53 protein-coding genes and 1 pseudogene (1 of these 54 running past the window's edge) are annotated in these 57,671 nt (G+C 65.3%); 30 read left to right on the top strand and 24 right to left on the bottom strand.

What is annotated here, in order from left to right; all coding sequences use genetic code 11:
* The 3 genes from ACFU4Z_RS18915 to ACFU4Z_RS18905 all read left to right on the top strand — a co-directional run.
* Positions 1–72: the 3' portion of an APC family permease gene (locus tag ACFU4Z_RS18915; RefSeq protein ID WP_379064603.1), read on the top strand. Its footprint begins 1,359 nt before the window's first position; 72 of the gene's 1,431 nt are visible here — the last part of the coding sequence; its start codon lies beyond the left edge, outside the window; it ends in the stop codon at positions 70–72.
* Between the two features lie 147 nt (positions 73–219).
* Positions 220–636 carry a YybH family protein gene (locus ACFU4Z_RS18910; protein WP_379064601.1) on the top strand — a complete coding sequence of 139 codons (417 nt, stop codon included), beginning with the start codon at positions 220–222 and terminating at the stop codon, positions 634–636.
* 458 nt (positions 637–1,094) lie between these two features.
* Positions 1,095–2,714 carry an alpha/beta hydrolase gene (locus ACFU4Z_RS18905; RefSeq protein WP_379064599.1) on the top strand — a complete coding sequence of 540 codons (1,620 nt, stop codon included), beginning with the start codon at positions 1,095–1,097 and terminating at the stop codon, positions 2,712–2,714.
* Between the two features lie 9 nt (positions 2,715–2,723).
* Here the strand turns inward: ACFU4Z_RS18905 and ACFU4Z_RS18900 are convergent, their stop codons facing one another.
* Positions 2,724–3,374: a cation transporter gene (locus tag ACFU4Z_RS18900; RefSeq protein WP_379064840.1), complete on the bottom strand. Its 651-nt coding sequence runs from the start codon at positions 3,372–3,374 to the stop codon at positions 2,724–2,726.
* Between the two features lie 208 nt (positions 3,375–3,582).
* The gene (locus tag ACFU4Z_RS18895; protein WP_379064597.1) at positions 3,583–3,912 is read right to left on the bottom strand and encodes an ArsR/SmtB family transcription factor; all 330 of its coding nucleotides are present in this window, start codon (positions 3,910–3,912) and stop codon (positions 3,583–3,585) included.
* A 322-nt stretch (positions 3,913–4,234) separates the two neighbouring features.
* On the opposite strand from ACFU4Z_RS18895, the pseudogene ACFU4Z_RS18890 reads away from it, so the two are divergent.
* The 3 genes and pseudogenes from ACFU4Z_RS18890 to ACFU4Z_RS18880 form a co-directional block, all read left to right on the top strand.
* Positions 4,235–4,954: pseudogene (locus ACFU4Z_RS18890) on the top strand (TetR/AcrR family transcriptional regulator); the annotation flags it as partial.
* A 278-nt stretch (positions 4,955–5,232) separates the two neighbouring features.
* Positions 5,233–5,664, top strand: a complete 432-nt coding sequence (locus ACFU4Z_RS18885; RefSeq protein WP_379064595.1) for a DUF5994 family protein — start codon at positions 5,233–5,235, stop codon at positions 5,662–5,664.
* 14 nt (positions 5,665–5,678) lie between these two features.
* Entirely contained in the window at positions 5,679–6,182 is a 504-nt protein-coding gene (locus ACFU4Z_RS18880) for a DUF5994 family protein (protein ID WP_379064593.1), read from the top strand.
* A gap of 289 nt (positions 6,183–6,471) precedes the next feature.
* Here ACFU4Z_RS18880 and ACFU4Z_RS18875 read toward each other — a convergent pair whose 3' ends face one another.
* Positions 6,472–7,332 (bottom strand): 3-hydroxyacyl-CoA dehydrogenase, encoded by an 861-nt coding sequence (locus tag ACFU4Z_RS18875; RefSeq protein ID WP_379064591.1) that lies wholly within the window; start codon positions 7,330–7,332, stop codon positions 6,472–6,474.
* A gap of 43 nt (positions 7,333–7,375) precedes the next feature.
* On the bottom strand, positions 7,376–8,047 hold the full coding sequence (locus ACFU4Z_RS18870) for a helix-turn-helix domain-containing protein (protein ID WP_379064589.1): 672 nt from the start codon (positions 8,045–8,047) through the stop codon (positions 7,376–7,378).
* 316 nt (positions 8,048–8,363) lie between these two features.
* Here ACFU4Z_RS18870 and ACFU4Z_RS18865 point away from each other — a divergent pair, with 316 nt between their 5' ends.
* Positions 8,364–10,178, top strand: a complete 1,815-nt coding sequence (locus ACFU4Z_RS18865; RefSeq protein WP_379064587.1) for a hypothetical protein — start codon at positions 8,364–8,366, stop codon at positions 10,176–10,178.
* A gap of 50 nt (positions 10,179–10,228) precedes the next feature.
* Positions 10,229–10,846 (top strand): HAD family hydrolase, encoded by a 618-nt coding sequence (locus ACFU4Z_RS18860; RefSeq protein WP_379064585.1) that lies wholly within the window; start codon positions 10,229–10,231, stop codon positions 10,844–10,846.
* Positions 10,847–10,856: 10 nt separating this feature from the next.
* On the opposite strand, the gene ACFU4Z_RS18855 is transcribed toward ACFU4Z_RS18860, so the two are convergent.
* The gene (locus tag ACFU4Z_RS18855) at positions 10,857–11,504 is read right to left on the bottom strand and encodes a TetR/AcrR family transcriptional regulator (RefSeq protein ID WP_379064583.1); all 648 of its coding nucleotides are present in this window, start codon (positions 11,502–11,504) and stop codon (positions 10,857–10,859) included.
* A 117-nt stretch (positions 11,505–11,621) separates the two neighbouring features.
* On the opposite strand from ACFU4Z_RS18855, the gene ACFU4Z_RS18850 reads away from it, so the two are divergent.
* The gene (locus tag ACFU4Z_RS18850; protein ID WP_379064581.1) at positions 11,622–12,770 is read left to right on the top strand and encodes an acyl-CoA dehydrogenase family protein; all 1,149 of its coding nucleotides are present in this window, start codon (positions 11,622–11,624) and stop codon (positions 12,768–12,770) included.
* A 43-nt stretch (positions 12,771–12,813) separates the two neighbouring features.
* Positions 12,814–13,566 (top strand): SDR family NAD(P)-dependent oxidoreductase, encoded by a 753-nt coding sequence (locus ACFU4Z_RS18845; protein ID WP_379064579.1) that lies wholly within the window; start codon positions 12,814–12,816, stop codon positions 13,564–13,566.
* Between the two features lie 337 nt (positions 13,567–13,903).
* Here the strand turns inward: ACFU4Z_RS18845 and ACFU4Z_RS18840 are convergent, their stop codons facing one another.
* The gene (locus ACFU4Z_RS18840; protein WP_379064577.1) at positions 13,904–14,326 is read right to left on the bottom strand and encodes a winged helix-turn-helix transcriptional regulator; all 423 of its coding nucleotides are present in this window, start codon (positions 14,324–14,326) and stop codon (positions 13,904–13,906) included.
* A gap of 80 nt (positions 14,327–14,406) precedes the next feature.
* On the opposite strand from ACFU4Z_RS18840, the gene ACFU4Z_RS18835 reads away from it, so the two are divergent.
* Complete coding sequence (locus ACFU4Z_RS18835; protein WP_379064575.1) at positions 14,407–15,315, top strand: NAD(P)H-binding protein; 909 nt, start codon at positions 14,407–14,409, stop codon at positions 15,313–15,315.
* 80 nt (positions 15,316–15,395) lie between these two features.
* Here ACFU4Z_RS18835 and ACFU4Z_RS18830 read toward each other — a convergent pair whose 3' ends face one another.
* Complete coding sequence (locus tag ACFU4Z_RS18830; RefSeq protein WP_379064574.1) at positions 15,396–16,118, bottom strand: SDR family oxidoreductase; 723 nt, start codon at positions 16,116–16,118, stop codon at positions 15,396–15,398.
* 101 nt (positions 16,119–16,219) lie between these two features.
* Here ACFU4Z_RS18830 and ACFU4Z_RS18825 point away from each other — a divergent pair, with 101 nt between their 5' ends.
* On the top strand, positions 16,220–17,065 hold the full coding sequence (locus tag ACFU4Z_RS18825; RefSeq protein WP_379064573.1) for a helix-turn-helix transcriptional regulator: 846 nt from the start codon (positions 16,220–16,222) through the stop codon (positions 17,063–17,065).
* Positions 17,066–17,189: 124 nt separating this feature from the next.
* A complete protein-coding gene (locus ACFU4Z_RS18820) occupies positions 17,190–17,339 on the top strand; it encodes a hypothetical protein (protein WP_379064572.1) in 150 nt (49 codons plus the stop codon).
* Between the two features lie 100 nt (positions 17,340–17,439).
* Here the strand turns inward: ACFU4Z_RS18820 and ACFU4Z_RS18815 are convergent, their stop codons facing one another.
* The gene (locus ACFU4Z_RS18815; protein ID WP_379064570.1) at positions 17,440–19,722 is read right to left on the bottom strand and encodes an ATP-binding cassette domain-containing protein; all 2,283 of its coding nucleotides are present in this window, start codon (positions 19,720–19,722) and stop codon (positions 17,440–17,442) included.
* 523 nt (positions 19,723–20,245) lie between these two features.
* Between ACFU4Z_RS18815 and ACFU4Z_RS18810 the strand changes: the two genes are divergently transcribed.
* A complete protein-coding gene (locus ACFU4Z_RS18810) occupies positions 20,246–21,736 on the top strand; it encodes a wax ester/triacylglycerol synthase family O-acyltransferase (protein ID WP_379064568.1) in 1,491 nt (496 codons plus the stop codon).
* Positions 21,737–21,945: 209 nt separating this feature from the next.
* Here the strand turns inward: ACFU4Z_RS18810 and ACFU4Z_RS18805 are convergent, their stop codons facing one another.
* Entirely contained in the window at positions 21,946–22,281 is a 336-nt protein-coding gene (locus tag ACFU4Z_RS18805) for a hypothetical protein (RefSeq protein WP_379064566.1), read from the bottom strand.
* Positions 22,282–22,724: 443 nt separating this feature from the next.
* Positions 22,725–23,609, bottom strand: coding sequence for an LLM class F420-dependent oxidoreductase (locus tag ACFU4Z_RS18800; RefSeq protein ID WP_379064564.1), 885 nt, complete (start codon positions 23,607–23,609; stop codon positions 22,725–22,727).
* Between the two features lie 90 nt (positions 23,610–23,699).
* Between ACFU4Z_RS18800 and ACFU4Z_RS18795 the strand changes: the two genes are divergently transcribed.
* Positions 23,700–24,305: a hypothetical protein gene (locus tag ACFU4Z_RS18795; protein WP_379064562.1), complete on the top strand. Its 606-nt coding sequence runs from the start codon at positions 23,700–23,702 to the stop codon at positions 24,303–24,305.
* A gap of 279 nt (positions 24,306–24,584) precedes the next feature.
* On the opposite strand, the gene ACFU4Z_RS18790 is transcribed toward ACFU4Z_RS18795, so the two are convergent.
* Complete coding sequence (locus ACFU4Z_RS18790) at positions 24,585–25,670, bottom strand: SDR family oxidoreductase (protein ID WP_379064560.1); 1,086 nt, start codon at positions 25,668–25,670, stop codon at positions 24,585–24,587.
* A 111-nt stretch (positions 25,671–25,781) separates the two neighbouring features.
* Here ACFU4Z_RS18790 and ACFU4Z_RS18785 point away from each other — a divergent pair, with 111 nt between their 5' ends.
* The 5 genes from ACFU4Z_RS18785 to ACFU4Z_RS18765 all read left to right on the top strand — a co-directional run bounded on the left by ACFU4Z_RS18785 (position 25,782) and on the right by ACFU4Z_RS18765 (position 29,154).
* A complete protein-coding gene (locus tag ACFU4Z_RS18785; protein WP_379064558.1) occupies positions 25,782–26,396 on the top strand; it encodes a TetR/AcrR family transcriptional regulator in 615 nt (204 codons plus the stop codon).
* Between the two features lie 107 nt (positions 26,397–26,503).
* Positions 26,504–26,818, top strand: coding sequence for a nuclear transport factor 2 family protein (locus ACFU4Z_RS18780; RefSeq protein WP_379064556.1), 315 nt, complete (start codon positions 26,504–26,506; stop codon positions 26,816–26,818).
* Positions 26,819–26,860: 42 nt separating this feature from the next.
* Complete coding sequence (locus ACFU4Z_RS18775; RefSeq protein ID WP_379064554.1) at positions 26,861–28,003, top strand: alkaline phosphatase family protein; 1,143 nt, start codon at positions 26,861–26,863, stop codon at positions 28,001–28,003.
* Positions 28,004–28,116: 113 nt separating this feature from the next.
* Positions 28,117–28,440 carry a hypothetical protein gene (locus tag ACFU4Z_RS18770; protein ID WP_379064552.1) on the top strand — a complete coding sequence of 108 codons (324 nt, stop codon included), beginning with the start codon at positions 28,117–28,119 and terminating at the stop codon, positions 28,438–28,440.
* Between the two features lie 171 nt (positions 28,441–28,611).
* Complete coding sequence (locus tag ACFU4Z_RS18765) at positions 28,612–29,154, top strand: GNAT family N-acetyltransferase (protein WP_379064550.1); 543 nt, start codon at positions 28,612–28,614, stop codon at positions 29,152–29,154.
* A gap of 98 nt (positions 29,155–29,252) precedes the next feature.
* On the opposite strand, the gene ACFU4Z_RS18760 is transcribed toward ACFU4Z_RS18765, so the two are convergent.
* The gene (locus ACFU4Z_RS18760; protein ID WP_379064548.1) at positions 29,253–30,089 is read right to left on the bottom strand and encodes a peptidoglycan-binding protein; all 837 of its coding nucleotides are present in this window, start codon (positions 30,087–30,089) and stop codon (positions 29,253–29,255) included.
* Positions 30,090–30,418: 329 nt separating this feature from the next.
* A complete protein-coding gene (locus ACFU4Z_RS18755; protein ID WP_379064546.1) occupies positions 30,419–30,544 on the bottom strand; it encodes a hypothetical protein in 126 nt (41 codons plus the stop codon).
* A gap of 167 nt (positions 30,545–30,711) precedes the next feature.
* Here ACFU4Z_RS18755 and ACFU4Z_RS18750 point away from each other — a divergent pair, with 167 nt between their 5' ends.
* Complete coding sequence (locus tag ACFU4Z_RS18750; RefSeq protein ID WP_379064544.1) at positions 30,712–31,650, top strand: undecaprenyl-diphosphate phosphatase; 939 nt, start codon at positions 30,712–30,714, stop codon at positions 31,648–31,650.
* A 232-nt stretch (positions 31,651–31,882) separates the two neighbouring features.
* On the opposite strand, the gene ACFU4Z_RS18745 is transcribed toward ACFU4Z_RS18750, so the two are convergent.
* The 6 genes from ACFU4Z_RS18745 to ACFU4Z_RS18720 all read right to left on the bottom strand — a co-directional run bounded on the left by ACFU4Z_RS18745 (position 31,883) and on the right by ACFU4Z_RS18720 (position 39,416).
* A complete protein-coding gene (locus tag ACFU4Z_RS18745; RefSeq protein ID WP_379064542.1) occupies positions 31,883–32,731 on the bottom strand; it encodes a LuxR C-terminal-related transcriptional regulator in 849 nt (282 codons plus the stop codon).
* Positions 32,732–32,807: 76 nt separating this feature from the next.
* Entirely contained in the window at positions 32,808–34,118 is a 1,311-nt protein-coding gene (gene secY, locus ACFU4Z_RS18740; protein WP_379064540.1) for a preprotein translocase subunit SecY, read from the bottom strand.
* Between the two features lie 795 nt (positions 34,119–34,913).
* A complete protein-coding gene (locus tag ACFU4Z_RS18735) occupies positions 34,914–35,117 on the bottom strand; it encodes a hypothetical protein (RefSeq protein WP_379064538.1) in 204 nt (67 codons plus the stop codon).
* 392 nt (positions 35,118–35,509) lie between these two features.
* Positions 35,510–37,180, bottom strand: coding sequence for a bifunctional 3'-5' exonuclease/DNA polymerase (locus ACFU4Z_RS18730; protein WP_379064536.1), 1,671 nt, complete (start codon positions 37,178–37,180; stop codon positions 35,510–35,512).
* A 371-nt stretch (positions 37,181–37,551) separates the two neighbouring features.
* Positions 37,552–38,940, bottom strand: coding sequence for a cysteine hydrolase family protein (locus ACFU4Z_RS18725; protein WP_379064534.1), 1,389 nt, complete (start codon positions 38,938–38,940; stop codon positions 37,552–37,554).
* A 101-nt stretch (positions 38,941–39,041) separates the two neighbouring features.
* Positions 39,042–39,416 (bottom strand): hypothetical protein, encoded by a 375-nt coding sequence (locus ACFU4Z_RS18720; protein ID WP_379064532.1) that lies wholly within the window; start codon positions 39,414–39,416, stop codon positions 39,042–39,044.
* Positions 39,417–40,453: 1,037 nt separating this feature from the next.
* Between ACFU4Z_RS18720 and ACFU4Z_RS18715 the strand changes: the two genes are divergently transcribed.
* Together ACFU4Z_RS18715 and ACFU4Z_RS18710 are read left to right on the top strand one after the other, a co-directional pair.
* Entirely contained in the window at positions 40,454–40,975 is a 522-nt protein-coding gene (locus ACFU4Z_RS18715) for a hypothetical protein (RefSeq protein ID WP_379064530.1), read from the top strand.
* Positions 40,976–41,510: 535 nt separating this feature from the next.
* A complete protein-coding gene (locus tag ACFU4Z_RS18710; protein ID WP_379064528.1) occupies positions 41,511–42,023 on the top strand; it encodes a hypothetical protein in 513 nt (170 codons plus the stop codon).
* Positions 42,024–42,081: 58 nt separating this feature from the next.
* On the opposite strand, the gene ACFU4Z_RS18705 is transcribed toward ACFU4Z_RS18710, so the two are convergent.
* Positions 42,082–42,726 carry a TetR/AcrR family transcriptional regulator gene (locus ACFU4Z_RS18705; protein ID WP_379064526.1) on the bottom strand — a complete coding sequence of 215 codons (645 nt, stop codon included), beginning with the start codon at positions 42,724–42,726 and terminating at the stop codon, positions 42,082–42,084.
* A gap of 358 nt (positions 42,727–43,084) precedes the next feature.
* Between ACFU4Z_RS18705 and ACFU4Z_RS18700 the strand changes: the two genes are divergently transcribed.
* Positions 43,085–43,354 (top strand): hypothetical protein, encoded by a 270-nt coding sequence (locus ACFU4Z_RS18700; protein WP_379064524.1) that lies wholly within the window; start codon positions 43,085–43,087, stop codon positions 43,352–43,354.
* Positions 43,355–44,158: 804 nt separating this feature from the next.
* Positions 44,159–44,512, top strand: a complete 354-nt coding sequence (locus ACFU4Z_RS18695) for a hypothetical protein (RefSeq protein ID WP_379064522.1) — start codon at positions 44,159–44,161, stop codon at positions 44,510–44,512.
* 304 nt (positions 44,513–44,816) lie between these two features.
* Here ACFU4Z_RS18695 and ACFU4Z_RS18690 read toward each other — a convergent pair whose 3' ends face one another.
* Together ACFU4Z_RS18690 and ACFU4Z_RS18685 are read right to left on the bottom strand one after the other, a co-directional pair.
* On the bottom strand, positions 44,817–45,170 hold the full coding sequence (locus tag ACFU4Z_RS18690) for a VOC family protein (RefSeq protein WP_379064520.1): 354 nt from the start codon (positions 45,168–45,170) through the stop codon (positions 44,817–44,819).
* An 85-nt stretch (positions 45,171–45,255) separates the two neighbouring features.
* Positions 45,256–45,621 (bottom strand): hypothetical protein, encoded by a 366-nt coding sequence (locus tag ACFU4Z_RS18685; RefSeq protein ID WP_379064518.1) that lies wholly within the window; start codon positions 45,619–45,621, stop codon positions 45,256–45,258.
* A gap of 403 nt (positions 45,622–46,024) precedes the next feature.
* Here ACFU4Z_RS18685 and ACFU4Z_RS18680 point away from each other — a divergent pair, with 403 nt between their 5' ends.
* The 4 genes from ACFU4Z_RS18680 to ACFU4Z_RS18665 all read left to right on the top strand — a co-directional run bounded on the left by ACFU4Z_RS18680 (position 46,025) and on the right by ACFU4Z_RS18665 (position 50,911).
* Positions 46,025–46,660, top strand: a complete 636-nt coding sequence (locus tag ACFU4Z_RS18680; protein ID WP_379064516.1) for a winged helix-turn-helix transcriptional regulator — start codon at positions 46,025–46,027, stop codon at positions 46,658–46,660.
* A 1,053-nt stretch (positions 46,661–47,713) separates the two neighbouring features.
* Positions 47,714–47,974: a hypothetical protein gene (locus tag ACFU4Z_RS18675; RefSeq protein ID WP_379064514.1), complete on the top strand. Its 261-nt coding sequence runs from the start codon at positions 47,714–47,716 to the stop codon at positions 47,972–47,974.
* Between the two features lie 340 nt (positions 47,975–48,314).
* On the top strand, positions 48,315–49,967 hold the full coding sequence (locus tag ACFU4Z_RS18670; RefSeq protein WP_379064512.1) for an amidohydrolase: 1,653 nt from the start codon (positions 48,315–48,317) through the stop codon (positions 49,965–49,967).
* 560 nt (positions 49,968–50,527) lie between these two features.
* Positions 50,528–50,911, top strand: coding sequence for a hypothetical protein (locus ACFU4Z_RS18665; RefSeq protein ID WP_379064510.1), 384 nt, complete (start codon positions 50,528–50,530; stop codon positions 50,909–50,911).
* Positions 50,912–51,261: 350 nt separating this feature from the next.
* Here the strand turns inward: ACFU4Z_RS18665 and hrpB are convergent, their stop codons facing one another.
* Complete coding sequence (hrpB, locus tag ACFU4Z_RS18660; protein WP_379064508.1) at positions 51,262–53,703, bottom strand: ATP-dependent helicase HrpB; 2,442 nt, start codon at positions 53,701–53,703, stop codon at positions 51,262–51,264.
* A gap of 377 nt (positions 53,704–54,080) precedes the next feature.
* On the opposite strand from hrpB, the gene ACFU4Z_RS18655 reads away from it, so the two are divergent.
* On the top strand, positions 54,081–55,145 hold the full coding sequence (locus tag ACFU4Z_RS18655) for a PQQ-binding-like beta-propeller repeat protein (protein ID WP_379064506.1): 1,065 nt from the start codon (positions 54,081–54,083) through the stop codon (positions 55,143–55,145).
* A gap of 262 nt (positions 55,146–55,407) precedes the next feature.
* On the opposite strand, the gene ACFU4Z_RS18650 is transcribed toward ACFU4Z_RS18655, so the two are convergent.
* Positions 55,408–56,841, bottom strand: a complete 1,434-nt coding sequence (locus ACFU4Z_RS18650) for an aminobutyraldehyde dehydrogenase (RefSeq protein ID WP_379064504.1) — start codon at positions 56,839–56,841, stop codon at positions 55,408–55,410.
* Between the last annotated feature and the right edge of the window lie 830 nt (positions 56,842–57,671).

The raw sequence follows: 57,671 nt of genomic DNA, 5'->3' as shown, positions 1-57,671 counted from the left end.
GGCTATGGCCGCAAACGCTCGGTCATGGCCGCGCCGGAACCCGCCGTGGAAACGGTTCGGGCCGAGCGGTAGCGGGCGACTTTCCCGCAATTGGGATCTTGCACGAATTCGACCAAGACCATTCCGATTCATTGCGGATAACCAGGGATTTCGGCACGCTCTCTGGCAAGAGTCGCGGCACCCCACCCTCAACGGCCGTGCGGAAAGGACAACAACCCTATGTCCGATGACGAGAAGCAGATCCGGATCCTGATCGAACGGTGGGCGGCCGCGGTGCACGTCGGCGACCTCGCCGGTGTCCTCACCGACCACGCGCCCGACATCGTGATGTTCGATGTGCCGCCGCCGAACGAGGGTGTCCGCGGCATCGACGCCTATCGGGACGTCTGGCCCGGCTTCTTCGAATGGCAGGCCAAGGGCGCGACGTTCGACATCGTGTCACTCGAGGTCGCCGCTTCCGGTGACGTGGCCTTCGCCTACGCCCTACTGCTGTGCGGCACCGCGGAGGATTTCGCCACCGATCCGGCGAAACGGCTGCGCCTCACCTTCGGTCTACGCAAGCAGGAAGGGCGCTGGGTCGTCGTGCACGAGCATCATTCTTTCCCTGACACCAGTGTCGAATCGGACAACGGATAGCACGAGGCGGGCTCCGCGGCGGCACTCGATGCAATCATGCAGCAGACGTCACTGGCGGACATCGTGGCACAGAACGGAATCGCGCACGAGGCCACGATTGTCGATCGACCTCCGCGACAACGCTCTGAGCTTTCCTTTTTCTCCCTTTCAGAACCTCAGCGGCACATGAAATTACATCGAGTGCCATTGTGCACAGAACGCCGTATTGCCCGCCCCCGTCGGCAGCAGTGCCGTGCGCAATACCGCATCACCTGCACCGGGAGTTCCACGTGAATCAGCCTGGCCGCGAGAACCATTCGGGCACCCGGCCCTCCGCCCGGTAGGAGAACCGGACGGAGGTCCCGATCCGCCGGGCGGTGCCGGCCGAAGCTCGACAGTGAGCGCGAGTATCGCTGTGCGGAGTAGTCGAGACCGCATCGGTTTCAATCGGCGAAGAAGCCCGTGCCGAGCGTCGGACCGTGCTCTACTCGAAGGCATTCGTCGGTGATCGGGGGTCCGCCATGCGGCATCGCTCTGGGCTGCTCGGCATCGCGGCGGCCGCACTACTGGTCGCGGGGTCCGGCTGCTCCCCCATCGAACCCGTGCCAGGCAAGGCCGTCGCGTCGCCACAGCCATTTCCGACACTCGAGGCCTATATGGCGCAACGAGTCGAATGGCAGTGGTGTCGGGAGGAGCCCGGGCTGGACTGCGGATCGATTCGCGTGCCGGTCGATTACGAACGCCCGGGCGCCCTCGCCATCACTATGCCGCTGGTCCGGGTGCGCGCGACCGATCCGGCGCATCGACTCGGCGTACTCACCACCAATCCCGGCGGGCCCGGCGAATCCGGCTACGAGCAAGTGGTATCCGCGCGCGACACCAGCCTGCGCAAGTTCCTCAGCCGCTATGACCTCGTCGGCTTCGATCCGCGCGGTGTCGGCCGCACGGCGGGCGTTACGTGTCTCAGCGACCGCGAGATGGACGAGTACCTCGCCACCGACTTCACTCCGACCGACGCCGCGGGACTGCACGCGGTCGCCGCGGCGCACATGCGTTATGCCTCGGCGTGCTTGCGTCAGACCGGCACGTTGCTCGGCTTCGTCGGCACCGAATTCGTCGCTCGTGACATGGACATCATGCGATCGGCCCTCGGCGAGGACACACTCAACTTCATCGGCTTCTCCTACGGCACTCGAATCGGCCAGCAGTATGCCGAGCAGTTTCCGCATCGAGTCGGCCGAATGCTGCTGGATTCCGTCGACGATCCGAGCGTCCGGACCGAGCGCTGGGATTTCTCCGGCGCGGAACCCGAGTCGAGCGCAGCCCCCGTCGAACTCGCGCCGCGTGACCGTGTCGTGCGCGACATGCTCGCCTCGTGCGCGGCCCAGCCGGATTGCCCGGTGGGGACCGATGCCGAAGCGTCGATGCGCGCCCTGCGCGAACTGATCGACCGCATCGACGTGCACCCTATCCCCGCCGCCGACAGCAGGAAGGTGGGCTCGAACCTGGCGCTGATCGGCATCTTCCAGGCGACCTATGACGAAAGATATTGGCCCAGCTTCGAAAAGGCCTTCGCACAAGCGCTGGACGGCGACGGCACCGGATTCGCCAAGCTCGCCGACATCTACGTCGGTCGCGGCGATTCGGGCGCCTACTCGACCTCCGATCCGTCCTTCTGGGCAGTCCAGTGCGTCAACGACGATCCGGCGACCTACCGGTCGAAGTCCGAGAACGAGATACTGGCGGAGTTGGCGCGGATCGCGCGAAGTCGCGCCGCGCCCGCGCCGATTTTCGGCGCCAATCGAGTGTTCAGCACTCCGCTGTGCCTGTTCTGGCCGGTGCCGCCGACACAGCAGTCCAGCGCGGTCTATGCCGCGGGTGCGCCGACCATCGTGCTGCTGAACAACACCGAGGACCCGGCGACGAAACTGGAAGGCGCACAGAACGTCGCGCGCAACCTCGCCGACGCGGTCTTGGTGGTGAACGAACACGAAGGCCACATCGCCTTCGACAACGGCTCGGTATGCATCGACGCGATCGTCGTCGGCTTCTTCCTCGACGGCATCGTCCCCGAGAAGGGAACCCGCTGCCGCGGCTGACGTACCGCGTCAGCCCTGGCAGGCACCGGAGGCGCAGCACCCCTCACCGCGTCGCGCGGCCAGCCCTTCTTTGACGGCAATCGCGGCAATGCCCAGTCCCGCGAGGGGATCGGCCCACCACCATCCGAACAGACTGTTGAGCACCAACCCGACCAGCAGCACCGCCGACAAGTAGGTGCACAGCAGCGTCTGCTTGGAATCGGCCACTGCGGAACGCGATCCCAGCTCTCGCCCTGCACGTCGCTGCGCGGCCGACAGCACCGGCATGACCAACAGACTCAACCCCGCCAGCCCGATGCCCACCGTGGAATGCCGCGGTTCGCCTGCCCCGACCAGCGAGCGCCCCGCGAGCACCGCTACATAGGCGGCCAGCGCGAAGAACGACCACGAAATGACCTGCAGCGCACGCCGTTCCCTGGTCTCCGGGTCCCGGCCGAAGAACTGCCAGGCCACCGCCGCCGCGGAAGACACCTCGATCACCGAGTCCAACCCGAACCCGATGAGCGCCGTCGACGACACCCGTGCTCCCTCGCCGAGCGCGACAACCGCCTCGATCACGTTGTAGGAAATCGTCGCGGCGACCAGCCACCGAATCCGCCGCGCCAGCACCTGTCGTCGCTCGCCATCCGCCCGCCGAGTCGGAATACCCAGCTGCGCCATCACGACCGCCCCTCCCCGACGCCACACATCCGATCCCACTTCGATACGGCTAGGGGGATGCTCGCCGAAGTCGGCTCGAAGGGCCTCGACATCGACCTACTGTGCCACCGCCTCGGGATCACCGGGTGCTCCTTCCACCATGCCTCGGCACCCGCCTCGGCGGCGCCGGCACGAACAGCCGAATCGAATGACCCGAGCGGCAACACCATCAGCAGCACCCCTGCTCCGCCTCAGGGCAGCATGCCGGATCGACGGCGAGCACCAGCCCGAGCAGATCGTCCAGGGCCCGCGCGATCCGCGGATCGGCCAACTCATACCGGTTGCGCCGCCCCTCCGGCACCGCCACCACCAACCCGCAACCTCGTAGGCAGGCAAGGTGATTCGACAAGATCTGCCGCGAAACCCCGATCGTCTCCGCCAGGTCGGCGGGATATCCAGGCGCGTCCCGCAATTCCAGCAGGATCCGCGTCCGCGTGGCATCCGACAGCGCATGCCCGAACCGGGATAGGGCCTCGTCCTGCTTGGTGGTAGTCGGCATACTCATACAGTACATAAAATTATGTATTCAGAAAACTCTGTACCAAATGCGGGCTACGAGCGGGATCGCCGTGTCGCCCTGTGCCCGATCAGGTTGCCGCTCCAGCGAATCGCGACCAGTCCATGATGCGCCGGTCAGATCAGTGGCGGCGGCCGCCGACCGAATGGCCGCTGCAAACCCGTCTCGCTATCAGTGAGCCTTCAACAATGTAGACACATAACGTAGACCTACAACGTTGACACCGCGTAGATATGGGCGTGTACTGGAGGTCTAGACGCGGAGACGGCCTGCCACCGACTCCAGCCGAGAGGCGCTGAATTCGATGAACGCGACCAGAGATGGACCAACCGGACGCCCGAAAGGTCATGGCGGCAGGAGACGCTCCGGGCACAGTCCTTTGACCCGAGTCGCGATGCTCGCGGCCGCGCTCGAGATCATCGACCGTGACAGCATCGACCAACTGTCCATGCGACACCTCGGTGACGCGCTCGGCCGAGACCCGATGGCGCTCTACCGACACGCGGCCAACAAGGCGGCGGTCCTCGACGGAGTCGCCGAGATGGTGCTCGAACAACTGACCGTCGACATCGACGACCCCGACTGGCGCCACCAGCTGCGCATCGTGGCACGCGAGTTCCGCGCGCTGGCGGTGGCGCACCCGAACCTGGTTCCCTTGCTGGTCACCCACCCACTGGCCACGCCGCTCGGACTGCGGCCGCTGGGCACCCTGCGCCCGCTGGAACACACGCTGGATCTACTCACCCGAGCCGACTTCAGCGGCGCGGACGCCCTGCACATCTATCGCGCCCTGTTCGGTTTCCTCAACGGCCACATTCTCAACGAGCTCCAGGAAATCGTCGAACGCCCCGAAGAAACAACCGACCTACTGCGCCTCGGCCTCGATCGCCTGCCGATCGGTGAATTCCCTTTGCTACGCGGCCTCGCCTCAGACCTGGCCGCCTACGACGGTGTCACCGAGCTCGAGCGCGGCCTAGACATCCTGCTGTCCGGCCTCACGATGACGATGACCATGACCCCGGGCCGGTCCACAGTCGAGACAGGAGCCCGAATCATGACACCTTCACCGATCCGAACCGATCCGAACAACCACATTCCGTCCACCGATCGGCTCCGGCTGCGGTGCACACCGCGAGCGGCCGACGCCGGCGACGTCGAAGATCCCGAAACAATTGCCGCACAGCAGCGTTGGGATTCCGAAGGCGGAGCCGAAAGCCGCTGGGACGCGACAGTCACCACCCGGGCAAGGCAGCACCCCGCTGTCGGCAGGCCCGAATTCGCAGCCGAAACAGGAGCCGCACCATGACCTCAGTACAGATTCGACGGCATGCCGCGCGTCACCGTGTGCCACCTGACTACACGCCTCGGCTGAGATTGAAGCCGAAAGCCGAAAGCATCGGGTATCTCGACGGCGCGTGGTGGCCCCGATCCGGCGACCTCACCACCGAACTGCCAGATCTGCTGGCAGTCCTGGCGATTCGACTCGGCCCCGTCTGGCGCGTCGTCTACGACCCCGCGGGATGGTCGCCGCCACCCCCGCAGATGACCGCCAACGGTCGGGTAGTTCGACTCGACGCCTACCCGTTCGAGCTGTGGAACACGATGTATGTGTTCGGCAGCGACAGCACCTTCATCGTGCTGCAGGTAGTCCCGTCCGCAACGAATCAACTCACCGCGCATTCGGCCCTGATGGCCGCCGCCACCCCCGAACCGGCGGCCGCTATCTCCGGATGAAAGGAAACCAGACCATGATCCCCAGTCGAGCGCAACGCCCGATCACCAATCACCGCGACATGACGAGGAACACCGGTCCACCCCAACGCGACCGGCAACCCTTCCGAACACCCACCCGCACACCACGCCTGCTACTGCGCGAAGACGGCACGCGGTCCAGCAACGTCGACGGCGCATGGTGGCCGTGGACGGCCAATCTCACAGCCGAGCTGCACGACCTCATCAACGTGCTCACCCCACGCCTCGGGCCGACCGTGCGTATCGGTTTCGACTGGAACGCCCTCAGTCTCACCCAACGACGTATCGATCACGACGACGGCATACAGATACACGGCCCGGGCACAAACCAACCACCCGACGTCATGCACCTCATCGGAGCCCATGGCGCCCGCCTCACCTTGCTCGTCATCCCTGCCGAAACCCCGCCCCTCCAGGCCGACCGGCAGATGCGGCGAGCATCAGGAAAACCGCTCTCGCCGACCGCGTCAGCACCCGGCGCTGAGACCGAGTCCGGCTGAAGGACGATCGCGGTACCAGGGCCCGGTCCAGAAGAACCGGGCCCTCGCGGTGGTCGTGTCGGGGAGCTAGTACTTGTCGGTGACCAACCCGAATTCCCCGCGCAATTCACCGATTCGATCGAGTCCAATTTCTTGATCAACCTGCTGTGCAGGAAATCCGGCCCGGCAGGTGTACGGGGTCGCCGTCGAGTAGGCGAAATTCACCGCTCCTTCCGCCGGTGTGATGTCGAAAACCTCGGTGTCGGGCTCCTCGCCTCGAGCTTGTTAGACGTGTTCGTCACGCCAGCGGTCAGGCGGAATAGCGGTAGAACCCCTCTCCGCTAGCCAGGCCGAGCTTGCCCTTGTCGATGTAGTTCGTCTTCAACCACGCCGCGAGCTGCTGCGCGTCCTTATCGCCGTTGGCAAGGATGTTGTAGGGGGTGGTGAGGCCGATGACGTCGAGCATCTGGAACGGACCGAGCGGGGAGCCGGTCGCGATCCGCCAGGTCGCGTCGACCGCCTCCGGTTCGGCGTATCCACCCGCACCGAGCGCCATGGCGGCGTTGAGCAGCGGCACGAGCAACGAGTTGAGCACGTATCCCGCTTTTTCCTTGTGCAACTCGATCGGCACCATGCCGATCGCGGCCGCGAAATCGACGACCGCATGGAAGACCTCGGGGTCGGTCTCGGGGGTGCCCATGATTTCGGCGGTGTTGTACTTCCACACCAGGTTCGCGAAGTGCAGCGCGAGGAATTTGTCCGGTCGGCCGGTGAAGTCCTTGATGTCGCTGGGCAACAGGGTGGAGGAGTTCGTGGCGAAGATGGTGCGATCGGGCGCGAGCTCGCCCAATTGCTTGTAGATCTCCTGCTTGATGGTGAGAACCTCCGGCACCGCCTCGATGACCAGGTCGGCGTCCCGCACCGCGGCGGCGAGATCGGCGGTCAACACGATTTCGGCCGCCGCCTGCTCCGCCGTCCCATCCGCGGCTCCGGCAACCTCCTCGCCATAGGTTGCCGCCAGCTTGTCGAAACGATCGCGGGCGGCGGTCAGCGCATCATCGCTGATGTCGTAGGCGGTGACGTCGAATCCCTTGAACGCGGTCTGGAACGCGATCTGCGAACCGAGTACCCCCGTCCCGAGGACCGTCACCCTGCGAATCTCGATGGTCATTGCTGTCTCCTTCGTTCACGGGGCGAAGTCCGCCCCTCGACGTTCACTTGTCGTCTTCGATGTCGGCACGATCGAGCGACGCGAAGAATCCGGCGACAATCTGTGTGATCTGGTCACGCAAATCGCCGATCGCGTCATAGCCGGGATGTACGCCGGTCGACGGCCGGGCAAGGATCAGGTGCAGCACCGCGAACACGCTGCGGCCGGCCAGCAGGGCCTGCTTGTCCAGGCGGCGCGGTTCGCGGCCGCCCTGCCTGGCGGCAGCCGCCAAGCGCGCGGCGATCATCGCCTCGAGCTGTGTGATAAGGGCAAGGCCCTCGGCGCGGTACTTCTCGGTCGGCGAGCCGAACAACAGTTCACGCTGGTAGGCCACGGTGTTCTCGACATGCCGGTCGGCAGTCGCCACAGTCGGCCGCACCATGCTGAGCACCGCGTCCACCGGCTCGCTGTGCGAGCGCGACTCCACGTCGCCGAGTTCGAGTGCCAGCCGGAGGTCCTCGTTGTAGACCATCAGCAGCAACTCGCCCTTGGACGACGCGTACCGGAACAGCGTCCCCGCAGCGACATCCGCGCGGTCGGAGATCTGCTGCGTGGTGACGCTCTCGAAGCCGCGCTCGGCAAACAGCGCGGCCGCCGCTTCGAAGATGCGCGATTGCTTGTCGCGCATGTTCCGCTGGCGGCGACCCGCGTGCGCCGGGTCGGGCGAGATCGTCATCCGGCACCCCTCAGATAATGAGTGGACTCATTAATGAGCGTACTCCTGGTTATCTGAAAGGCAACCCCCGAAGACCGCGACGGCCACGGCGACGGCGCGCGAGCCGAAACCTATCGGCGCAGACCGACTGGGCGGCACGAATCCACGCTCACGTTCGGATGCGGTCGCCGAACTCGGCTGCCGCAGTGCGGAATACGCGACCACCATCTGATCTCGCCATCCATCGACTCGGCCTCCCATCGACGGCAACAACCACGCCGACCGCGCGTACATGGGTAACCTAGGGTCGTTTCGACGCCGATCCCGGGGAGCAACAGTGCCCAATGTGCCTTCGCGCACGCTGACTTCGCTCGTAACCGTGGCGGCCCAGCAACTGGGTTACGTATGCCGGGCGACCGACGCCGACGAGGCTGCGGAGTTCATCGGTCCGCGTGGCGACGGCCCGCACTACCTGTGGCTGGGCAACTTGCGTCGTAGCCTGCACGAACACCCTGTCGACCGGTGGCCGGCGCTCGTCGCGGACTACGTCGGCACGTTTCTCGCCGAAGTGGACATGGAATACACGGATCCGATCGACGCCGACGACTTTGCCACGGTGCGGTGCCTGCTCAGGACGCACTTCGCTCCGGCAGGCGCCGACGCGGGCATCGATGTCGCCCGCCGGGACGTCGCGCCGGGAATAGTGCAAGTGGCGGTGATCGGTCGACTCCACACCGCCGTGGCCGTCACTCCCGAGATGCTCGCCCACTGGGATATCGGCCTCGACGCACTCTTCGACCTCGCCGAGGCGAACACACGCGCCGACAGCCGCCTCGAGGTCGAGTGGAAGGGCTACAACGATGCGTCCTTCGCCGTGCTGAGCGGCTCGGACTTCGCCAGTGCCCACGCACGGTGGCTCGACGACTACCCGGTAATCGGAATGTACGGCGCGCTTTTCGTCACCTCTCACGAGGGAAACGTGTACGTGCACCCCATCACCGGACCGGACGCGATGTCGGCCATGATCCTGCTCGGCAAGGTAGCGGCCAACACCTATCGCAGCGAACCGCGACCGGTCAGTCCGGCGGTCTATTGGTGGAAGGACTCGGCGATCAGCCTCGCGGCAGGCACCGAGATCGACAAGGACGGCAATGTCGCAGTGCACCAGACGCCCGAATTCGACTCGCTGCTGACCAGCCTGACGGTGACGTGCGATTTCGGAGTGGTCCCGGCCGGGGACGTCGATACCGCTCTCGACGCGCTGGCGCTGTATGAGCAGATGTGCGCCCATTCGGACAACAGCGCGGCGCCGCCCGCCGTCCTCGACCTCCTGGCCGAGATCGAGAGCAGGGGCGCGGCCGTCGGATTCGTCACGGCCGTCGCGGATTTCCGCGGAGCGGTGCTGCGCACCTGGGGGCCGAGCCGCGGGCAGCACCTGCTTGCGGTCCTGCAGCTCACCAAGGATCGCGACCTCGCCGTGTTCGACGTCGCGACGGGGCATCTCTACGACCCGCGCGACCACGTCGATGTCCGCGTCACTGCCGGCGCACACGATCACAACAGGAGGACACTGCCCTATCTCACCGCCGCGCTGCTCGAGGACTTCGTGGTCGGTGCCGCCGATCCCGACGATCCGTTCTTGGTCGTCGCGCGCGACGACAAGAACTACATCCGCACGCGCCGCGACGAGTGGGTCTATGAGATCGAACATCGGGCCGGATCCGCCTCGGAGCATTTCCGTGTGTACACCATGCTGCACACTGTGGTCCGCGCCGTCATCTGGGCGTGGGCCTGCGGTGACCCGTCGTGGACGCTGGCCGTGCAATGGCGGCGGGTCGATCCCGATACACCAGGAATCGAGGCGGCGCAGGGGCAGGAAATCCTGCAGGACGAGCTGTCGTCCATGGCGTCCGGCATGACTGTCGACGGATTGCCTCTCCTCGACGCGTTTCTGATGGTAGAAGACACGCCGCTGCCCTCAGCCGAGTCACTCGATCTTTCGGTCGATCCGTCCGTGCTGCGCGAGCGGGGGCCGACGCGGGCCGAGTTCGTCACGCCCAGCGCCGGGACCGGCGCAGCCGCGGAGCTGGTCGAGGGCCTCGACGACGACCAGGAACCTCCGGAGCAGCGCTTCCCGAATCGCAGAGAGTAACCATCGCCGCCCGCCCGTTGGACCGATCGACGGGCCGTTAGAGTCGGTTGGTGACCTGGACCATCGGCTTCGACCTCGATATGACCCTGATCGACTCGCGTCCCGGCGTCACACGGGCGATCGACATCATCGCTGCCGAGTTCGATCTCCCGCTGCGTGGCGTCGAGCTCGCCGACCGGCTGGGCCCCCCGCTCGACCAGCTATTGGCCGACGCGGGTGCCCCCGCCGATCTCATTCCTGCCCTGGTGGCCCGCTATCGCGCGCTCTATCCGACCGTGGTGCCGCACATTCCGGCCATGCCGGGCGCCGATGCGGCGTTGGCCGCCGTGGCCGAGCGCGGCGGGCGAGTAGTGATCGTCACGGGCAAGCACGAGCCGTTGGCACGGCTGCACCTGGTCGAACTCGGCTGGCAGATAGATCATTTGGCAGGTGATCTCTGGTCAGCGGGCAAGGCCGGAGTGCTGCGCGAACAGCGGGCCGATGTCTTCGTCGGCGATCACGCCGGTGATATGCGCGGCGCGCGGGCCGCGGAGGTGGCGGCTGTCGGCGTCACCACCGGACCGTGCGACGCCGACGAGCTCCGCGCGGCGGGCGCGGACGTCGTGCTGGACGACCTCACCGAGTTTCCGGACTGGCTCACCGGATTCGGAGCCCGCGCGGTGAGTTGACCGCCGGCGGTCAGTGGCCGGGCGCGGCCGAGGACAGTGCCTGGAATCGCAGGGCGAGACCATCCAGTAACGCCGCCAGGCCGGTTTCGAAAGCGGCGTCGTCGATTTCGCGTTGCCGCCCCGACAGCAGGTGCGCTTCATCGAGGTGCGGATAGTTGCCGCGATACACCGCCGCGTCCTCGGGGAAGCCGCCCGCGAACGACCCCAGGGTGGAACCGGTGACGAAGAACCGCATGAGTGCGCCCACCTGAGTTGCTTCACGTCGCGGCCAGCCCGCCGCTACCAGCCCACCGAAGACCGCGTCCGCCTGGCGCAGTGCGTTCGGCCGCCTGCCCATCCCCTGATGCAGTGCGGGGACCAGGTTCGGATGGTCTGCCAATGCCGCGCGATACGAACCGGCCCAGGCTTCGAGCGCGCCGCGCCAGTCGGTGTTGCCGCTGAACATCGACAGATCCACCTTGCCGAGCACCGCGTCGACCATCGCGTCGAGCAGGTCGTCCTTGGTGGCGAGGTGGTTATACAGCGACGGCCCCTGCACCCCGAGTTCGGTGGCCAGCCTACGGATGGATACAGCTTCGAGGCCTTCGGCATCGACAAGGGCCAACGCGGCGGACACTATGCGCTCGCGGCTCAGCAATGGCCGGCGCGGTCTTCCCACGAAAACCTCCTGGTCGATCGAACTTCAGTGTCGCATGCGAGCCCACAAACTTGCGTTGTTAGTTTATGCGGGGCTAGCCTAGAAGAAACTTTCAGCGTTAGTTTTCTTGGAGTTGCGGTGAACCTGGAACTGTCCGACGAACAGTCCGCGGCACAACGCATGGCCGCCGACTTCGTCGACCGCGAGATCGCCCCGCACGCAACGGAATGGGATCGTGCCGAATCGGTCGATCCGGCCATCGTGCCGCGACTCGGCGAGCTCGGATTTCTCGGTCTCACCATTCCGGAGGAATACGGCGGCAGCGGCGGCGATCACCTCACCTACTGCCTGGTACTGGAGGAGCTGGGTCGCGGCGACTCCGCCGTGCGCGGCATCGTCTCGGCCTCCCTCGGCCTCGTCACCAAATCCATCCACCACTACGGGACCGACGAACAGAAGCGCACCTGGCTGCCCCGGCTCACCGCGGGTGAGGCGCTCGGCTGTTTCGCGCTCACCGAACCCGGAACTGGTTCGGACGCAGCACAATTGAGCACACGCGCGGTCCGCGACGGCGACGACTGGGTGATCTCGGGCAGCAAGATGTTCATCACCAACGGGACCTGGGCCGAGGTCGCGCTCGTCTTCGCCCGCACCGGCGGCGGCGGGCACCGCGGCATTACGGCGTTCCTCGTTCCGACCGACTCCCCCGGCTTCACCGCCCGCCCCGTGCACGGCAAGCTCGGGCTGCGCGGGCAGGCGACCGCGGAACTCGCGCTCGACGACGTTCGCATCCCCGACAGCGCGCGACTGCACGCCGAGGGCAAAGGCTTCACCGTCGCGATGGCGGCACTCGCCAAGGGCCGGATGTCGGTGGCCGCGGGTTGTGTCGGCATCGCACAGGCGTGCCTCGACGCTGCGGTCGGATACGCCACACAGCGGACACAATTCGGCAAGCCGATCGCCGGGCACCAACTGGTCCAGGACCTGCTCGCCGACATCGCGCTCGACGTGGACGCGGCCCGGCTGCTGGTGTGGCGGGTGGCCGATCTGATCGACCGCGGCGCCGAGTTCGCCATCGCATCGTCCAAGGCCAAGCTGTTCGCGAGCGAGGCCGCGGTGCGCGCCGCCGATCGCGCGCTGCAGGTCTTCGGCGGTTACGGCTATATCGACGAGTTCCCGGTCGGCAAGTACTTGCGCGACGCCAAAGTGATGACGCTCTATGAGGGCACCAGCCAGATCCAGAAGCTGCTGATCGGCCGTGATCTGACCGGAATCAGCGCATTCTGATGACGCCAGGGCCGGCCTCGTCGAAGAACAGAAAGGACCATTGATGAACAGGTTCACCGGCAAGGTGGCCGTTGTGACCGGCGCGGCACAGGGTATCGGCGCGGCCACCGCGCGGCAGCTGGCCGCCGAGGGCGCGGCGGTGGCGGTGCTCGACCGCAACGCCCCGGACAAGACCGCCGAGCAGATCACCGCGGCGAGCGGCACCGCCCTCGGCTATGTCTGCGATGTCACCGACCGCGCCTCGGTCGAGTCCGTCTTCGACCGATTGGCAGCGGATCTCGGACAACCGCACATCCTGATCAACAATGCCGGGATCACCCGCGACGACATGTTCTTCCGACTTTCCGAGGACGATTGGAACGCGGTCCTCGCGGTCAACCTGACCGGGGCCTACCACTGCGCGCAGGTCGCACAGAAGTTCATGGTCGCGCAGCGCTACGGCAAGATCGTCTCGCTCTCCAGCCGCTCCGCCCTCGGCAATCGGGGCCAGGCGAACTACGCCGCCGCCAAGGCGGGCATCCAGGGCTTGACCGCGACCCTGGCCATCGAACTCGGTCCCTACAACATCAACGTCAACGCGGTCGCCCCTGGCTACATCGCCACCGCGATGACCGCCGCGACCGCCGACCGAGTCGGGCTCACCGCCGAGGAGCACCAGCGATCCGTTGCCGAGCGCACCCCGCTCGGCCGGGTCGGACAGCCCGAGGAGGTCGCCGCTGTCATTGCGTTCCTGGCCAGCGACGAGGCCTCCTACGTCAGTGGCCAAACGCTCTATGTCAACGGTGGGGCCCGCTGAGCCGCCCGAGCGCCGCTATAGCAACCGACCGGTATGACGGAGGATAATGAGTACCTCGATCGACCACGTCGATAGGAAGGAGCCACGGCAATGAGAGCTAAGCCGAACCGCTCACTCACACTCCTCCTCGCGGGTCTGGCAACCGTCGGCAGCCTGGGGCTGTCCGGTTCCGCAGCAGCTGCCGTAAGACAGCAGGACCCAACGCCACAGCCGCAGTGCAAAGTAGGCGAGCGCTCGGACCAGGGGCCCTTCCGCTGCGAGTGCGGACCCGATGGCAAGTGGATCTGCGTCAGACGAAGGTGATACACGTAGCGGCACGTCGGCCACGCAGTTCCATTCACGCCTGATGCGCGGATGCGTGCTCGGCATCCCACTGCTGCCGGGCGGCTGCGATGACGCCTTGGTGCTCCCGTGACCAGTCCGCGAGCACCAGCACCGTCTCCGCGAGACTCCGGCCGGTCGCGGTGAGCCGGTACTCGACCTGTGGCGGGATGGTCGGGTAGGCGATCCGTTCGATGATCCCGTCACGCCACAGCCTCTTGGTGGTCAGCGTCAGCATGCGCTGGGAAATGCCCGGAATCGCTCGCTCCAGTTCGCGGAAGCGACGCACGCCCTTGCTCAGCTCCACGATCACCAGCACCGTCCACCGATCCCCCAGCCTGTCGAGGACATCGCGAATCCCGCAGTCGTCATCGCCACACGGTCCATCGGGAATAGAGCCCGCCGCCTGCAGGCTAACCGCCGTGTTCGTGACTGACATCAGAGTGCCTCCTTATGCTGCCGCCCGTGATTGCGGATGCTGGGTCGTGTTCAGCAACTGCAACATTCGGGAGTGCACCAATGATCCTCGTCACCGGTATTTCCGGTTCGCTCGGCAGCCTCGTCTTCGGCGGGTTGTCCGCGCTCGACGACATCACCGTCACGGCGGGCAGCCGTTCCGGTGATAGCGCCGGCGTCAGGCACATCGATTTCGACGACCCCGCCACCTTGGTCGAAGGGTTTCGGAAGGTGGACGTGCTGGTGTTCATCTCGGCCGGATACGCGGAAGACGACGTGGTGCTGGCCAGGCACGACGCGGTGGTCGCCGCCGCGACGGCGGCCGGCATCCGGCACGTCATCTACACCAGCCTCGCGGGCTCCGGTGATCTGATGACCATCGCGCTCCCGCACCGCTGGACCGAGACACGTCTGGCTTCGGCGCCGCTCGATGTGACGATTCTGCGCAACGGACTCTATGCCGAAGTGCCGATCGGATTGGCGGCCGCAGGCGCCGCCTCAGCCGCCCAAACAGGTTTCTACACAACCGCATTCGGCAATGGACGAGTGTCGGCTGTCGCTCGCGAGGACCTCGCCGACGTGGCGGTGCGGGTGGCAGCCGAAACCAGCCGTGACCTCACGGCAGGCGGTCGTAGCAGGCACGCGGGCAAGGTATACGAACTCGAAGGTGTCACGACGATCGGCGGGTCCGACATCGCAGCGGTGCTGGCCGAATCGCTCGACCGGCCGGTGAGCTACCGATCCATGTCCCTGTTCGATACCCGAATCGCACTGCAGGACACAGGAATGGAGCCCTACCAAGTCACGAATGCCCTCTCCATGTTCGCCAATATAGGCGCGGGCGCGCTCGAGGCGAGCCGCACCGACCTGCTCGAACTACTGACCGCCGAGCCTCGCGATGTCCGGGCACTGCTCACCGCGGCCGTGCGAACCGGCGGGTACCAGTCCATTTCGATCACTACGACCCGCTGAGCACCGCTGTCACGACGGTCATCGCACCGCCGAGCCGGACGAACTCGCCGTTCGCCCGGTCGGTCACCGCTCGAACACGGTCACCAGGGCACCGAACCGAAGCGATCGAAGAATCCGCCGGTCGGTCCGTCCGGTCCGATCGATGCCAGCTGGACGATCGCGTCGGTGCCCTCGGTAACCGTTTGGTGGCCTGAATTGTTGTTCAGATCCGTTGCGGTGTAGCCGGGGTCGGCGGCGTTGATGTGGATGTCCGGAAGTGCGCGGGAGTACATCGAGGTGATCATGTTCAGGGCGGTCTTCGAGGACGGGTAGGGCAAGCCGAGCAGGGTGGACTCGATGCGGGTCGGGTCGGAGGTGCGGGCCAGCGAGCCGATGCCGCTCGAGACCATCACGATTCGAGGTTGGGTCGCCGCATGGAGCAGCGGCAGGAAGGCATTGGTCACCGCCACCGCGCCGAAGACGTTGGTCTCGAACACTTCTCGCAGATCGGCCGCCGTGGTCGCGGGCGGAAGTTTGCGGGTGCCGCCGATACCGGCGTTGTTCACCAGCACATCCAGCCGTCGCGTCCGTTGTCCGACCGCCTCGACGGCTGCGGCGATCGAGTCGGCGGAAGTGACGTCCAAGTGGATGAACTCGACGTCCAGACCCGCGTCGGCGAGGTCGGTCGCCGCCGCCTTCCCCCGATCGGCGTCGCGGGCGGCGAGGAACACCCGCCAGCCGAGGCTCGCCAATCTGCTGACGGTCTCGCGACCGAGTCCTTTATTCGCTCCGGTGACCAGAGCCGTGGTGGTGGAGTTGTCCATGACCCGAGCATTGCCGCCGCACACCGGGCCCACCAGGACCGCAGTCTCCTGGGATCAGCGGTACCACCCCGACGCGCGCATGCTGCGGCATGATCGGAGATATGGATCGCACGGAACTCGCCGAACTGCTTCGGCAGGCTCGCGGCCGCATCCAGCCCCGCGATGTCGGACTCCCCGCGGGCTCGCGCAGACAGGTACCCGGACTGCGTCGCGAAGAGGTCGCGCAACTGGCCGGTGTCAGTGTCGACTACGTGGTTCGACTCGAACAGTGCCGTGGCCCACGCCCCTCGGCCGCCGTACTGGCGGCCCTGGCCAGGGCACTGCGCCTGAACGACGAAGACCGCGATCTGCTCTTCCAGTTCGCCGGGTCCACGCCACCGCAGGCGGGCCGGATCGCCATGCTGGTCCGGCCGAGCGTACTGCGACTGCTGGACCGGATGGTCGACCTGCCCGCACTGGTCATTTCCGCGAAAGGCGATGTGCTGGCGTGGAATCCGATGGCGGCGGCACTACTCGGCGACTTCACCGAGTGGCCGCACGCGCACCGCAACATCATCTGGCAGCAGTTCCTCGGCACAGGTCCACACCGGGTCGCACTGACCCCCGCCGAGGCGCGGGCCGCCGCCGTCTTCTCGGTGAGCAGCCTGCGCAGCGCCAGGGCCCGCTACACCGACGACCTCGACCTCCTACGCCTGATCGACGAACTCCGTTCGCGCAGTCCCCGATTCGAGCAGCTATGGAACGAACGGCCGTCCGAACCGTGGCGCAGCACCACCAAATCGGTCGACCATCCCGAACTCGGCCATCTGATCCTGGAATGCGACACCCTGCTCGTCCCCGACTCCGACCAGGCCGTCATTGTCTACTCCGCCGCACCGGGCACCGCCGCGGCGTCCGCTCTGGACCTGCTCCGCATCACCGGCACCCAGCAATTCACCAAGAACTGAGCCGCGCCTCGCCCATTCGCTGCCGGTCTTCGGCCAGCGCGACCCGAACCAAAGCCTCTGCTGCCCAACGCGTCACCTCCGTATCCTCCCCCAATCGGGTCCACACGTATCGCGGGTGGTGATCATGGCTTCGGTCCCGAAGACCATCGCGACCGCGTTGGTCAGCCGATTCAGCCGCTCCGGTGACAAGGTTCCTGGCAGCGGAGCGAAGGCGACGCGCGCCATGTGCAGCGGGGTGTTGCCGCGCGTCGGCACCGCTCCGCCTCCGGCCTAGAACGACGTGTGGCTCGACGTCGCCGCGATCGTGCCGCAGCTGGCCGCCTAGGCAGCGGGCGCGGTGGCCGGAGGTCGGCCCCCGGCGACCGCGCAGCCACCTACGCCGCCTTGTACTTGCGCAAATACTCGCCGGTCAGCGAGGTCGGATGCTCGAGCAGTGCCGCAGGCGTGCCGGTGAAGACCACTTCACCACCGTCCTTGCCGCCGTCCGGCCCGAGATCGATCACCCAGTCCGAGTGCGCGACCACGTCGAGGTTGTGCTCGATCACCACCACCGTGTTGCCGCGCTCGACCAGCCCGTCCATCAGCGCGAGCAGCGTGTCCACATCCGACATGTGCAGCCCGGTGGTCGGCTCGTCGAGAACATAGACGCTGCCGGTGTTCTGCAGTTGGGTGGCCAGCTTGATGCGTTGGCGCTCGCCGCCCGAGAGGGTGCTCATCGCCTGGCCGAGGCTCAGGTAGTCCAGACCGACCTCGATCATGGTGCGCAGCTTCGTATGCAGCGCCTTCTCGGGGAAGAACTGCACCGCCTCTTCGGCGGACATCTCCAGCACGTCCGCGATCGACTTGCCGCGGAAGGTATGTGCGAGCACCTCATCGGAGAATCGCCGTCCATCGCAGGCGTCGCAATGGGTGGTCACCGGATCCATATAGGCGACCTCGGTGATGATCACCCCGCGCCCCTCGCACTGCTTGCACGCGCCCGCGGAATTGAAGCTGAACAGCCCCGGCGATTCACCGGTGGCCTTGGCGAACAGCTTGCGAATAGGGTCCATGAGCCCCAGGTAGGTGGCGGGCGTGGAGCGCGAAGAGGCCGCGATCGCGGATTGATCCACGAAGATCGCCTCGGGATGGTCGCGCACGAACACGTCTCGAATGAGGCTGCTCTTGCCGGATCCGGCGACGCCGGTGATCGAGGTGAGCACGCCGGTGGGGATCGCGACGCTGACATCCTTGAGGTTGTGCACGGTCGCGTGCTCGATCAGCAACGCACCGGTCGACGTCCGGAACACCTCCTTGACCGTGAACGGCCTGCGCAGCCCGGCACCGGTCGGGGTGTCGGCGGCACGCAGCTCGGCGAAGCTGCCCTCGAACACGACTTGTCCGCCGTGCACCCCGGCGCGCGGCCCGACATCCACGATATGGTCGGCGATCTGGATGACATCGGGATCGTGCTCGACGACCAGCACGGTATTGCCTTTGTCCCGCAGCGCCTTCAGCAGATTGTTCAGCCGCCCGACATCGCGCGGGTGCAAGCCGACGCTCGGCTCGTCGAAGATGTAGGTCATACCGATGAGCGTGCTGGCCAGGTGCTTGATCATCTTCAGCCGCTGCCCCTCACCGCCGGACAGGCTCGAGGTCGCCCGGTCCAGGCTCAGATAGCCGAGACCGATATCGGCCACCCGCTGCAGTGCGGTGCGAATCGCGGCGGCCAGCCCGAGTGCGGCCGGATCGGTGATCTCGTCGAGCACCGCGATCAGATCGGTGATCTGCAAGCCCGACCAGTCGGCGATATTGCGCCCGTTGATCTTCGTCGCGAGTGCCTCGGCATTGAGCCGTGCGCCGTTGCACGTCGAACACACGCCCTCGGTGAGGAACTTCTGTATCTGCTCGCGAGTCTTCTCGCTGAGCGCGGAGGTGTCGCGCTGCAACCGGGTGCGGGTGAACTTCGCCGCCACCCCTTCGTAATTCGCCTTCCACGTGCCTTTACTGAAGGTCAGCTCCACCTTGCCGCCGGTGCCGTACAGCAGATCCTGAAATTCCTCGGCGCTGTAATCGGCGAGCTTCTTGTCCGGATCGAAGCGGCCGGAGTTGCCGTACAGCTGCCAGTCACCGCTGCCCACCCCGTAGCCGGGCAGCAGGATCGCGCCCTCGTTGAGCGACTTGCTCCGATCGACCAGCCGGTCGGGATCGGCGCGCACCGCCTGACCGAGCCCGTCACAATCCGGGCACATGCCCTGCGGCACGTTGAAGGAGTAGTTGTAGACGAATCCGGCCGAGGGCGAACCGAATCGGGCGAACATGGCCCGCACCATCGAATAGATGTCGGTCATGGTGCCGACGGTGGAACGCGGGCCGCCGCCGACCGGCTGCTGGTCGATGATCACCGGCGCGGTCAGGTTTTCGATCGCCTCCGCGTGCGGGCGCTCGTAGCGGGGCAGGAAGTTGAGGATGAATGCGGGAAACGTTGCGTAGAGCTGCCGCTGGGATTCGACGGCAATGGTGTCGAACACGATGGACGACTTCCCGGAACCGGAGACACCGGTGAACACCGTGATCTTGTTCTTGGGGATCTCCAGCGACACATTGCGCAGGTTGTGCTCGCTGGCCCCCAACACTCGAATGACATCGGTGGCGGCAACGGAATTGGTCAATGGCATACCGACCACCATGCCATCTGACACCGACAATTCGCCCGGGTGAATGTGATGCATTTCACATCAATTCAGGATGCGAATAACCGGCGCGCGGTTTCGGCGCCGTGCGCGAGCGTGCTAAGCCGAACGGCTGTGAACGCCCGCCGACCTTGCGCATGATGCCCATGCATCAGTCCGGAATGTCCTGCCTCGGTAGCAATCTCATCTTCGTGCAGCACCCTGGCGCAGCTGCGGGCGCGGCCCGGAAGCGACGAACGGTCGCCGGAGTTACACGCCCCCTATCCAGGATTTGCGCAGAATTAACCTGCCGAGCACACGATCGCGGCCGAAAGCACTCGGTCGGCAACTAGAATCAATGACGCGTCTTCGACACGGACACTGACGTCACCGGACGAGCGGAGCGGCTCGAAGGGTTCGTAGCGCCCGCAGATACCGGCAGGTCGTCAATGCGTCGCGGCACCATCATGCCGCCGCCCCTGAACCGAGTCGGCAGTCTTTCCCGAACGAGCGACACCGCGGAGACCTCATGATCCACGCCGACCTCAAACCCGCCAGCTACTTGGACGTCCGCATCACCACGCCCGGCCAACTCGCCGGCGGCATACCCGCGACCCCGGCAGCACCGTCGCACAGAATTCCGCTATCGAGCGATCGCGGGCCGTCTCGACAGCTCAGCTCGCTCGACGTCCTGCTACTCAATGCCGAATCGCCCGCCATGCTGCTGCACGTCGGATCGGTCACGCTGCTGGAGCCGACGGCCGAAGTCGGTGCGTTGACCGTCACCGCATTGCGAGAGTTGATCGCGAGCCGCCTACACCTGATCGCACCGCTGCGGTGGCGATTGCGTACCGTCCCTTGGGGTCTCGATCTCCCCTATTGGGACGATTGCGACACCATCGACCTCGGATATCACGTCCGCGATACACGCCTGCCCGAAGGCTCGACCGACGTGGCGCTGGCGGATCTCGCGGCCCGCCTGCACGCGCAGCCGCTGGACCGAAGCCGACCACTGTGGGAATGCCACCTGATCTCGGGTCTGGCCGGAGGTCGCCAAGCCATCTACACCAAGGTGCACCACGCACTGATCGATGGCGTGTCCGGCGCCGAGGTCATGGCCGCGGTCTTCGACGTCGTTCCGCGGGCGCAGCCGGTGCCGCCACCAGCCGACGGGGTCAAGCTCGGCCGAACTCCCAACCCTGCCGAAATACTCGGCCGCGGTATCGCGAACACGATGACCCGCCAAGCCGACCGGATGCGCCTGCCGTTGCGCCTTGGACCGATGCTGCCGAGCGCGCTCGACGACATGCGCAAGGTGAATCCCACGTTGCCCGGCGCGGGCCCCAACAGCACCGACCGTTCCTTTGCGTTCGTGTCCCTGCCCCTCGATACCGTCAAGCAGATCAAGAACAGCTTCGGCGGCACCGTCAACGACGTCGTGATGACGTTGTGCGCCTCAGCATTTCGCCGCTGGCTGCTCGACCACGACATACCCGCCGACGACCCCGCCGTTGCCGCGATACCCGTATCGGTCCGCACCCCCGAGCAGTGCGGCACCGCGGGCAACCAGTTCTCCATCATGCTGTGCGAACTTCCGATCGGCGAAGCGAACCCACAGCACCGCATGAAACTCACCCACGCCGCCATGCTCGCCGCCAAGGAACGCTTCCACGCCACCCCACCATCGCTGCTGCACTACGCCACCGCGGTCCTCCCCCAGATCCTGCACGGCCTGGCAACTCGAATGCTGCTCCGCGCCGCCGCACCCGCGCTCCCCTTGGCCAACATGGTTGTCTCCAACGTGCCAGGCCCCCAGATTCCGTTGTACGCCGGGGGAATTCGCGTGGCAGGCAGCTATCCCATCTCCGTACTCACCGACCTGTCGGGCCCACTCAACATCACCGTCATGTCCTACAACGGCCACCTCGACTTCGGCATCCTCGCCTGCACCGACACCATTCCGGATGTGTGGAAATTCGCCACTTACTTGAAAGATGAGCTCGCCGAACTAGTTCCGTAGTTTCGCCGAACCATTCAGTACCACGGTTTTCAACGAGCAAGGAGCCGCGGTCGCGGTCCGCGAAATCCCAGATCTTCTGGACCGCTGCACCGGCAACTCTCACGCCGAAGCGGTCCGCGACCTCGCCACCTACCTGAACGCCTGTGCCACGCCCCCGGCAGCTACCTGGTTTTCGTCGGAGACCAGCCACACCAAGTGCGTTGCCAGTACTAGGCAGTCTTGTCGAAGCGCACTGCGAGTGCCTGCACGCCTGCCGGGGCCTTCCATATGACCTCGACTTTCTCGAGGTCATATCCTCCACTGCACGACGAATCGCTGAACAGGGAGGCCGAGTCGGAGGTGCCGTTCTCGAACCTCACCGCGCCACCCTGAAGCTGCAGACAGGTGCCGCTCGCCGGGTCGTCGACATGGATGAGCTGTCCGGCTGCGGTGATGTACGAGAATCTGCCGACTGCGGCATGCGCACCGGCGGGCGTCAACGCAAGCAACGCAAGCGCCGCCGCGCCCGCGAAAACAGCTTTCCTGAGCCCACAGGGCAATCCCATAATCTTCCCTCTCCCCGGCGAAGTCGACACTTTCCTTGCTCCCAGCAGAGTCTTCCATCACACCGCATGTCAGATCAGCCCTTTGCTCGAAGGACTACCCGATCAAGCGAACCTTGGCACCGTGGGATGTGGGTCGTCGAACGCGGCACGGGCGACAAACCCACCATCGAGGCCGCCCCGCCGCTCGCTCGACCTCCCTCCGATGCGCCCGGAAAGCCGTTCACACTCGCCGAAGCCGATTCAGCAATGCCACTGCACCGCAACTATGACCGTGCCCGCCCGCGTGCCGCGTTCAATGCGCTGGTAGCGGCCGGACACATCCGGCCCGATTCATCGCGACAACACCCTTCTGGAAGCAGCCATGACGGGCCCGAACGAAAGGCGTCTACAGTCAGTGACCCGGGATCCGGATTCGATTGCGGCACAATAATGGCCGATCACCGCTAGCGCAGTAGCTGAATCACCGGCGCGAAGTTCTCCATACTGTCCTCGAGCACGGTGACATAGCTGATGCCGTACCGCTCGCGGCGATCGCGTAGCCGCTGTGCCATCTCCTCGGGCGTGCCGATCAGTAGAATCGGCAGCTCTTCCGGACTCTCCGCGACATCCGGCGGCAGTGCGGGACCGAATACCTCCAGCACAGCCGCCAGTTCATGCGGCGGAACGACGCGCTGGATCAGGATATTCAGCTCCACCTGATCCACTCGCACGCCGAGCAGACGGCGCACGTAGTCGATCCGCTCCGCGGTTTCTTCGAGCCCCGCCATCTGTAGTGGCCCACCATTGCGGGCCGCCGCGGCGCCGGTGAATCCGATGATGTCGGCATGCTTCGCGGCAACGCCGAGCAGCCGGTCACCCCAGCCTGCGATGAGGATCGGCGGCCCGGACGGCTGGGTGGGGCGCGGCTGATATTCCGGATCCGAAAACAGCCCGCGCAGGGTGGTGATCGTCTTCTCCAAGTGCTCGACACGCTTGCCGCCGCTGGCGAACGGGATGCCCGCCGCCTCGAATTCGGCCTGCACATAGCCTGCGCCCAACCCGAGCTCCACTCGACCATCGGTGAACTGGTCCGCGCCCGCCACATCGCGAGCAAGCAGCACCGGGTTGTAGAACGGCGTGTTCAGCACGAAGGTGTTCAGCCGGACTCGCTCGGTCGCCTCGGCCGCCAGAATTATCGCGGGAAACGGCGCAGGCAGCCCGAGATGATCGGCCACTCCGATCACGTCGTAGCCGAATTCCTCTGCTTTACGGCACTTTTCGATCCAATTCGCGCGGGATTCGGGAACCACCATGTTGACGCCGAACCGGAACGGACGTTGCACAGTCATCTGGTCTGTCTACCATCACGATTCGACCGCAGGACATCGACGGTCGCTGTCGGGTTCGTGCTGGCAGAGTGTGCACCACTGATCTAGGAGGTGCTCGACAAAATTATGGGTGACTACTTCGAACGGATCGTCGACATCGAGGTGACCGCTACGGAGGCGGACGCGGTGGCGGCCCGGATGCTGGACTGGATGATTTCCCGGCGGCTGCTCACGCGGGAGATGTCCAGTGACGCGATGTACAGCCTCGGGGTGGACAAAGGTTATGTGCCAGGATCGGAGTGGGCGCAGGTCACCCAGGAATGGGGCGAGTGGATCCCCGGTCCGGTCGCCGTGATCGTCGGGCGCGCAGGCCACTTCGGCGGGCAGGGCGAGATCGAGCCGGAGTCGGCTGTGTGCCCGCGCTGCCACGCTAAGACCGTAGTCATCGATTACCCGCACCAGTGGGAAGCCGATCCCGAGATCTGGCGGCCATTCCGGAACGGCATCGACGCGTGGGAGCAGACCGGCTACGGCACTGCCGCCTGCAATTCCTGCGCTGACGCCATCCCGGTCACCGAATGGCAATGGCCGCGGGGGTTCGCTCTCGGCGCACTCGCCTTCGATTTCTGGGGTTGGCCACCACTCACCGACACCTTCATCACCGAGTTCGGAGCACAACTGGGCCATCGCATCGAGCATCAAACGGGCAAATTCTGACGCACCCGGGCCATTCCACGGCATGTCCTGCACGTCAGCACGACGCGACCCGCCAGTCAACATTGCGCGAGAGTGCCTGCCACGAAGGCGATTCCAACGAGCGTCACCGCCACGGCCATGACTGGCGCCGGCCGCCGCATGGTGTTCCATCGCGGCGACCTTCGCGAACGACGCCGCGCTCGATCGGCTGTCGATGTCGTGGCGGTGCGCCGCCCCAGCCAGCGCCTGATGAGGGTGACAACGGTGACGATCAGTGTCGCGATCAGCATGACCGAACCCCTACGCGTCGACAGCGTTTGCCGGCCGGGACCGGCGCACCGGTGTCGCGGAGCCTCGTGGCGTCGCGACGACACCGTGTTCGATCAGGCTCTGCGCGGTGTCCAGCAGGGTTTCCCGCACCGGGCGCATACGCCAGCCGAGTTCTCGGTGTGCCTTATCGGCGCTGAGTCGCTCGGGTCGTCCCAGCGTCGGCACCGCCAGTCGCACGCTCTTGTCGAACACCGCCATCGCACGTACCAGTAGATCGGGAATGCCCCGGGTGGGCACCCGGAATCCGCGCGGGCCGAATTCCGCGGCAAGGATCGCCGCCATCTCGCGCATCCACACATGCCGGCCCGCACAGATATACCGGCTGCCCGCCGCCTGCGGCAGCTCCATCGCCAGCCGGTGCGCCACCGCAAGATCCCGCACATCGACCACCGACCAACCCACCCGCGGCGAGCCGGGCACACTGCGCCCGAGCAGCCACTGCACCGGAACGATCGACGTGCTGAGCGCCGTGGACAGCAGCGGCCCCAGCACCATTCCGGGGTTGACCACGACCAACTCCAGCCCCCGCTCAGCGGGCAGCTCACCGATGAATTCCCAGGCGGCACGCTCGGCGAGGGTCTTGCTTTTCTGGTAGGCCGCGCTGCGCTCGACCACCGACCAGTCGGCCTCGGTGCGGACCGTCTCGGGGTCGTCGTGACCATGCGCCACCGCCGCGATCGAGGACGTCAGCACGACCCGCCGCACCGCGTCGGAGGCGGCGCAAGCGCGCAATACCCGCAGAGTGCCCTGCACCGCGGTGGTGATCAGTTCCTGCTCGTCGTCCGGCGGGGCCGCCGGAAAAGGCGATGCGACATGCATGACGTACGCACAGCCGGAAATAGCTGCCGCCCAGCCGGAATCGTCATCGAGATCGGCCTCGACGAACGCCAGCTCGCCACCGATCCGATCGGCCAGCGCCACCAAGTGGGCTCGCTTGCCTGTGTCGGCGAGATCCCGAACTGTCGCGCGCACTGCGTAGCCGTGCTCCAGCAGTTCGGCGATGCAGTGTCCGGCGACGAATCCTGTTGCGCCGGTGACGAGTACCTGTGTGCCCATATGCTTACCCGCTTCGAAGGTGAGAGTGCGATCAACCAATCTGAGCGCCGCTCAGATAATCTAAGCATTGCATAGATATGTTGTCCAGGACTCGTCGAATAGGCTCGGATAGTGACGCGGACGAGTTATCACCACGGCGCACTGCGCGACACCCTGCTCGCCGCCTGTCTCCGGTTGATCGAAACCGAGGGCATCGGCGCGGTGAGTCTGCGCCGCGTAGCCAGGGAGGCGGGCGTGAGCACCGGCGCGCCCTATCACCACTTCGCCGACCGCGCCGCACTGCTCGCCGCATTGTCCACCCAGGGCTTCCAACTACTCGGCAGCGAAGTGACAGCCGCACGCGCGGCCGCGGACACCCCCCTGCAAGCGCTGACCGCACTCGCCGAGACCTACGTGCGGTTCTCCCGCGAACATCCCGGACACTTCCGGCTGATGTTCCGTCCCGAACTCTCCCAGCCCGACAAGCATCCCGACACCATGGACGCAGGCGACGCCGCGTTCGCCGTACTGGCCGATACCGTCGCCGACTGTGTCGCCGCAGGCTTGCTGCCCGCCGACAAAGCCGACACCATCGCCGTCGCCTGGTGGGGACTCGCACACGGTCTCGCCTCACTGTGGCTCGACGGGCAGCTGGAAAAGCGTTCGGTCCAGCTCGGCACCGAAGTCCCCGCGCTGGTCGACGACATTATGCGCACCTTCACCGCACTCATCACGCCCAGCGCATAACGCGCGCCGCAACATCACACGTCCGAGGACTGAACTGACCTAAAGTGAGTGCCGAATATTTGCTGTTTCGCCGCACGCTCCCCACCTGATTCGAGAGGGAAAACCGGATGACCGCACAGCAGCTCGATCCAGTGGTTCAGGAATTCGTGAACGCGCTCAATGACAATGACCAGGACCGGTTGTTCGCGATCCTGACCGATGACGCGTCGATGTCCGACGACGGCGTCGAACGCAACCTCGCGCAGTGGACCGACTCCGAGGTCTTCGGCAGCAGCGGTCGCATGGAGGTCGAATCGATCGGCGACGGCGGCACCGAGTTGGTGGCCAACTACACCAACTCGCGCTGGGGATCGATGCGCACCAATTGGCGTTTCACCCTTCGCGACGGCAAGGTCAGCCGATTCGAGACCGGGCAGGCCTGAAACCCTTGCGGAGGCGACCCCCATATTGACAGGCTGACGAATGTGTTCGTCGCGCCCCGTTACGGTACGGGCTCCCTCGCAGATCTGTTTCCTTCGCTCCTCGCCGGGCTCGGTGTGCCCGGCGAGGTCGACCGGCTCGGCCTCGGCTGCGCCGCCGACCGCATCTGCGTGCTCTTGGTGGACGGCCTCGGCGCCGAGGCGCTCGCGGCGAATGCGGAAGCGGCGCCTTTCCTGTCGAGTCTCGTCCCGGCCGAGCTCGCGGCGGGCTTCCCCAGTACCACCGCGACCAGTCTCAGCTCTCTCGGCGTCGGTGTCCCACCCGGCGAGCACGGGATCGTCGGCTATCTGATCAACGTTCCCGGCTACGACCGGTTGGTGAACTCACTGCGCTGGCGCCTGCACGGCGAGGGACCGAAGGTCGACCTGCTGCGCGAGCTCATCCCGGAGCAATTCCAGCCCAGCGCAACGGTTTTCGAACGCGCCGCGGCCGACGGCATCGCCGTCACACAGGTCGCCCCGCACTATCAGGCCGGCTCCGGGCTCACCCGAGCGGTGTTGCGCGGCTGCGAGTTTCGCCCCAACGTTTCGACCGGCGACCTTGTCGCGGGCGTCATCGACGCACTGCGCGCCGACGACCGCACACTGGTATACGCCTACCACGGTGACCTCGACACCACCGGCCACGTGCGCGGGCCGTTCTCGGACGCGTGGCTGCTGGAATTGGCGCATGTCGACCGCCTCGCCGCCACCATCGCCGAACGCCTACCCCCGAACGCCGCACTGGTCGTCACCGCCGACCACGGCATGGTGGAACTCGACGCCCGCATCGACTTCGACACCACCCCACTGCTCCAGGACGGCGTCGCCCGCCTCGGCGGCGAACCCCGTGCCCGCCACGTCTACACCACCGGAGGCGCCGACGCCGACGTCGCCGCGACCTGGCAGGAATTCCTCGGCGCCGACTTCCACGTACTGCCCCGCGCCGACATCATCGCCCGCGGCTGGTTCGGCCCCACCGTCTCCCCCCGCGTCGCCGACCGCATCGGCGATCTAGTCGTCGTCGCCGCCGGTTCCCGCGGCATCATCCGCACGGGCGCCGAGCCGCTGCAAGCGATGCTGATCGGCCATCACGGATCCCTCACACCTGCGGAAATGAATGTGCCGCTGCGCGTCCATCGCACGTGATCGTGCAGTGCGGCGATTTTGCGCGGGCACCGTAGCCAACGACCAACCTGATTGGCCCTACGCTGAGGGCGATCGCCGCGGACAACCGCGCGACCAGCTGCCAGGAGGAATAGATGAATGCCACGCTGTCACGGACCGGCCGGACCGGCCTCGGGGTCGCGGCGGTCGTGTTACTGCTGGCGGGGTGCAGTGATATCGAGCGAGTGCTCAATCGCGGTGGTGACACGCCCTGCAGCGAATACGTGAAGCAGGACCAGGACACCAAGCGGGTGACGATCACCAAGTTCATCAAGGAGCAGACCAAGGACGATCACGAGCCTGCGGGCACCGTGGTCGATACGACGATCATCTCCGTCGACCTGCTGTGCGGCACGCAGCGCAATGCGGATACGCCGATCAAGAAAGCCGACGTGGCAGGCATTTTCATCACGAAGTGAGTTCGGGGACGAACGGCGCTGCTCCCAGCGGACGGGCGCAGCGCCCGGGCGCGGCGACCCCGAACGTCGGAGTAGTCACAGATCGACCGGACAAGTCCTCATTCCGTGGGTCTTGTCGGCGGGCTCGATATTCGTTCGACGCAAGCGTTCTCCATGAATACCGTTCGGGCCATGCCAACCGCCGCTGGATCGACGAGCGCGATCGACGCGATACGCCTGCGACCGCTGCGGGTGTCGGATGAACGAGCTATCCGCACCGCGCATCAAGCGATGACCGACCAAGACGACTTCGGTTTCGCGCTCGGCCTGACACCGACCATGACCTGGCCGCAGTACCTCTCGGCGTTGGACGACTACCGGTGCGGAGTCAACCTGCCCGAGGGCATCGTCGCAGGCACTTTCCTGGCTGCCACCCTCGATAGTCGAGTCGTCGGGCGTGCAGCGATCCGGCACACCCTCAACGAGGCCTTGCGACGTCGAGGCGGTCACATCGGATACGCCGTCCTCGCTCAGCATCGGCGCCGTGGATACGGGACCGCCATCCTCGCGCACAGCATCACCATCGCCCGCGCGATCGGCATCGAGCGCATCCTCATCACCTGCGACGACAGGAATGCCGGCTCACGACGGATCATCGAATCCTGCGGCGGGGTCCTGGAATCGGTCGAGCCGTGGATTGATGGCACCTTGATCCGGCGGTACTGGATCGACTGAGCTGGAATACTCGGACGGTGCGTTCCCTTGTGGTTCTAGTTCGCCACGCGTACCGACCATCCCGTTGCCGGGTGGGCCCGACGACCAGCACTGGCCGCTCAGAACATGTCGACAACCCATACCTCCAGGTCGGCCAGGGGATTGTTCGGATCCGTGGGACTGGCGATCCGATGCTGCTGGATCACCGTGCCCAGGCTGAGGATGTCGGCGCGGGGGGTCTGGAACAGGTTCTGGTTGGAGCCGTAGGTGAAGCGGCATCCACCGACCAGAGCCGACTGGGCGATCCGCCGGATCTCGTTCAAAGTCACCGCGCTCAGGGGTGAACTGCGCACGCAGATATCGCTGGCGCATCCGTTCACCAATGTTGACGTCATCGGTCGGCCTCGAGCGTGCTGGGGTTCGGTCGCGAAGTCGGTGAAGCCGATGTAGTCGGTCTCCCCCTCGCCGTAGATGTTGATCTTCATTGCGTTGCCGATGGGATTGATCGGGCTGCCTCGATGCTCGGCGTGCCCGTCGGGCCCTGGATTGGCCACTCGCGGCCGGGTCGGGCACAGTTGGTGAGCATGCGGCAGACCCGCCTCCGTCGGCGACACGAAGCTGGTGGGCAGTGGGGTCGACTTCTCGAGGACGTCTATTTCGGCGTCGAGACTCTTGATCGTGCCCTTACCGACAATCCGATCAGCCGTGACCTGGCCGGGGGCCAAAATGCCGCGCGCGTTCTTGTAGTCCTCGACCGCGTCGCCGGTGTCTGCTCCGTAGCGGCCATCGACCTCGAGATCGGCATCGTCTAGCTCGTTGAGCGCGATCTGGATCCGCCGCACGTGCTCACCGACGCCGTTGATCCCCTCACCGATATGCGCAGGATCGGAGACCAGGCAGTTCTCCAGCTGTTGGTCGCGGTCCGGCGAGGTGAACAGCATGCTGTTGAGTCCCATGGTTCGTCATCCTTTCGATGCGCTTTCGGCAGTGCGCCCGCGGTGCCGACGAGGATCGTCACGGATTGCTCATGGCAACATGTCTGGTCGCCTGATCTGGCGCGGAGGCGGGGTTCAGGGTGGTTCACGATCATCAGACCTCCCCACTGGCGTGCGGCGAGGACGGATGCGACCAAACGCTAACGCGCTCAGCCCGCCAGGACCCGAGTAGTCCACTACGCGGATTCAGGTTCATCAGGCTCGCGCACCCGAAGTGACGGCCTGTCACGCCCTCTGCCTCGCTCATGTGTCACTGATGAATTCGGGGCCTTGCCATCGAAGAGGGCCCGTCATCGTTCGACGAACTCGCGTCGCGGCTTGAAGGCGTGGCCGACGAAGGCCAGGCCGATACGGACGATCGCCGGCTCGGCGGCGTGGTCGAACAACAGCCGAATGCGGTGGCCGAGCTCGTCCACCGCCGCGCGACAAATTGGTAGTCCAGCAGCGGATGTGGCGCGGTCTGCATCGGCAACAGGCGGACTGGTATGAGACGAAAGCGACTGAGGGAAGCGGTATTCGGGCATATCGGTCCGTGTGCGGGGCCCTCCGGCGTTGCCGTTGTGCGCATGCGAGACTCGTCGCGATGCTCACCTACTTTCAAGCGACTGTCATCGGCGCGGTGCAAGGTGTCACCGAACTGTTCCCGATCTCGAGCCTCGGGCATTCCGTGTTGGTTGCGGCATGGCTCGGAGGTGATTGGCAGAACTTGGTCAGCCCGAACGAGTCGGCTACGGGCACACCGTATCTGGCATTCGTGGTGGCCTTGCACGTGGCGACGGCAGTGGCGCTGGTCGGCTACTACTGGCGGGACTGGTGCGCCATCGTCGCCGGTTTCCTCACCACGGTGCGGACCGGGCGCCTCGACACCGTTGCGCAGCGGTTGGCGTTGCTGATCGTGATCGCCACCATTCCTGTCGGCGTCTTCGGGCCGTTGCTGGAACATCCACTGCACGCGCTGTTCGCGGCGCCGATCTGCGCCAGCATCTTTCTGACGCTGAATGGTGTCGTGCTGATCGTCGGTGAGGGATTGCGCCGGCGCAATGAGCCGTCGCTCGCGGAATACGGGCGACGGTTCGCCCGACAGGAGGCCCTCACGGGGGTTCTCACCGCCGAAGCGCGAACCCGCCGCCAATCCGACCGGCCGCTGGCCGCCCTCGGGGTCCAGGACGCCGTCGGTATCGGCTTCGCCCAAGTCGGCGCGCTGCTGACCGGGTTCAGTCGGGCGGGTCTGACCATGGTCGGCGGTCTGTGGCGCGGTCTCGAGTACAAGCATGCGGCCAAATTCGCTTTCCTGCTTGCGACTCCGGCGATCCTGGGCGCGGGGATACTGGAACTACCAGAACTGGTCGGACCGGAGACCGAGGGCATCCGAGGGCCGGTGCTGGTCGGCGCCGTCGTTTCCGGACTGTCGTCGTGGCTGGCCGTGCGGTTCCTCGAGCGGTACTTCCAGACCCGCACTCTGCTGCCGTTCGCGGTGTACTGCGTGGTCGCCGGGTTGCTCTCGATCGTCCGATTCAGCTGAGTCTCGGCCTCGAGCTCCACCCGATCCCGTTCAGACCTTTCGCGGTGCCACTGAGGGTGACGTCAGCCGAGCGACCTCGAGAGGCAGCTTCGCTCGGGTTGTTCCCGCGACGGCTCGAAATATCGCCATACGACCCATCTCTCGATGAGCCGGGTGAGCAGCGACCCGCCGATAACGCGTCCTGGGCCGAACTGACCGATCTCGCCACCCGAGCCAGCGGCCTCAGCGGATGTCAGGAGCGCGGAACCAGGCGACGGGTATGGGCATAGACGACGGCGTGCACACGATCGCGAACACCGAGTTTGGCGAGCACGTTGGAGACGTGGGTCTTGACCGTCTGCTCGCCCACGCCGAGGGCGCGGGCGATCTCGGGGTTCGTGTACGCCTTGGCGATCAGAAGCAGGACCTCGTGTTCCCGGGCGGTGAGTGTCTCGACTTCCGGTGCGGCGGGGAATGGTTCGATTCCGTCGGTGAGCCGCGCGATCAGGCGGCGCGTCAGGCGGGGATCGATCAGGGCATCGCCGCGTGCCGCAATCCGGATGGCGGAGATCAGATCCTGGGACGGCAACGCTTTGGTGAGGAACCCGCTCGTGCCGAGACGTAGTGCGCGGTAGAGGTTCTCATCGGTGTCAGAGGTGGCGAGGGTGAGCATCCGGGTCCTGCTACCGAATGCCGCGACCGTCTCGATGACGGCCGTGTCGTCGAGACCGGGCATGTCGAGGTCGAGAATAACGACGTCGGGTTGTAACCGTTCCATCTCCCTGATGGCCGTGACCGTGTCGGGGGCCTCCGCGATGCAGTAGATGTCCGGCTGGGTGCCGATCACCGCGCGCAGGCCCGACCGAAACACTGTGTGATCGTTGGCCAGCAACACCGAAATCGACGACTGCTGCGCAGCGCCAAGGATGTCGACCGGCGGTGAGCCTTCCGATCCGCACGGGTCGAACTCCACCGTGTCGCCACGCCTGGCGATCGGTGTGTCGGCGTGCGCGTAACTCACCGACAGCATCGTGGCGGTGATCGCGAGCAAGAGCGACGACACCACCCGAAGCAGGGCGTGTGTCGACGTAGTCGTGGCCATGATCTATGACCGTAGATTCCGGGGCCTTCGGCGTACATACGCAATCGGGAGTATCCGAGCTCCCCCAATGGAGTGATCAGCGCAAGAACCCCGTGTAGTTCTTGTTCATCAGCTGACTCTCGATCTGTTTGATCGTGTCCAGACCAACGCTCACCACAATCAGTACCGAGGTACCGCCGAACGCGAGGCTCGGTGCCGAGCCGATTGCCCCGAAGTGCAGTAGCAGGTTCGGCAGTACCGCGACAGCGCCGAGATAGATGGAGCCGGGCAGGGTGATCCGGCTGAGGACGTACCCCAGATAACTCTCGGTCGGCCTGCCGGGGCGGTAGGCCGGGATGAAACCGCCGAACTTCTTCATCTCGTCCGCGCGCTCCGCCGGGTCGAAGGTGATCGCGACATAGAAGTATGTGAAGAACAGGATCAGCGCGAAGTAGATCGTCATATGAACCGGATCGTCCGGGGTGACAAGGTACTTCTGAATCAGCACCTGCCATTTGCCCTCACTCTGCGAGGTCAACTGCGCGAGCAGGGTCGGTATGTACAGCAGCGAGGACGCGAAGATGACCGGAATGACGCCGGCCTGGTTGACCTTCAGCGGCAGATATGTCGACGAATTGCCGTACATCTTGCGGCCGACGACGCGCTTGGCATACTGCACCGGAATTCGTCGCTGGCCCTGCTCGACGAAAATCACCCCCACGAGCGCCAGGAACATCGCGACGCAGACGGCGGCGAAGATCAGCCCGCCCTGGCTGTCCAGAATCACCTTGCCTCGACTCGGGATTCGAGCCGCGATACCGGCGAAGATCAGCAGCGACATACCGTTGCCGATACCGCGTTCGGTCACCAGTTCGCCGATCCACATGACCACCGCCGCGCCCGCGGTCATCACCAGCACAGTGACCACCATGCCGAACAGCGATCTGTCCGCAAGGATGTCCGCGGGGCAGCCGCGCAGTAGCTGCCCATGCGCGGCCATCGCCACCAATGCCGACGCCTGCAGGACGGCCAATGTCATTGCGAGATAACGGGTGTACTGCGTGACCTTGGCTTGACCGGACTGGCCCTCCTTACGCAGCTCCTCGAACCGAGGGATCACGACGGTCAGCAGCTGAGTGATGATGCCGGCGGTGATGTAAGGCACGATGCCGATCGCGAACACCGACAGCTGCAGCATCGCGCCGCCCGAGAACAGATCAATGAGCTGATAAATTCCGGCGGAATCGCCTCCGGAGACGAATCCGATACAGACGCGAATCGACTCGTAGTCGACACCGGGCGACGGAAGCGTCGCTCCGAGGCGATACAGCGCGAGCAGACCCAGTGTGAAAAGAAGCTTCCGCCGTAGGTCCGGTGTCCGGTATGCCGATACGAAGGCGGGAAGCACAGATCCTCCTGATAAACGACGCGAGTAATGGACAGGCGCTCACTCTGTGAGAGGAGGAGTCGAACCTGCCGCGCGACTTGGACAGTACGGAAATCCATGCCCCGGCCACGTCGGCCGCGGGTCGGATTTCGATCTCCCCCAACAGCGGGAATCATCAGTTCGGGACGTCTCGGCAGCGCACGTTCGTCAGCGTGTGCGTGTGTTGAGTTGTTGTGTGCCCGAGGCTATGTAAGCGGCGAGGATGCTATTCGGGTTGCGGTCGAGATCGGTCCGCGCACGGACGTAGCACATGGTGGTGCGTGGGTCGTCGTGGCGAGCGGCTATCTGGACATCACGTAAGTCGGCCACCAGCGTCGAGCATGGTGGTGACGAAGGTGTGGCGCAGCATGTGGGGTGTTTGCGTGGTAGCCGGAGCGCCGAATCCTGGGCCATGCACCGCAATCGTCTTGTGGCGCAATGATGATCCCTGCGCCGTCCTCCGGTGTTGAGCAGGATCGACCCGTGGTCGCGGTCGCCCGTGGCGCGGCTGGTGGCTCGTCCGACTGCTGGCGGTAGCGGGATCAAGACGAGCTTCGAGCCCTTGCCGAGGAACCGCAGTAGGCGATGGCCGTGTTCCTCACCGATGTCGTCGGCGTCGGACTCGCACGCCTCGGGACTCAGAACTGCCGCGCATCACAGGGGAACACCCCAGAGCAGATGCGCTCCGGGGTGTTCCCGCGTCTCTGGTGATGCTCGCCTATCAGCGGCAGTGGCCGCACGGCCGGACGATCGGAATGACGAGCTTCAAGGCGAGAGTCAGAAGGTGCAGTCCGTTTGACGGCCTGCCCAGCCGCCCTTCAGGAATCGGATCACGGCGCAGAATATGTCCTCCGACAACGATCCGATGGGCGTCGCGGTCGTCGTCGCGGCGTTCGGTGCGGCAGCGGGTTCCGCGGTTGCCAGCCCGGCGGGTGCGAGGAGGCCGGCCGTCACAGCGGCAACAACGATGAGCTTCTTCATCTGGTGTCCTGTTCTTAGGGTTGTGGATCGCGAGCCATGATTTCATATTCGAACGATCGCAGCGGGCGGTGCGACTGCCCGGTTGAGCCACCTGAAGAACTCGCTGCCGGGGCCGAACTCGGGTGTGGTCGTCGATCTGCACCGTCGACAACGTCGGTTCGGTAACCAGCCGCCTGCCGTCTGTTGGATCAGCCGGGTCGAAGTAGATCGAGCGGGTCCGACTCACTGAGCTCGCTTCGGCAGTACAAGGCTCGGCTCAGGATTTCCTCAACGACGTCGCTCTTGGCGTCGGCCTCATGCTGAATGTACTTCCACCTGCGTTCAGCCAGTTCCCGCGTGGTCCGCTCGTACACCGTCGTGTGTACGTAGCCAGTCACGGAAGGCAAGGATCCTCACTTGGCATCCCAGTAGCACTCCACTACCGCTGTCGTGAACGGGAACCGCACCGGTGTGGGCCCGAAGGCGATCCGGCCTGCGGTCTCTGCCGCCGTTGCGATCACGTCGGCGACCGTAGTGGCCTCCGCTGCCGGGCAGTGCACGATCACCTCGTCGTGCTGAAAGAAGACCAGTTCGGCGCGGAGCCCCGCGCGAGTCAACGCATGACGCACGCCCGCCAGTACCAGTAGGGCCCAGTCGGCGGCGCTGCCCTGCACCACGAAGTTACGTGTGAAGCGGCCACGAGCGCGCGCCGCGGAGGTACTGCTATACCCGGTGCCCTCCTGGGATAAGTCCACCTGCTCGGGCGATGCGACCGACAGCGGCGGGCAGGTGCGACCCAGCCAAGTGCGCACGAGGCGGCCCTCCTCACCGGCGCGCGCCGCGTCATCGACATACGCCACTGCGGCCGGATAACGCCGGCGCAGTCCGGCCATGTGGGTGAGGGCATCGCCGGAGGTCTGGCCATAAATGGCGCCCAGTAGGGCGATTTTGGCCTGGGCGCGGTCGCCGCCGAAGGCACGGACCGCCAGATCCGCGTACAGATCTTCGCCGCGACCGGCCACCTCCATCAGACCTGGGTCGCGGGAGACTGCCGCGAGTACTCGTGGCTCCATTTGGTCGGCGTCGGCGACCACCAGACGCCATCCCGGATCCGCGCGTATCGCTTGACGGATCACCTTGGGGATCTGCAGGGCGCCACCACCGTTGGTAGTCCAACGGCCCGAAACGGTGCCGCCGGGCAGATACTCGGGACGAAAACGGCCGCCGTGTACCCACTGCTCTAGCCAGGACCAGCCGTGGGCGGTGTACAAGCGGTAGAGCGATTTGTAGGCCAGAAGTGGCGCTACCGCGGGGTGATCGATCTGCTGGAGCTCCCATTTTCGGGTGGAGGACAGCGAGATCCCGGCGCGGGCGAAGGCTTTGATGATGTCGTTGGGCAGGTCTGGTCGGACCCGCACGCCTTCACCGAAGGCCCGCGACACTTCGTCGGCCAACTCCGCCATCCGGCGCGGTTCCAGCCCGCCAGGAAAGCGCTCACCCAGCAGATCGTCCAGCAGATCGCGATGGACGTCCGCGCGCCAAGGGATCCCGGATCGCGACATCTCCGCGGCAACCAGCATCCCCGCCGATTCGGCGGCAAGGAGCAGCCGCATTCGCTCTGGATGTTCGGTCTTCGCCGTACGGGCCAGCTGTCCCGCGTAGACCTCCAGTAGGGCGGCGAACTCGTCGATTCCCGGTGGCAGCGGTACCGGGCCCGACTCGAACAGCGACGGCTGGGTGTCGGCCGCCCGTGCGGGCGCGTCCGCCGGGATGGGCAGGTTGTGCAGTCGCGCCCACGCGGCCGCCAGCGAGCGAGCCTGGCCCGACTGGCCCTCCTCGTGGCCGATCAGCAGGGCCTCCGCGGCCTGCACGTCGTAGCAACGCTCGACCCGCACACCGGCCGCAAGCAAGGGTCGGTAGATCTCGGCCGTGGATCGCCAGACCCACCGCTCGACCTCGGGTCGTGAGCGCACCGCCTCCGCGAGCGAGGGCTCGCGTACCACTGGTCCCGCGGGCCGACCGTCCTGATCGAGTGGACACAGCCGCGCACCTCCGTCGCCCGTTTCCGCCACCGCCCATCTCACGTCCCCGAGTCTGGCACCAGGGACATCGGCTTTCGACATCCACCTCGGTGGCGGCCTCGAACCGACTGAACAATCCCTGTGGTCACCCCTGAGTCAGGGATCCGCCACGAACGATGCCGATGACACGCAGCTGATCCGAAGCTGGAGAACCGGGTAGTAGCGAGCAACCCGAATTGACCACGCGCGCCTGCCTTGTCGCGAAGAAGTACCGGCGCAGGCCCGATCCGCAGTGGATACGGGACCACAACGTGAACCGAGCCGCTCAGAACTCAGTTCAGAATGAGTTTGCGGAGGCACTGACAGCGGGAACTCACCCATCATCCTCACGTCGGGCAAGATGCCCGACGCCCGCTCGTACCCGGCTTGTGTTGTCAGCTTGGTTCCGGGATGCCGATCTCTTCGCTGACTTCCGGGGTGAATACGACCATCACGTCGTCGAGGCCGAGCCAGAAGTTGTAGCCGGTTCCGGAGTCGCCGGACGCGCCTGCCGCGATCCATACGGCCTTGTCGTCGATGCCGAGACGGATGGCCGCCGGGTATCGGATTCCGTCGTCGGGATGGTTGTCCCAACAGATGTCGGCTGTGACGATCGGTTTGTCGACCAGATCGACCCAATACTGACCGACGGTTGCCGGTACCGGTTTGAGGCCGCCGAGGTCGAGTTGAAGGACCTCGGACATCGGTTTGCGGGAAATCTCCATCCCGTATTCGGTGAAGGCATCGGTGGTTCTCGCCGAGTAGTGCCGGCCGCTGTCGGTGATCAGTTCGACGCCCATCCGCGGTTCGTCCCAGCCGGGATACTCCCATTCATCGACGTAGATGTCCTCATCGTCGGTGGTCAGCAGGTAGTACACGACCTCGGTGATGCGCTCACCGCGCAGTTCGGCAACGATCGCCGTCAGTGATTCCTCGGCGCGTTGGATTGCCTCCCGTGACATGCGGTGCGGTGTCGGTGACGGCAGCCACTCGGCGCAGGAGACGACCTCGAAACCGCGATTGGGGAAAACGGTATCCATGAAGAAGTCGTGCATTGTCGGTTCGGCGTCGGCACAGCCGTCGCGCAGAACGATCACCCGGTAGTCGCGGTCTGCTGCGTCGTAGCACGTTGCAGCTACCATTGCGCTGGTGGCGACACCTGCGATCGCGAGCGTGTCGACACCGTTCGCACGGAGTATGAGGTCGAGATCGGTGCCTGCGAATGCGCTGGCACGGCGCTTGGACACGATGACATCCTTTGCGGCGACCGGCAATTCGATCTCCGTTCCGGGTGCCCCCTCATGAAAGGCGTCGCCCGCTTCGTGGAAGGTTCGGAACAACTCGCTGTGTCGCGGCAAATCGATTCCATTGGGGCGCAGGGCAAATCGCACGAACACTACAAGCGTGCCGGCATCGCGAGCTCGGGGGAGCAGTTCGTACAGTGGGTCCACCACCTGTGCGGCGAATGGATAGTTGGCCGTGATGCCCCGCTGGACGTCCCCGATGATCAGTGCTGTGTTCACGATTGACCCATCTTGCCCGACTTCACCGCTGGAAGTTGAAGGAGATGGCTTATTTGAGTTCAGACCTTGCCCAGGACAACGCAACTCGGGCATCAGCAGGGTCGGGCATCCTGCCCGACTTCGTGGGCTGGAAGGGGAAGGTTTCCACTGAGGTGAGGCAGTTCCTGCCGCTTCCAGCGGTGAAGTCGGGTAGGGCGGGCGATCACCCGTGACCGCTGTTTGGTTTTGAGCATGGTGTAGAGGACGCCGCCGCGGCGCCACGGCTACTTGACCCGACCGTTGAACGCAACGGAGTGGCTACGACCGCATCGGGTGCTCATGTTCCCGAGCCCCCGACAGCCGGAGAAACCTCGAGATCAATATCAGGGGCTGTGCGACGGCTGTTCCGGATCAGCCCCGCGCCGCGTCTCACCCGACTTCGAGTCCGGATCGACCTTATCCGCGCGCTCCCACTCCTTGTCCAGCTCGGTTCGCGAATCCGCCGCCTCGCTGCGATGCACATGCGCCTGCTGAGCAAGCTGCTCGGCCTGCGCCGCCTTGACCTCGCCTTCCGCCTTCGCCGCCCGACTCCGGGCAGCGACCTCCTCCGCCCGCGCCTCGCGCCGACCGACCTCGAATTCCTGTTCCGCCGCGCGGTCACGGATGCCCTCGGCTTCGGCCCGCTGATGCTCACGCCGTTGGCGCATCAACGCCCAGGCCACAAACAAAACGACCACAACCGCGACGACGATGATCACGATCACAATGGTGGTGCTCATCTTTCGACTCCTCGCACTCACCCCCCTCTACCCTAACGCCACTCGACCACCCCCGAACTGGGAAAATGAGCGATCAAACGCCCAGCCTGATCCGGCCGATATCTACCCCGCCAGCACGGAGAATGGGCCGCGCTGACCGCGCGGCAAGACGCGCCAACCGCTGATCACTAATGGTGGACGGGTTCCCGGGACGACGGACCCGACCCAGGCCGGTGACGCTTCGACAAGCGAACGAAGCTGTGCTGGATAGGCCCATCGCGGCCGTGGCGGGGTCGGAATTCACCGGCCCGACCCACAGCCGGATTCGCGTTTCGCCCTCGATCGCGGACTCACCCCGATCGCGGCTCACATGGGCATGCCCGGGAACATCATGTTCCACATGCCCCTGAGCATGTTCATCATCTGCATACACATCTCGGGCATTGAACTCACCTCCTCACGCCCGGCCCCCGTGATTTGCTGGTCATTGTCGGCCTACCCGTGATCACCCGGAACATGCACGAAACGGTGGCCCGGGTGGCGGTTCTGTCACACCTGCACCGTGTGCCGCACCGACCGTGCCAATCGCTCACATGAGGTCATGGCTTCGGTTCGTCCGCCGTATTGCCGAGTGCGTCGAAGATCGGAGCGTGAACTCGCAGGCCTCGACGGGATGGGTCGGAAAGGGGCAGGTCGCTTGAACACTGATGACAGCACCGAAACAAGGTAGGGGAAGGCGATCAGGACGTCATTGTCTGCGCAGGAGTTGGATGAGCTCGAGAAGATGGCGCGTCACCGATGGTGCGAACGGAACGCGGTCGACGCCATCAACCCGTCGAAAATGGATCAGCTGATCAGGATTTGGGGTGAGAAGTGGGTAGCCAGTGTGCTCACAGAGCACCTGCGTGACCAGCCGGGTCCTCCCACGAACTTCGGACCAGACCGGCCAGTCCTGGTGTTCGGTCACCATCGGACTCACCAACTTTCCCGTGTACCGTCCGGAAAGTACCCAATCCAGAGCCAGTCGGGGGCGACACATGACGGTTCGCACGTCCCATCCGATTGTCGACGCCGTGCTTGATCGGCATCACCGAAAGCTCGGCGATGCCTTAGCGGTCTATCGCAATCATGTGTTCCGCGGTCTGAACTATCAGCAGCTACTGCTGGGCGAGCCGGTGCCCGACACAGCGGCACTGGCGTGGGCGGTGCATGACTTGGGCATCTGGACTGCCGGAACCTTCGACTACCTGAAGCCCTCGGCGGATCTGGTCACCGAACACGCCGCCGAGTTCGGAATCGAGGACATCGACAGCGCGCGACGGATGGTCCTCGACCATCATCGACTGCGTCGCAACGACGACCGATTGACCGAAACGTTCCGTATCGCCGACCGCCTCGACGCGAGCGGTGGTCTGTTCCGCCGACCAGTGACTCGCGCGAACATCAAAGCTGTTGTCGCACAGTTGCCTTACCTCGGCTTTCACCGGTTCCTCGCCCGCCGTGTCAGCACCTACGCGCTGACCCACCCCACCCGTCCGCTGCCCATGGTCCGCTGGTAGGCCGACCCGAGCGCCGCCAACCGATACCCGACCCGAGCGCGTAGGGAATCAATCAGCAAGGTAGCCAACGCGATTCTCTGAGGACGCGCTGCGCGGGCAGGGCGAGAAGGCCCCGCCAGCGCTTCTGTGCGCCTGAAACGCAGCCGTTCCGCCGCACCCCAAGAAGTGCGGCGGAACAGGGAATCTCACCGTCAGCGGCCGACTCGTCCGGCTGCGCGGCGTGATCCGGCCAGGATCAGGTCAAGGTGCCCGGCGGGAGGCTCACCGATCGGCCAGGTCTGGATTGGTACGGAACTCGAATCTTCCGCCACGGCCGAATCTCTATGGATGATCTTCGCGGCACCAGGCTTCCAGCAACTTCGTGGCGAGCACTTCTACCTGCACTGCGACGTGCTCAAATCGGCACTTGCAAACCTACAGCCTGTATAGTTACAGTGTGTAAACCGGCCGTTCCGGCTGGCCTCGAATACCCGCTACGGCCGCCCTCGCTGCGCAGCCTCGACCCCTACACATGGAACCCATGCAACGAGACCACATGCCCTTCGCGCCGCCCGTCACAGTCGTGCATATTCCCGATCGGATCCAGCCCGTCGGTGACCATCACCAGCACGGCCCCGCTGCGCAAGCAGCACCACCGCAGCTCATTCCCTCCGCCCCCACGCGCTCGACAGTGCCGACACCGCCCACTGCCGAAGAGCTCCTTCCCGGCACCGCGACCAATGCGACCGTGTGCGGATTGATCACGTCCTATATCGACGAGTTCGTCATTACCCCGTTCAGCATCGCCGGACAACAGTGCCACGGTTTCGCGGCTCGACTGGCCGACGACCACCACGGCGAGGCGTGGCTGCTCAGCTGGTTGCCCGATGCGGTCCTCAATCGTCGGCAGGCGTACGCCGCGATGGTTCTGGATGCGGTCCTGGTCGACCACGAACTCGACAGCGCCACCATGCTCAGCGTCATGCGGCGGCTTGCCGCGCAGATCGCCCGCCCCCTCGAAGACATCCTGACCCAGCTGTGCTACGCCACGGGGCCGCAGCTTCGATAAGCCGACGCGAAACAGCGCGGCGCATTCCAGCCGGTGACCCGGGAGAGTACCCATCGGCTCACTTGCCCGATCCTGCGATCGCCGACCTCCGCAGCAAGGACGCCGCCCCGACGACAAGATCGGCGTACAACGTTACTACCCGATCCCGCGGAACCTGTGGGTTGCGCAGCCACCAGCGACCCAGCTGCTCGGCGATCCCCGAAACCGCGTACGAAAACGCCATCAGATCTTCCTCGCCCACGACTCCAGCCAGCGGGCGCACCAACTGCCCGACTTGCTCGATCGTCGAATGCCGCAACTGCCCCAGTTGCTCCGCCAGCGTTCCTTCCAGATTTGCCGACGTCGTGAACAACAGCGCCCACCGCCGCGGGTTGGAAACGATGAGGTCGAAGTACGGTGCCCCCCCAGCCGCAGCGATGGCCCGTAAGTCCTGACCCGCTTCCACGACCTCCGTCACACCAGCGACAAGGCTCTGCGCGAACTGAGCACGGGCACGATGTACGCACGCCAGGAAGATTCCCTCTTTGGAACCGTGATGCTGGTACACGATCGGCCGAGTCACCCCCGCCACCCGAGCGATCTCATCCACACTCACCCCCTCGTACCCCCGCTCGGTGAACAACACCTCCGCTACATCCAGCAACTGCTGTTCACGCTCGGCCGCACTCATCCGCACCCGGCGCGCCCCCGCAGGCTCAGCCATATCCGCTCCTCCTTCGCTCCAGGCACTCACATTTGTATACACAGTGTAACTTAGGTGCATCGGTCGCCGTCCTGGCCGCGGTGACCAGCGCCATGGTCGACCGCCGTGACGGATGCTTCATGGTCGCAGGTCGTGCCGGATCGGCAGTTGCTCACTTCCCGACCCGGCCGATCCGGTCCGACCAGCAGCTCCCCACCATCACCCGTGGCGACGACTCGCGCCGGTGCAGCGGCCATGGCCGCCTACGGATCAGCGCCTCCTGCGGCGAATTTCACGCCGTAGAATGATGCGGAGATCCGTCGTCCATCCCACTCGCGCCGACAAAGGATCGGCGCACTTCGTGAAGGAGGCGCCCGTTATGTCGCCTGTTACGGTTCTTGTTTCGATGCTGTCCACTGCCGCGATCCTGGCGGGTGCTGCCGCGATGGCAGCGCCTGGTGCTGACCCTGAGTTCGAGATTGCCGCCGCACCCTACGCCCGCGGCGCCGAGGCCGCTGAGCTTCTTCCTGTGGCCGATCATCCGTCCTACCCGACGCCACCCGAGCCACCGACGCCGCCGGCCTTCCCGACCCCGCCCGCCTTCCCGACGCCACCGGAGTTACCGAAGCCGCCGCACCCCCACCGCTAACCCGACATCCGGTATCGAGTCCGAGCCATCGAGCGCACCATCGGTTCTCGACGTCATGACAAGGTACAGCGGTGAGAAGAGTGTGCTGAGCCCTTGGTAATAAAGAATCGTCAGGTCGCCGCATGGATGACGAGCCGGTTCTGCTCTTTGTCAAAGATGTCGGCCAGGGCCTGGACTTCCCGACAGCCCCTTTCGAACAGTCCGTCTCTGTCGACGTGCACGTTTTCGCACGATGTTTATCCGCAGATCAATGCGCGGCGGCCATTCCATCGCCGCTGAGCTCGGCATAGATCTCGACTGACCTCCGATGCTTGTCGGCCGACGGAGGGCGCGCCGCCCACTGGCCGCACACATTTCCCCGATATTCCACCGACCACGAGTTCCCGTATTCCCCGGTATCCCACATACCGAGATACCGCACCCGATCACACCGATTCCGCACACCAACACATAACGGTTCCATAAATCACAACCACGGAATTCACCAACGACCGCTTGCCGACAGCACCGCGAAAGGCCGACATTTCCTCGGGCCGAGTCCCGCTGCCGCATATCGGTCACGAATCAGCATCGCCAACGCGTTCGATTATCCACAATGCAATCGGGGTTTCCTCCAAGCGCGACATCTGAGAAGCTTTCCGCAACTGGAGTTATCTATAACGATCGCTAACGGTTGTGATGCCCGCCCGGACGCCCCCATCGCCTACATCACAACACGAACTCGCGCCGACCACGGCCACACGTGAACAACGATGCCCGCAGATCCACCCTCGGCCGACCGGGACGGCCCGCTTGGAGAACATCATGGTCACCAGAGCTTCCAGCCATTCACTCGATGCCTTCACCGTCATCGGCGGACCGAACCGGCCCAACACCCGCCCGCAGCTGCCGCCGCAGCGCAGAATCGATGACGACCTCGCACCACTCGGAATACCAGCCCTGACACTGGGAACGATACTGATCCTCACCGGGCTGGCCGCCCTGCCACTGATGAACGGGTGGGCCGGCGACTACGGCCCGCTGATGGTCTACACCGCCTACCTGCTGTATCTGAGCCTCACCGTAGCGCTGAGCGTATGGGGTGTCCGCCGGATCCGCGACCACCGCAGATCCCTGTACTACACAAGCGCGGCCCACAGCGCCCACCACCGGAGATGACAAAGCCCTACCATCACCGGCACCCACCCCCACAGCGCCACAGCAACGACGGGCAGCCTCCTCGATCGACACTGCCACGCCGCAACAGAATCCGCTGAAAACCACGGGAACTGCCGTAAGCCGCTGACAGCAGCCAGCTTTCGCATTCAAACGGAGCCGCGCACTCAGTGACCGGCTTGTTCGCCGATGAGGTTGGTCGGCGACGGTGAGGTTCGCTCGTGGTAACGCGGGTGTTGGGATTGGCACGTTTGCGCGGGATCCCGATATCAGCCGCGCTGAAACTTACGTGTGGGCCGAGGCCGGCTCACTCGTTCCGCTTGAACTGAATGATCTGAAGATAGTTTCCGTCAGGGTCGGCGAACGTCGCGAAGCGGCCGGCGGCGCGATCCTCGGCTGGGGCGATCCAATCCACGTCCGCCGCCCGCAACCGTTGCTCGACCTCGTCGAAATTGTCGACGTGGAAGTTGAGGATCACCCGGCCCGGCTCGCTGGTTTTCGAGCCGACGTCGTCCCGTTGATCGATGACTAGCAGAAACCCTCCAAGATCGATCGCTCCTTCGCCCTCGCACTCTGGGGCGAATGCCTTGCGGTACCAGTCGCGCAGCACCGCGGGCTGGGTGGTGCCGAGCAGGATGCTGCCGGGTTTCGGGGTGGTCATTGCCGAATCTCCTTATTGTGTGCGAATGGCGGTAGTACGCGTCAGGCCCGCAGTGGGCCTGATGCCGATGATTCACGCGTGGGACTCAAGACCTGTCTCCGGTCGCGGATGCCGACTTGACCTCAACGAGAATTACGTTCACTTCGCCCGCCAGCAACTCCCAGGCATGATCGAAAGCGTTTTCTTGCCAGACGACCGCGCCGGGGTTCAGGTCCACGATCTGCGTCGTCCCATCCGCCCAGGTCACTTTCTGCCGCCCGGAGCCGAGGTTGACCACCAGCATCGGCGGGTGCGAGTGCATCGCACTTTCCCAACCGTGCGAGGCGCGCGCATGGATCACCCGAACATGTTCATTCTCGAACAAGACTTGGTGCGCATCGGGATCGACGACCGATGCATGCTGGGGCTTCTGAGCTGAGGCCGGGGTCTGTCCCGAAAGCGAAATACTCATTGCAGGCTCCTATCTGCCGGGGTTGTTGCGCGATCTTGGCGCCGGCTCCACGACCGGATCGGTCCGGTGATCCCGGAGTGGGCCACTGGCTGTCGCATGGATCTGTCCTTCCGGGTGCCAGGTCGCCGCCGAGCGCCGTCGTCGCCACCTGAACCTCGATGGTTCCGCCGGTCGACTGCTAAACAATAACCGCAATGAGTTGTGAAAAACAACTGTCATGAGTAGTTATTTCAGATCGAAGCGGACAAGGAGGGCGTAGCCATGCCGACCAGCCGTAGCTATCGGGACTCGTGCGGGATAGCTCGGGCCCTCGACGTCGCCGGGAAGCGGTGGGTCACGAGTTGTGAAAAGCAACTACTATGAGTGGCAGTTTCGAATCAGAGTGGACAAGGAGGACGTAGCCATGCCGACCAGCCGTAGCTATCGGGACTCGTGCGGGATAGCTCGGGCCCTCGACGTCGTCGGGGAGCGGTGGGCACTTCTGGTCGTCCGGGAGCTGCTCTTGGTGCCTCAACGCTTCTCCGAGCTGCGGCACGCGCTGCCTAATGCCAGCTCGAACCTGCTTGCCGATCGACTGCGAGAACTCGAACATCACGGGGTGATCCGTCGCCGCAAACTGGCGTCAACGGCAGGCTCGCAGGTCTACGAACTGACAGAGTGGGGCCGGAAGCTAGAACCGATCGTCCTAGCCCTGGGCGATTGGGGGATCGATGCCCCCAACCCCCCAGAGCCCACCTCGCTCAGCGCCACCTCGGTGCTGGTCTTCCTGCGAGGTGCCGATCGTCCCGACCCGGCGGCGCCGCCGATCGTTTGTCGCCTCGATCTCGACGGCTCGGTCTGGACGGTCTGCGTAGAGTCCGGGAAGGTTCAGGTGCAGAGCGGAGAACCTGCCACGGCCGACATCTCGCTTCGTACGGACGCCAAGACGCTCGGCGGCCTGCTGGCCGATCCAGCCGCGCTCGACACGGCACTCGCCGAAGGGAGCGTGGCCTTTGTGGGCGACGTTCTGGCCCTCAACCGGCTGCTATACGGGGGTTGAGGACCAGATCCGCGAAAGGTCCCATTAAGCGATATAGCGAACGAATCATGTTGTCTCAGTTCGCATTTTCTCGTATCAGCGTTATGTCGAGGTGTCCTCGAGGCAGAATTGACGCGCACTGTGCTTCTCTCCAAAACGCCCCAGCCCAAGGAGAACGACATGGTCACGCGAACTTCCGCTCGAGTCCAGTTTTCGGTGTCGCCCGGGGGGCCGGTCGAACTGGTTGCAGGTTCAGGAAACGCTGGATATCCAGGTGTGCAGGTACGGAACGAGGGTGACGGCGCAGTGGCTCGGCAGAACATCAGCGTGACCCTGCCGCCGGGACGCGGACTTGCGTTCGAGGCCGAAGCGTGCTCCATCGCTCAGTTGACCGTGTTCGACGCCCGAGGCAACTCGGTGAACTACCCCGGGACCCGTTCGCCCGATGGTGCGATTCTCCACTACGCGAATATCGACTTGGCGCTTTCGGGCACGGGTTCAACATCGACGCTCTGGGTTGCGGTAAACGCTGCCCGGGACGCTCCTGCCGGAGCTACGAACCTGGCGTTCACAGTAGGCGGCCGAGCCTCGAACTCCTCGCCCATCACGATCAGCAGGGCGTAAACCGGTAGGCGGCCGGCGTGCCACCGCTAGCTGTCTTCACGACACTGCCCGCAATGCGGAACACCCGCTCGTGGCCGGCAACCGCCGACACGCCCAAGGGAAAAGCATGTTCGATAGATATGCAGCGAACGGTGCCGCCGTATCACCCCGCGTGAGGCGGCGTTGTGACAAATGGGTCAGTCGGCCGAGTTGTTCGGCCCCGGTCGTTGATCCCTTGAAAATGGCCATGTTTGAGCCGCACACCCCGCACGTACCGGGCGCGAGCACGATCCTCGCCGGAACGAGGGGGCGCCACTGGCGGCTCGGACGGTGGGGCGCGATGCGGGTACGTGGTCAGGCACGGTTGGCCGCACCGCGCGGGCCGCCGGTTCCAACCAGGTGGATCGACCTTGCACGTTTGCCGTCAAGCGCCATGAGGTTGTTCGACAACGGGAGCGATAGGAGAAGCGCGTGTCGAAGTTGACCAAGGACGAAGTCAAATCTCGGATTTTGCATACCTTTAAGGCCTACAACCGGGCCAAATTCGAGGCCCACCCCTTGGAGGCCCGTTTCATACAGGATTTCAAACTCCACGAGCTCGACCTGGCGACAGCGGTCATACCTGCCATCGAGGAGGAGTTCTGCATCGAGATTCCGCACTACGACGCCGATGAAATACAGTCGATCGCCGATGCCATCGAATATGTGGTGCGCCGCGACGACGCCGATTAGGCGGGTCCGAGCGGCCGGCGCGACAACTACAGCCCGCCGATGACATCTTCACCGTTGACGGTGACCCGCCACCGCGCTCGATGAGCGTGGCGAACAGGGCCGCCCCGCCGGGTGCGCCCGCCACGCAGCTGTATCGGCTGCGGATGTCCGCGGTGCGCCGCAACCCCACTGTGGTATCGGCCCGAGGGTGTGGACGCGGTCCATGCCGCCGGGCCGGAGGCGCCGGTTATGTGCCGAGCCATTCCGAGAACCTGTTGGCGGATCCGTCAATTGCCCTGTGTGCGTTGGGAATCCGTTCGATACTTGGAAAATTGACTTCGCGAACAACTCCGGAGGAATCATGACCGAGATCGTTCCCACCACGGCAGTTGACACCATCTATTTCGGCGGAGAGATCGTCACCGTCGACGACGCGCGGCCCAGCGCGGAGGCCGTCGCGGTGAAGGGTGGTCGGATCGCCGCCGTCGGGGACTTGACTGATGTGCTGGCGCAGGCCGGTGACGATACGCGGCTGGTGAATCTGCGCGGCCGGACACTGCTGCCCGGGTTCGTCGACGCCCACAGCCACCTGTCGCTGACCGGATTCCAGGCAGGCACGGCGAATCTGCTGCCCGCGCCCGACGGCGTGGTCAACGACCTTGCTGCGCTACAGGCCGCGCTGGAGGCGTGGACAGACACCGAGACCGGCAGGGCGTGGACCTGGATCATCGGATTCGGTTATGACGACGCCCAATTGGCGGGCCGCGCACATCCGACTCGTGATGATCTGGACGCCGTTTCGGTGGAGCGGCCAGTGCTGGTGATCCACCAGTCCAGCCATCTGGGGGCTGTCAACAGCAGGGGCCTCGAGCTGCTCGGGTATGACGAGAGCTCCGAAGATCCCGAGGGCGGGGTGATCCGACGCTGGCCCGGAACCCTGGTGCCCAACGGGGTACTCGAGGAAACTGCCTTCTTTGCGGCGTGGGGGAAGTCGGCAGAGGACTTCGACGAAAAGGAGCGCCGCCGGCTGATCGAGCTCGGTCAGCGGGCGATGGCTGCGTTCGGATTCACGACCGCGCAGGACGGCCGGGTAATGACGACGACAGATCTGAACGCGCTGCGAGCGGCCGCCGATGATGGCCTGTTCGATATCGATGTGGTCGCCTACCCGGACTGTTCGCTGGCTACGAAGCTCGAAGAGGCGCCTGGGCCGCAGTACACCGGGAGACTGCGGATCGGCGGGCTGAAGCTGGGGCTCGACGGGTCGCCGCAAGGGCGGACCGCCTGGCTGACCCAGCCGTACCTGACGCCCCCAGAGGGAAAGGGCCCGCAGTACCGGGGGTATCCGGCGATGACCGACGACATGGTGCTGGACGCGGTCGGTGACGCATACAGCAAAGGATGGCAGATCCTGGCTCATGTCAACGGCGATGCCGCTCTTGATCAGTTCATCACCGCGTTGCGTCAGGCCACCACACGTTATCGGCCCATTGATCCGCGGCCGGTGGCGATCCATGCGCAAACCGCGCGGGAGGATCAGCTCGATGCCATGCGGGAGTTGGGCGTGATTCCGTCGTTCTTCTCCATGCACACCTTCTACTGGGGCGACTGGTACCGGGAAACTGTGCTCGGCGAACAGCGCGCAGCCCGAATCTCGCCTGCCGCGTCCGCGTTGCAGCGGGGGCTGCGCTACACCTCGCACCATGACGCGCCGGTGGCGCTGCCCAGCTCGATCGCGGTCCTGGCCAGTCAGGTCACCCGGGTCACCCGCGGCGGGCATGTGCTGGGCGAGCAGCAGCGGGTTTCGGCGCTCGACGCGATCAAGGCGACGACGCTACACGCCGCTCACCAGTACTTCGAGGAGGCGACCAAAGGCTCGATCACCGTGGGTAAGCTGGCCGACTTCGTTGTGCTGAGCCGCAATCCACTGACGGTCGCGCCGGAAGAGATCAAAAACATCCAGGTGCTGGAGACCATCAAAGAGGGGCGGACCATCTACCCGGAGCAGGAGTAGTGGGTGACGACCACCTAGGCCGCGCCTCCGAGTCACTCCGGCTGCGCCCACCTCACCCTCCGTGAAACGGGCCCATATGCCAATACCCGCTGTGACAACCCGCTCGCAGAGGATTCGAGCACGGCGATGCCTCCGGAGCGTGGGAACTCGAGGTCGAGGATAAAGACTCGGGATAGGCGTTGACCCCGTCAACACCCGACCGCCGTTCACAGCTGAGGTGCTTCGAAATATCCTGAACTGCAACGGAATTCGCCGGTCACAGAATTCTCTTGCGGAAGCGGAAGGGTTCGACCCTCGTCCTCCGCAGAGGAAACGCTGGCGGGAGGCGGTTTTCGAACTGCCTCCGACCAGAACGGTGCCTCTGGCCATCACCACTCACTAGCAGTTGCCACTCCGGCGGCCCCTCCGGCAACGACACCACGGCATCATTGCCTAGATCGGCAGCGCTATACGGTCGGCACGAACTCGGCATGGGATATCTCGAGCCGCAAAGCCGGTCTCCACAAACCCCATGCCCACAGCCATGTAAGCCATATCGGACACAACGGGAAGGACGACTGATGACCGAGACCAACCCCGGCGACGGCACGGAGCCGGAAGCGACAGCGGAGAAGCCGATCACCTGGGAGGCACTCAAAGCGCAGCAGCCCGGCGACGCCGAACGTGACGCCCTGCGAACGAGCTTGATTGGACGGACCCGCATGGTGCAGCGCAACGGCTGGGACGACTACCGCCATGTGTGGTCCAGCGGGGAGGTGGCAGGCGTTGCCTACTTGCTCGATGACGCCGCGTTGCTCGACGAACTCGACGAGACCGAAGGCACGGTGCTGAGCAGGTTCGCCGGAGAGCTGTTCGGGTTCAAGGGTGCCGGCAAGGACATCAAGGCCGGACTGCCCGCCACCCAAGCATGGTTCGCGGCCGCCCGCGCCCATTTGCGTGACTAGTCTTCCGAAGTCCAAAACGTCTGCGGTTCACTGTGTTCGGCCGCCAACGGTCCACCGCTCTCGCAGGGTTCGACGAGCCCGGCCGGGAAGGGCTGGTGTCGCGGCGACCGTGTGGAATGTATCGGGTGGGCGGTCGACTCAGAAGGCGGTGTTGGGCGTACCGCGGTCGAGGACCGCCGGAGCGCAACCACCTTCGCCGGTCACCGGACCGCACGCAGCACTGCACACACTCGAGTGTTCGCAGTACCTCGTGTTCCGTTGACCGATCGGCTAACGGAACGTAGCTCTTGTGGTCGCACGGTTGCAGGGTTGGTGCGAACCAATCCCACAGCCGAAACGAGGGGTCAGCGTTAGCCCCGGCCCGCGTTGCGGGCCGTGCCTCGGTGGGCGGGCACGGTGGCGGGGTCCTCCGGCCAGGCGTGTTTGGGGTAGCGGCCGCGGAGGTCGGCGCGGACTCGGGGCCAGCCGGTACGCCAGAAAGATGCCAGGTCCGCGGTGACTGCGACCGGGCGTTGGGCGGGCGAGAGCAGGTGCAGCACGATCGGGACACGGCCACCGGCCAGGCGTGGTGCTTCTGTCCAGCCGAAAATTTCCTGCACTTTGACCGCGAGCACCGGCGGGTCGGTCGAGTAGTCGAGGCGGGGGCGACTCCCGGAGGGGACCTCCAAGCGTTCCGGCGCCAGTTCGTCCATACGGGCGGCGTCCGGCCAGGGCAGCAAGCGGCGAAGTGCTGGTCCGACGTCGATGCGTTCGAGGTCGGCGCGGCGGCGGGCGGTGGCGAGTTCGGGGCCGAGCCAGGTGTCAGCGGCGGCGAGCAGTGACTCGTCATCGACCGGTGGCCAGGGGGCGCCGAGGGTGCGATGCAGGAAGTCCAGGCGCTGGCGCAGGGCGATCGCATCGGAATCCCAGCGCAGCAGGCCGAGACCGGTCGAGCTCAGTCCACGACGCACCGCGGCGCCGAGCAATCGGCGATCCGGGTCACGAATCAGCTTCTCCGACAACACGATCGCCCCCAGTCGTTCAACCCTCCGGGCAACCACATCGCCGTCGATCCAATCCACCTCGTCGACGGTCGTCAGCAGACTCGATGCGGCACGGCGGGCCAGTTGCTCATCGGCGACCGCAGCCAACCGTATCCACCCGTCGGAACGACCCGGATCGCGCGTCGCTACGCCGACGGCCAGCCACTCCGCATCGCCAATTCCGGAGCCGGGCGGCAGCGTCACCGCGGTGCCGCCGACCATGAGATAGCTCGCCGACCCCGGGCCGCGTCGTCGCGCCAGCCGCTCCGGATGAGCCAGTGCGACAACGAAAGCCGGATCGTCGACCCCATCCGACGTCTCGACCAATCGTGCCAGCCGCTCGACCTCCCGCCGCCAGCGCGCCGGCCGCTCGCGCCGCAGCACACGCAGACCGGCCGTGAGATCGACTCCGGAGGTAAGTGTGTCGTCGTCGAGGACGGCGGCAACTTCCGCGGCCGCCCGCGCACCCACCTCCGCCGCCCCGTCGAGCAATGCCCGCGCCAACCGAGGATGCAGCCCGATCCGGGCGATGCGCCGCCCACGCTCGGTCACATCACCGTCTCCGCTCACGGCCCCCAACGCGCGCAATACATCCCGGCCGGCAGCCAACCCACCGGGCGGCGGAGCATCCCACCAGGCGAGGCCATGACCATCGGCCGTGCCCCAACACGCCAGTTCCAACGCCAACCGCGTCAGATCCGCCGTCCGAATCTCCGGCTCCGGATAGGCAGGTAGCGTGCCGTGCTCATATTCCGGCCAGCATCGCCACACCCGCCCTGGAGCCTCACGCCCGGCCCGCCCGGCGCGCTGCTCGGCCACCGCCGCGGAAACTCGGACTGTCGCAAGCCCGGACAGCCCCCGCCCCCGATCGATGCGTGGCACCCGAGCCAGTCCCGAATCCACCACCGCCCGCACCCCGGGCACCGTCAAACTGGACTCCGCCACCGCCGTGGACAACACCACTCGCCGCCGCGGCCCGGGCCGCAACGCCGTGTCCTGCCCCGCAGCGGAAAGTCTGCCGTGCAACGGAACGAGATCCACGCCGTTCACATCGGCCAGAAGCGCTGTCGTCCGGCGGATTTCGGCTGCCCCGGGCAGGAAGACCAGCACGTCACCTTCGGTTCCGGCGAGCGCGGCCCGGGTGGCGCGCGCAACCTGCGCTTCGACCCGCTCCCGCGCCAACGACGGAACATACGTCATGTCCACCGGATAGGTCCGGCCCTGGACCTGCACCACCGGCGCCGCACGATCCCCTCCCAAAAGCGCCGAAAGACGTTCGGCCGCAACAGTCGCCGACGTAGCAAGAACCCGCAGGTCCGGCCGCAACCCAGCCCGAGCATCGAGCAGCAACGCCAACAACAGATCCGCGTCGAGATGCCGCTCATGACACTCGTCGAGCACAACCACATCAACCCCCGCCAACTCGGCATCGCCCTGCAACCGTCGCACCAGCAACCCCGACGTGACGACCTCGACCCGAGTCTCCCGCCCTACTCGCCGATCCCCTCGGACCGAGTACCCGACGGTCTCCCCCACCGACTCCCCCAGCAGGGCAGCCATCCGCCCAGCTGCGGCTCGAGCAGCCAACCGTCGAGGCTCAGCCACCAGCACCCGCCCCGCAGTCCCCGCCGCCAACGCCAACGGCACCAACGTCGTCTTCCCGGTCCCCGGCGGCGCGACCAGCACAGCAGTCCCGCGCTCGGCCAACGTCTCGACAATACGATCGAGAACGGCACGGACCGGTAGATCAGGAAGCTCAGGCAGTTTCATTACCAACCAGTCTGCGGCCTCGGCTCCAATCAACAACGCCCTACCCACCACACGGACTGCGATAGAACGCCCCGCTTTGTGTGCGAATCTGTCACAAAACAGGGCTCGTCGTCCTCATCCTCGTGCGGTAGCAGCCCGACCGAGGTCATCGGTGTCGGCGCGGTGGGGCCGCGCGCTTGCTCGGCCGCCCCGGCCGTCCGTCGCGGTTCCCGACATCGTCTGCAATCGCCGTCTATGTCGGAGCAGCGCCGATCTAATGTGCTAGCGCGGACAAGACTCGCCATCGGCTCTCGCGCCGAGCTGAACAACGCCCTGCACACCCTCACGTTGACTCAGGTGCGCATGCCCGGAACCCGTGGGCGGCCACCCCCGGTCAGGTGGTGCTTCCTGCTGGACTGACCGTTGGACCGGTGCGCATGCACGGCATCGATCCGAACACCGGCCAGGTGCGATGGACGACCGATGTCGGCGAACTCCTCGGTTGCCGTGAGCAGGTACTCGACGGACAGCTCGCCTGCCACGGCACGCATCGGGTGTTGATCATCGAGGCCGCGACGGGCGCGATACTCGGGAACCATACGACGGACTTCGAGGTCATGGACGTGGCGGTGCGAGACGGCGTCGTTTCGGTAGCCGGCCGAACCCCGGACTGGATGACCGCCGTCGTCACCCGAGGGACCGCTTCCGATATCGACGCGACCTGGCAGCGGACGTATCCGACACCTGTTCCCGGCGACCCGGTCACTCCCAGGATCGATGTGCTCGCGGACTACTTCCGGGACGGGCACGACCATGGCGTTCGCGTCTACGATCTGCGCACCGGCGAGCCGCTGTTCACCGGACCCGTTGCCTACACGTTCGACGGCGGCATTCTCGCTTCGCAGGTGTTCGAACGCGGCTGGAGCGCGGGAAGGGTCACGCTTCTCGATCGCAATGGCCACCCGATCGCCGAGGTCAGCAACGCCAGCTTCATCCTCGAGTGGTACCCCGCTTCGACCGCGACGCCGCCGCCGATCCTCACTGGCGAGAGTGCCTACGAGCGAACGACAGGCCGAGTCCTCTGGACCAATGCGCAGATCGGCATCGACGAGCACACCGGACGCATGAGCGCGATAGAAGGAGTAGTGGATAACACCGTGATCGTCCGATCGCTCGATGGATCAGAGCTGGCCGGCCTCGATCTCACTGACGGACACCGAATCTGGCAGCAGCCGACGCCGTTCGCGAACACGTCACGCTACGACGGCATAACGGACGCAAGCCACCTCATCCTGACCGACGGCACCACCGTGCACGCGATCGACGCCGGAGACGGTTCGACCGTCTGGTCGATGCCGCTACCGCCCAGTGGCAGGCCCAGCTTTCGCTCGGCGGTGAAGACGATGGGTGGCCGCATGGTCACGGTGACCGCGCATGAATTCACCGGATACGCTGCGGCATAATGTGATTTGAACAGTCGGCGGCAGCCTCATCGGCGGATCCGGTTGGCGATCACAAGGGCCGAGCTACTGGCTCGGTCGGTCCGAACATCAGCGGGCGACATCGACCGCTTTCTCGAGTCGTCGTCGTTCTCTTCGGTCGACGTCGGCTCCAGCCACTCGGCGGTCCGGTGGCCACGCGGTACGACAAGTCGGCCATTACCTACCGCGCTGGAGTCGTCCTGGCCATGATCGTCGAATGGCTCAGGTCATCGGGAGACAGAATTTAGTCGATCTTGGCCATCACATGCTTGACGCGGGTGTAGTCCTCCAGCCCGTACATCGACAGGTCCTTGCCGTGCCCGGACGACTTGAACCCGCCGTGCGGCATCTCGGCGATCAGCGCGGTGTGGGTGTTGATCCACACGCAGCCGAAATCGAGCGCGGCCGACACGCGGAGCGCTCTCGACACATCCTTGGTCCACACCGAGGATGCCAGCCCATACTCGACGCCGTTGGCCCACTGGATCGCCTCGTCTTCGTCGGTGAACGACTGCACAGTGATCACCGGGCCGAAGATCTCGTTCTGGCTCAGCCGGTCATGTTGCAGTAGCCCGCCGATGACCGTCGGCTCGACGTAATACCCGTGGTCGCCCTGCCGGTGCCCACCGGCCACGACCGAAGCGTGATCGGGCACCTCGTCGAGGAAGCCGAGCACCCGCTGTAGTTGGTTGGCGTTGTTGACCGGTGGCACCCAGGCGTCCTGGTCATCGACGGCCTTGCCGAACGTCGTTGTTGCACTGCCGGCCTGCTCGCCCAGCGCCGCAGCCAAATCATCGGCCACCGACGCGTGACCGAGCACCCGGGTGGCCGCCGTGCAGTCCTGCCCGGCGTTGAAGTAGCCCGACGCCGCGATCCCCTTGGCGGTAGCAGCGATATCGGCGTCGGGGAACACGATTACCGGCGCCTTGCCGCCCAACTCCAGATGTGTGCGCTTCAGGCGGCCACCGGCCGACTCCGCGACCGCACGGCCTGCGGCCACCGAACCGGTGATCGACACCATCTTCGGGGTCGGATGCGCCACCACAGCCGCACCGGCCGCCCGGTCACCGACTACCACGTTGAGCACGCCTGGCGGTAGGTGCTTGGAGGCCAGTTCGGCCAGCATCACCGTCGTCACCGGGGTGGTGTCGCTCGGCTTGATCACCACAGTGTTGCCCGCCGCGATCGCGGGAACAAACTTCCAGATTGCCATCATCATCGGGTAATTCCATGGCGTCACCTGCCCGATGACGCCGACCGGCTCTCGGCGGATCCACGATGTATGGCCCGCCAGGTACTCGCAGGCCGACTTGCCCTCGAGTACCCGTGCCGCTCCCGCGAAGAATCGGGTCTGGTCCAGCATCTGCGGGATCTCCACGGCCACGGTGACGTGGTTCGGCTTGCCGGTGTTGCGGCCCTCGGCCTCGACAAGCGCGTGGGCGGCATTCTCCAACTCATCGGCGAAATCCAACAGCGCCTTCTGGCGGCGCGACGGCGTCGTGCGCTTCCAGTCGCAGAACGCCCTGGCCGCCGCTGCGTACGCGTTGTCGATGTCCTGTTCGTTGGACGCCGGGGCGGTGCCGTACTGGTCGCCGGTGGCGGGGTCGACGAGCGCCATCGTCGCACCGCCGACCGAGTCGACGAGCCGGCCGTCGATGAAGTTCTGGACCACTGTCATGATGTCTCCTCGGTTGCTATGTTCAGTCGACGATTCTCTGACGTGGAACGTTCGGTCGACTTGGCATCTGGTCGCCGTCGCCTGCCACTACTTGTTCATTAACATTTCGATGTTATCGACACCGAATGGATTGAGCTTACTCTTTTGTCGCCGCTGCGGCGACGCGGCCAGATCCTTGCTTATTCACGGTGAATAGCATTGTTTCATCTTCCATTGCAACGACTTTCGCCTGCACCGCAACGGTCATTTCAAGTTCCGGAAAAACTGTGGGTCATTGAATACGCCTTCCACGCCCAGAATCTCCTGCCTTGCGGTAATTGCTGACCCGAGCCAATGCCCATGGTCCGACACGACCTGTTTTCTTCACCACTTTGCTTATGTTGACGCAGCGTTCGCCATCGCCTTGTCGTGCCTGCGTGACGGCCCCTACACGCTGTGGACCGCTCCCCGCATCGCAGTCGACCGCGGCGAAGGACACAGCGGACTCGCCTTCGATTCGACTCTGCCCCGACACCCCACCCGAACCGCGCGTTCACGCCGCAACCACGCCGCAACCACGCCGCATCAACACACGCGGCGAACACGTTTTGGGTTGTGCTACAGCGCTGCCCGGACTGCGCGATCCGTGCAGCGGTGACAAAAACGGTGCTGATCAGCAGCTTGGTCATAGTCTGCTGATCGCCGATCTCCTGCTCCGGTTGGGTCGAACGGGAACGACGTTGGCGCCACCGGTGTTTCCTGACGAACTAATGAAGATGCCAGACCGAGAAATCGCTGACCTTGGCCTTTCCCCGGGGGCTACGACTGGTTTCGCACGATCAGCGATTTGA

This window comes from Nocardia sp. NPDC057440, from assembly GCF_042802915.1.
Classification (GTDB): Bacteria; Actinomycetota; Actinomycetes; order Mycobacteriales; family Mycobacteriaceae; genus Nocardia.
This window is presented reverse-complemented; position numbering and strand designations above follow the sequence as displayed.

Coding starts and splice junctions, on each gene's coding strand:
- ACFU4Z_RS18710 (WP_379064528.1), top strand. CDS start 41,511: ATGCCCTTCGCGCCGCCCGTCACAGTCGTGCATATTCCCGATCGGATC.
- ACFU4Z_RS18695 (WP_379064522.1), top strand. CDS start 44,159: ATGGTCACCAGAGCTTCCAGCCATTCACTCGATGCCTTCACCGTCATC.
- ACFU4Z_RS18840 (WP_379064577.1), bottom strand. CDS start 14,326: ATGTCAGTCACGAACACGGCGGTTAGCCTGCAGGCGGCGGGCTCTATT.
- ACFU4Z_RS18770 (WP_379064552.1), top strand. CDS start 28,117: ATGAATGCCACGCTGTCACGGACCGGCCGGACCGGCCTCGGGGTCGCG.
- ACFU4Z_RS18845 (WP_379064579.1), top strand. CDS start 12,814: ATGAACAGGTTCACCGGCAAGGTGGCCGTTGTGACCGGCGCGGCACAG.
- ACFU4Z_RS18910 (WP_379064601.1), top strand. CDS start 220: ATGTCCGATGACGAGAAGCAGATCCGGATCCTGATCGAACGGTGGGCG.
- ACFU4Z_RS18760 (WP_379064548.1), bottom strand. CDS start 30,089: ATGGGACTCAACAGCATGCTGTTCACCTCGCCGGACCGCGACCAACAG.
- ACFU4Z_RS18835 (WP_379064575.1), top strand. CDS start 14,407: ATGATCCTCGTCACCGGTATTTCCGGTTCGCTCGGCAGCCTCGTCTTC.
- ACFU4Z_RS18870 (WP_379064589.1), bottom strand. CDS start 8,047: ATGACGATCTCGCCCGACCCGGCGCACGCGGGTCGCCGCCAGCGGAAC.
- ACFU4Z_RS18665 (WP_379064510.1), top strand. CDS start 50,528: ATGACCGAGACCAACCCCGGCGACGGCACGGAGCCGGAAGCGACAGCG.
- ACFU4Z_RS18670 (WP_379064512.1), top strand. CDS start 48,315: ATGACCGAGATCGTTCCCACCACGGCAGTTGACACCATCTATTTCGGC.
- ACFU4Z_RS18700 (WP_379064524.1), top strand. CDS start 43,085: ATGTCGCCTGTTACGGTTCTTGTTTCGATGCTGTCCACTGCCGCGATC.
- ACFU4Z_RS18765 (WP_379064550.1), top strand. CDS start 28,612: ATGCCAACCGCCGCTGGATCGACGAGCGCGATCGACGCGATACGCCTG.
- ACFU4Z_RS18735 (WP_379064538.1), bottom strand. CDS start 35,117: ATGAAGAAGCTCATCGTTGTTGCCGCTGTGACGGCCGGCCTCCTCGCA.
- ACFU4Z_RS18805 (WP_379064566.1), bottom strand. CDS start 22,281: ATGGGATTGCCCTGTGGGCTCAGGAAAGCTGTTTTCGCGGGCGCGGCG.
- ACFU4Z_RS18880 (WP_379064593.1), top strand. CDS start 5,679: ATGATCCCCAGTCGAGCGCAACGCCCGATCACCAATCACCGCGACATG.
- ACFU4Z_RS18705 (WP_379064526.1), bottom strand. CDS start 42,726: ATGGCTGAGCCTGCGGGGGCGCGCCGGGTGCGGATGAGTGCGGCCGAG.
- ACFU4Z_RS18790 (WP_379064560.1), bottom strand. CDS start 25,670: ATGGGCACACAGGTACTCGTCACCGGCGCAACAGGATTCGTCGCCGGA.
- hrpB (WP_379064508.1), bottom strand. CDS start 53,703: ATGAAACTGCCTGAGCTTCCTGATCTACCGGTCCGTGCCGTTCTCGAT.
- ACFU4Z_RS18685 (WP_379064518.1), bottom strand. CDS start 45,621: ATGAGTATTTCGCTTTCGGGACAGACCCCGGCCTCAGCTCAGAAGCCC.
- ACFU4Z_RS18745 (WP_379064542.1), bottom strand. CDS start 32,731: ATGGCCACGACTACGTCGACACACGCCCTGCTTCGGGTGGTGTCGTCG.
- ACFU4Z_RS18895 (WP_379064597.1), bottom strand. CDS start 3,912: ATGCCGACTACCACCAAGCAGGACGAGGCCCTATCCCGGTTCGGGCAT.
- ACFU4Z_RS18680 (WP_379064516.1), top strand. CDS start 46,025: ATGCCGACCAGCCGTAGCTATCGGGACTCGTGCGGGATAGCTCGGGCC.
- ACFU4Z_RS18690 (WP_379064520.1), bottom strand. CDS start 45,170: ATGACCACCCCGAAACCCGGCAGCATCCTGCTCGGCACCACCCAGCCC.
- ACFU4Z_RS18825 (WP_379064573.1), top strand. CDS start 16,220: ATGGATCGCACGGAACTCGCCGAACTGCTTCGGCAGGCTCGCGGCCGC.
- ACFU4Z_RS18750 (WP_379064544.1), top strand. CDS start 30,712: ATGCTCACCTACTTTCAAGCGACTGTCATCGGCGCGGTGCAAGGTGTC.
- ACFU4Z_RS18900 (WP_379064840.1), bottom strand. CDS start 3,374: ATGGCGCAGCTGGGTATTCCGACTCGGCGGGCGGATGGCGAGCGACGA.
- ACFU4Z_RS18800 (WP_379064564.1), bottom strand. CDS start 23,609: ATGACTGTGCAACGTCCGTTCCGGTTCGGCGTCAACATGGTGGTTCCC.
- ACFU4Z_RS18810 (WP_379064568.1), top strand. CDS start 20,246: ATGATCCACGCCGACCTCAAACCCGCCAGCTACTTGGACGTCCGCATC.
- ACFU4Z_RS18715 (WP_379064530.1), top strand. CDS start 40,454: ATGACGGTTCGCACGTCCCATCCGATTGTCGACGCCGTGCTTGATCGG.
- ACFU4Z_RS18820 (WP_379064572.1), top strand. CDS start 17,190: ATGGCTTCGGTCCCGAAGACCATCGCGACCGCGTTGGTCAGCCGATTC.
- ACFU4Z_RS18885 (WP_379064595.1), top strand. CDS start 5,233: ATGACCTCAGTACAGATTCGACGGCATGCCGCGCGTCACCGTGTGCCA.
- ACFU4Z_RS18830 (WP_379064574.1), bottom strand. CDS start 16,118: ATGGACAACTCCACCACCACGGCTCTGGTCACCGGAGCGAATAAAGGA.
- ACFU4Z_RS18780 (WP_379064556.1), top strand. CDS start 26,504: ATGACCGCACAGCAGCTCGATCCAGTGGTTCAGGAATTCGTGAACGCG.
- ACFU4Z_RS18875 (WP_379064591.1), bottom strand. CDS start 7,332: ATGACCATCGAGATTCGCAGGGTGACGGTCCTCGGGACGGGGGTACTC.
- ACFU4Z_RS18815 (WP_379064570.1), bottom strand. CDS start 19,722: ATGCCATTGACCAATTCCGTTGCCGCCACCGATGTCATTCGAGTGTTG.
- ACFU4Z_RS18650 (WP_379064504.1), bottom strand. CDS start 56,841: ATGACAGTGGTCCAGAACTTCATCGACGGCCGGCTCGTCGACTCGGTC.